Annotated in this window: 50 protein-coding genes and 1 pseudogene (1 of these 51 running past the window's edge); 32 read left to right on the top strand and 19 right to left on the bottom strand. The window is 41.6% G+C overall.

What is annotated here, in order from left to right; all coding sequences use genetic code 11:
* Both RMY31_RS11860 and RMY31_RS11855 read left to right on the top strand, forming a co-directional pair.
* Positions 1-637, top strand: partial view of a protochlorophyllide reductase gene (locus tag RMY31_RS11860; RefSeq protein WP_322657934.1) — the 3' portion only. The gene continues 326 nt to the left of window position 1, outside the view; 637 of the gene's 963 nt are visible here — the last part of the coding sequence; its start codon lies off the left edge, out of view; the stop codon is at positions 635-637.
* Between the two features lie 282 nt (positions 638-919).
* Positions 920-1,537: a TMEM165/GDT1 family protein gene (locus RMY31_RS11855; protein ID WP_322657933.1), complete on the top strand. Its 618-nt coding sequence runs from the start codon at positions 920-922 to the stop codon at positions 1,535-1,537.
* A gap of 53 nt (positions 1,538-1,590) precedes the next feature.
* On the opposite strand, the gene RMY31_RS11850 is transcribed toward RMY31_RS11855, so the two are convergent.
* Entirely contained in the window at positions 1,591-2,460 is an 870-nt protein-coding gene (locus tag RMY31_RS11850; protein WP_322657932.1) for a tetratricopeptide repeat protein, read from the bottom strand.
* 376 nt (positions 2,461-2,836) lie between these two features.
* On the opposite strand from RMY31_RS11850, the gene RMY31_RS11845 reads away from it, so the two are divergent.
* Positions 2,837-3,844 (top strand): hypothetical protein, encoded by a 1,008-nt coding sequence (locus RMY31_RS11845; RefSeq protein ID WP_322657931.1) that lies wholly within the window; start codon positions 2,837-2,839, stop codon positions 3,842-3,844.
* A gap of 95 nt (positions 3,845-3,939) precedes the next feature.
* Here RMY31_RS11845 and RMY31_RS11840 read toward each other — a convergent pair whose 3' ends face one another.
* The 3 genes from RMY31_RS11840 to RMY31_RS11830 form a co-directional block, all read right to left on the bottom strand.
* The gene (locus RMY31_RS11840; RefSeq protein ID WP_322657930.1) at positions 3,940-5,109 is read right to left on the bottom strand and encodes a homocysteine biosynthesis protein; all 1,170 of its coding nucleotides are present in this window, start codon (positions 5,107-5,109) and stop codon (positions 3,940-3,942) included.
* A gap of 570 nt (positions 5,110-5,679) precedes the next feature.
* A complete protein-coding gene (locus RMY31_RS11835; protein WP_322657929.1) occupies positions 5,680-7,263 on the bottom strand; it encodes a serine/threonine-protein kinase in 1,584 nt (527 codons plus the stop codon).
* A gap of 206 nt (positions 7,264-7,469) precedes the next feature.
* Complete coding sequence (locus RMY31_RS11830; RefSeq protein WP_322657928.1) at positions 7,470-9,548, bottom strand: outer membrane protein assembly factor; 2,079 nt, start codon at positions 9,546-9,548, stop codon at positions 7,470-7,472.
* A 145-nt stretch (positions 9,549-9,693) separates the two neighbouring features.
* On the opposite strand from RMY31_RS11830, the gene RMY31_RS11825 reads away from it, so the two are divergent.
* On the top strand, positions 9,694-11,058 hold the full coding sequence (locus tag RMY31_RS11825; protein WP_322657927.1) for a lipid-A-disaccharide synthase-related protein: 1,365 nt from the start codon (positions 9,694-9,696) through the stop codon (positions 11,056-11,058).
* 60 nt (positions 11,059-11,118) lie between these two features.
* On the opposite strand, the gene RMY31_RS11820 is transcribed toward RMY31_RS11825, so the two are convergent.
* Positions 11,119-11,841: a response regulator transcription factor gene (locus tag RMY31_RS11820; RefSeq protein ID WP_214432979.1), complete on the bottom strand. Its 723-nt coding sequence runs from the start codon at positions 11,839-11,841 to the stop codon at positions 11,119-11,121.
* Between the two features lie 395 nt (positions 11,842-12,236).
* Between RMY31_RS11820 and RMY31_RS11815 the strand changes: the two genes are divergently transcribed.
* From RMY31_RS11815 to RMY31_RS11800, 4 genes are all read left to right on the top strand, one after another.
* Positions 12,237-14,345 carry a PAS domain S-box protein gene (locus RMY31_RS11815; protein ID WP_322657926.1) on the top strand — a complete coding sequence of 703 codons (2,109 nt, stop codon included), beginning with the start codon at positions 12,237-12,239 and terminating at the stop codon, positions 14,343-14,345.
* A 282-nt stretch (positions 14,346-14,627) separates the two neighbouring features.
* On the top strand, positions 14,628-15,059 hold the full coding sequence (locus tag RMY31_RS11810) for a response regulator (protein ID WP_322658007.1): 432 nt from the start codon (positions 14,628-14,630) through the stop codon (positions 15,057-15,059).
* Between the two features lie 284 nt (positions 15,060-15,343).
* The gene (locus RMY31_RS11805; protein ID WP_322657925.1) at positions 15,344-16,663 is read left to right on the top strand and encodes a hybrid sensor histidine kinase/response regulator; all 1,320 of its coding nucleotides are present in this window, start codon (positions 15,344-15,346) and stop codon (positions 16,661-16,663) included.
* Positions 16,664-16,750: 87 nt separating this feature from the next.
* Entirely contained in the window at positions 16,751-17,875 is a 1,125-nt protein-coding gene (locus RMY31_RS11800; protein WP_322657924.1) for a hybrid sensor histidine kinase/response regulator, read from the top strand.
* Between the two features lie 120 nt (positions 17,876-17,995).
* Here the strand turns inward: RMY31_RS11800 and RMY31_RS11795 are convergent, their stop codons facing one another.
* A complete protein-coding gene (locus RMY31_RS11795; protein ID WP_322657923.1) occupies positions 17,996-18,451 on the bottom strand; it encodes a response regulator in 456 nt (151 codons plus the stop codon).
* Positions 18,452-19,273: 822 nt separating this feature from the next.
* Here RMY31_RS11795 and RMY31_RS11790 point away from each other — a divergent pair.
* Positions 19,274-20,266: an RNA ligase family protein gene (locus RMY31_RS11790; protein ID WP_322657922.1), complete on the top strand. Its 993-nt coding sequence runs from the start codon at positions 19,274-19,276 to the stop codon at positions 20,264-20,266.
* A gap of 320 nt (positions 20,267-20,586) precedes the next feature.
* Positions 20,587-21,789 (top strand): AAA family ATPase, encoded by a 1,203-nt coding sequence (locus RMY31_RS11785; RefSeq protein WP_322657921.1) that lies wholly within the window; start codon positions 20,587-20,589, stop codon positions 21,787-21,789.
* 64 nt (positions 21,790-21,853) lie between these two features.
* On the opposite strand, the gene RMY31_RS11780 is transcribed toward RMY31_RS11785, so the two are convergent.
* Complete coding sequence (locus RMY31_RS11780) at positions 21,854-22,822, bottom strand: type II restriction endonuclease (RefSeq protein WP_322658006.1); 969 nt, start codon at positions 22,820-22,822, stop codon at positions 21,854-21,856.
* Positions 22,823-22,833: 11 nt separating this feature from the next.
* Positions 22,834-24,267: a site-specific DNA-methyltransferase gene (locus tag RMY31_RS11775; protein ID WP_322657920.1), complete on the bottom strand. Its 1,434-nt coding sequence runs from the start codon at positions 24,265-24,267 to the stop codon at positions 22,834-22,836.
* Between the two features lie 194 nt (positions 24,268-24,461).
* Between RMY31_RS11775 and RMY31_RS11770 the strand changes: the two genes are divergently transcribed.
* Positions 24,462-25,430, top strand: a complete 969-nt coding sequence (locus RMY31_RS11770; RefSeq protein ID WP_322658005.1) for a threo-3-hydroxy-L-aspartate ammonia-lyase — start codon at positions 24,462-24,464, stop codon at positions 25,428-25,430.
* Positions 25,431-25,609: 179 nt separating this feature from the next.
* Positions 25,610-26,020 (top strand): annotated as a pseudogene (locus tag RMY31_RS11765) (GNAT family N-acetyltransferase); the annotation flags it as partial.
* Positions 26,021-26,229: 209 nt separating this feature from the next.
* Here RMY31_RS11765 and RMY31_RS11760 read toward each other — a convergent pair.
* Positions 26,230-26,772 (bottom strand): GAF domain-containing protein, encoded by a 543-nt coding sequence (locus RMY31_RS11760; protein WP_322657919.1) that lies wholly within the window; start codon positions 26,770-26,772, stop codon positions 26,230-26,232.
* Between the two features lie 464 nt (positions 26,773-27,236).
* Here RMY31_RS11760 and RMY31_RS11755 point away from each other — a divergent pair, with 464 nt between their 5' ends.
* The 6 genes from RMY31_RS11755 (at position 27,237) to RMY31_RS11730 (ending at position 32,964) form a co-directional block, all read left to right on the top strand.
* The gene (locus RMY31_RS11755) at positions 27,237-28,010 is read left to right on the top strand and encodes a ZIP family metal transporter (RefSeq protein ID WP_322657918.1); all 774 of its coding nucleotides are present in this window, start codon (positions 27,237-27,239) and stop codon (positions 28,008-28,010) included.
* A 120-nt stretch (positions 28,011-28,130) separates the two neighbouring features.
* Positions 28,131-28,526 (top strand): VOC family protein, encoded by a 396-nt coding sequence (locus tag RMY31_RS11750; RefSeq protein WP_322657917.1) that lies wholly within the window; start codon positions 28,131-28,133, stop codon positions 28,524-28,526.
* Positions 28,527-28,575: 49 nt separating this feature from the next.
* Positions 28,576-29,292 carry an SDR family oxidoreductase gene (locus tag RMY31_RS11745; protein WP_322657916.1) on the top strand — a complete coding sequence of 239 codons (717 nt, stop codon included), beginning with the start codon at positions 28,576-28,578 and terminating at the stop codon, positions 29,290-29,292.
* Positions 29,293-30,018: 726 nt separating this feature from the next.
* Positions 30,019-30,618, top strand: a complete 600-nt coding sequence (locus RMY31_RS11740; RefSeq protein ID WP_322657915.1) for a tRNA-(ms[2]io[6]A)-hydroxylase — start codon at positions 30,019-30,021, stop codon at positions 30,616-30,618.
* Between the two features lie 18 nt (positions 30,619-30,636).
* Positions 30,637-31,044, top strand: coding sequence for a VOC family protein (locus RMY31_RS11735; RefSeq protein ID WP_322657913.1), 408 nt, complete (start codon positions 30,637-30,639; stop codon positions 31,042-31,044).
* 24 nt (positions 31,045-31,068) lie between these two features.
* Complete coding sequence (locus RMY31_RS11730) at positions 31,069-32,964, top strand: leucine-rich repeat domain-containing protein (RefSeq protein WP_322657912.1); 1,896 nt, start codon at positions 31,069-31,071, stop codon at positions 32,962-32,964.
* Between the two features lie 60 nt (positions 32,965-33,024).
* On the opposite strand, the gene RMY31_RS11725 is transcribed toward RMY31_RS11730, so the two are convergent.
* Positions 33,025-33,318, bottom strand: a complete 294-nt coding sequence (locus RMY31_RS11725) for a HigA family addiction module antitoxin (protein WP_322657911.1) — start codon at positions 33,316-33,318, stop codon at positions 33,025-33,027.
* A gap of 548 nt (positions 33,319-33,866) precedes the next feature.
* Between RMY31_RS11725 and RMY31_RS11720 the strand changes: the two genes are divergently transcribed.
* From RMY31_RS11720 to RMY31_RS11710, 3 genes are all read left to right on the top strand, one after another.
* Positions 33,867-34,358 (top strand): GNAT family N-acetyltransferase, encoded by a 492-nt coding sequence (locus RMY31_RS11720; RefSeq protein ID WP_322657910.1) that lies wholly within the window; start codon positions 33,867-33,869, stop codon positions 34,356-34,358.
* A 52-nt stretch (positions 34,359-34,410) separates the two neighbouring features.
* A complete protein-coding gene (locus RMY31_RS11715; protein ID WP_322657909.1) occupies positions 34,411-35,100 on the top strand; it encodes a ComF family protein in 690 nt (229 codons plus the stop codon).
* A gap of 283 nt (positions 35,101-35,383) precedes the next feature.
* Positions 35,384-35,842 carry a PPC domain-containing protein gene (locus RMY31_RS11710; RefSeq protein WP_322657908.1) on the top strand — a complete coding sequence of 153 codons (459 nt, stop codon included), beginning with the start codon at positions 35,384-35,386 and terminating at the stop codon, positions 35,840-35,842.
* A 135-nt stretch (positions 35,843-35,977) separates the two neighbouring features.
* Here RMY31_RS11710 and cobS read toward each other — a convergent pair whose 3' ends face one another.
* The gene (gene cobS, locus RMY31_RS11705) at positions 35,978-36,766 is read right to left on the bottom strand and encodes an adenosylcobinamide-GDP ribazoletransferase (protein WP_322657907.1); all 789 of its coding nucleotides are present in this window, start codon (positions 36,764-36,766) and stop codon (positions 35,978-35,980) included.
* A 449-nt stretch (positions 36,767-37,215) separates the two neighbouring features.
* On the opposite strand from cobS, the gene RMY31_RS11700 reads away from it, so the two are divergent.
* The 5 genes from RMY31_RS11700 to psbM all read left to right on the top strand — a co-directional run bounded on the left by RMY31_RS11700 (position 37,216) and on the right by psbM (position 39,980).
* Positions 37,216-37,668, top strand: coding sequence for a hypothetical protein (locus tag RMY31_RS11700; RefSeq protein ID WP_322657906.1), 453 nt, complete (start codon positions 37,216-37,218; stop codon positions 37,666-37,668).
* A gap of 195 nt (positions 37,669-37,863) precedes the next feature.
* Complete coding sequence (gene tgt / locus RMY31_RS11695) at positions 37,864-38,994, top strand: tRNA guanosine(34) transglycosylase Tgt (protein WP_322657905.1); 1,131 nt, start codon at positions 37,864-37,866, stop codon at positions 38,992-38,994.
* 125 nt (positions 38,995-39,119) lie between these two features.
* Positions 39,120-39,257, top strand: a complete 138-nt coding sequence (locus RMY31_RS11690) for a photosystem II reaction center protein K (protein ID WP_292835495.1) — start codon at positions 39,120-39,122, stop codon at positions 39,255-39,257.
* Positions 39,258-39,447: 190 nt separating this feature from the next.
* Positions 39,448-39,744, top strand: a complete 297-nt coding sequence (locus RMY31_RS11685) for a 2Fe-2S iron-sulfur cluster-binding protein (RefSeq protein WP_322657904.1) — start codon at positions 39,448-39,450, stop codon at positions 39,742-39,744.
* Positions 39,745-39,866: 122 nt separating this feature from the next.
* On the top strand, positions 39,867-39,980 hold the full coding sequence (gene psbM, locus RMY31_RS11680) for a photosystem II reaction center protein PsbM (RefSeq protein ID WP_017746279.1): 114 nt from the start codon (positions 39,867-39,869) through the stop codon (positions 39,978-39,980).
* An 80-nt stretch (positions 39,981-40,060) separates the two neighbouring features.
* Here psbM and RMY31_RS11675 read toward each other — a convergent pair whose 3' ends face one another.
* The 4 genes from RMY31_RS11675 to RMY31_RS11660 form a co-directional block, all read right to left on the bottom strand.
* Positions 40,061-40,912: a universal stress protein gene (locus RMY31_RS11675; RefSeq protein ID WP_322657903.1), complete on the bottom strand. Its 852-nt coding sequence runs from the start codon at positions 40,910-40,912 to the stop codon at positions 40,061-40,063.
* A gap of 603 nt (positions 40,913-41,515) precedes the next feature.
* Positions 41,516-43,687, bottom strand: coding sequence for an aminodeoxychorismate synthase component I (gene pabB / locus RMY31_RS11670; protein WP_322658003.1), 2,172 nt, complete (start codon positions 43,685-43,687; stop codon positions 41,516-41,518).
* Between the two features lie 184 nt (positions 43,688-43,871).
* Positions 43,872-44,909, bottom strand: coding sequence for a hypothetical protein (locus RMY31_RS11665; RefSeq protein WP_322657902.1), 1,038 nt, complete (start codon positions 44,907-44,909; stop codon positions 43,872-43,874).
* 9 nt (positions 44,910-44,918) lie between these two features.
* A complete protein-coding gene (locus tag RMY31_RS11660) occupies positions 44,919-47,681 on the bottom strand; it encodes an N-6 DNA methylase (RefSeq protein ID WP_409877844.1) in 2,763 nt (920 codons plus the stop codon).
* 448 nt (positions 47,682-48,129) lie between these two features.
* On the opposite strand from RMY31_RS11660, the gene RMY31_RS11655 reads away from it, so the two are divergent.
* The gene (locus tag RMY31_RS11655; protein ID WP_322657900.1) at positions 48,130-48,636 is read left to right on the top strand and encodes a MerR family transcriptional regulator; all 507 of its coding nucleotides are present in this window, start codon (positions 48,130-48,132) and stop codon (positions 48,634-48,636) included.
* 33 nt (positions 48,637-48,669) lie between these two features.
* On the opposite strand, the gene RMY31_RS11650 is transcribed toward RMY31_RS11655, so the two are convergent.
* Positions 48,670-50,742, bottom strand: coding sequence for a glycoside hydrolase family 10 protein (locus RMY31_RS11650; RefSeq protein WP_322657899.1), 2,073 nt, complete (start codon positions 50,740-50,742; stop codon positions 48,670-48,672).
* A 156-nt stretch (positions 50,743-50,898) separates the two neighbouring features.
* Here RMY31_RS11650 and RMY31_RS11645 point away from each other — a divergent pair, with 156 nt between their 5' ends.
* Positions 50,899-51,483: a Uma2 family endonuclease gene (locus tag RMY31_RS11645; RefSeq protein ID WP_322657898.1), complete on the top strand. Its 585-nt coding sequence runs from the start codon at positions 50,899-50,901 to the stop codon at positions 51,481-51,483.
* 31 nt (positions 51,484-51,514) lie between these two features.
* Positions 51,515-52,072, top strand: a complete 558-nt coding sequence (locus RMY31_RS11640) for a Uma2 family endonuclease (RefSeq protein WP_322657897.1) — start codon at positions 51,515-51,517, stop codon at positions 52,070-52,072.
* A 79-nt stretch (positions 52,073-52,151) separates the two neighbouring features.
* Here the strand turns inward: RMY31_RS11640 and RMY31_RS11635 are convergent, their stop codons facing one another.
* Positions 52,152-54,173 (bottom strand): serine/threonine phosphatase, encoded by a 2,022-nt coding sequence (locus RMY31_RS11635; RefSeq protein ID WP_322657896.1) that lies wholly within the window; start codon positions 54,171-54,173, stop codon positions 52,152-52,154.
* Between the two features lie 24 nt (positions 54,174-54,197).
* On the opposite strand from RMY31_RS11635, the gene RMY31_RS11630 reads away from it, so the two are divergent.
* Both RMY31_RS11630 and RMY31_RS11625 read left to right on the top strand, forming a co-directional pair.
* Complete coding sequence (locus tag RMY31_RS11630) at positions 54,198-54,401, top strand: hypothetical protein (protein ID WP_409877843.1); 204 nt, start codon at positions 54,198-54,200, stop codon at positions 54,399-54,401.
* Between the two features lie 36 nt (positions 54,402-54,437).
* On the top strand, positions 54,438-54,896 hold the full coding sequence (locus RMY31_RS11625; protein WP_322657895.1) for a hypothetical protein: 459 nt from the start codon (positions 54,438-54,440) through the stop codon (positions 54,894-54,896).
* Between the two features lie 7 nt (positions 54,897-54,903).
* Here RMY31_RS11625 and RMY31_RS11620 read toward each other — a convergent pair whose 3' ends face one another.
* Positions 54,904-56,112, bottom strand: a complete 1,209-nt coding sequence (locus RMY31_RS11620) for a NupC/NupG family nucleoside CNT transporter (RefSeq protein WP_322657894.1) — start codon at positions 56,110-56,112, stop codon at positions 54,904-54,906.
* Positions 56,113-56,349: 237 nt separating this feature from the next.
* Between RMY31_RS11620 and RMY31_RS11615 the strand changes: the two genes are divergently transcribed.
* Positions 56,350-56,607, top strand: coding sequence for a peptidase (locus RMY31_RS11615; RefSeq protein WP_322657893.1), 258 nt, complete (start codon positions 56,350-56,352; stop codon positions 56,605-56,607).
* A gap of 238 nt (positions 56,608-56,845) precedes the next feature.
* Here RMY31_RS11615 and RMY31_RS11610 read toward each other — a convergent pair whose 3' ends face one another.
* Entirely contained in the window at positions 56,846-57,505 is a 660-nt protein-coding gene (locus RMY31_RS11610; RefSeq protein ID WP_322657892.1) for a hypothetical protein, read from the bottom strand.
* Positions 57,506-57,671 lie beyond the last annotated feature (166 nt).

The raw sequence follows: 57,671 nt of genomic DNA, 5'->3' as shown, positions 1-57,671 counted from the left end.
GTTAACTGTTACCACCAATCACCTCGGTCATTTTCTGCTGTGCAACCTCATGCTTGAGGATCTGAAGCAGTCACCTGCCCCAGAACGACGGCTTGTGATTTTGGGAACCGTGACCCACAACCCCGACGAACTGGGTGGGAAAATTCCGCCGCGTCCAGACTTGGGTGATTTGCAGGGCTTTGCAGAGGGCTTTAAACCACCGATATCGATGATTGATGGCAAGAAGTTTGAACCTGTCAAAGCTTACAAAGATAGCAAGGTTTGTAACGTCCTGACTATGCGGGAATTGCATCATCGCTATCACGAGTCTACTGGTATCGTCTTCAGTTCTCTCTATCCGGGATGTGTTGCTGAAACACCGCTATTCCGCAACCACTATCCTTTGTTCCAGAAACTCTTCCCATTGTTCCAAAAGTACATTACTGGGGGATATGTGTCTCAGGAATTGTCAGGAGAGCGGGTCGCGGCAGTAATAGCCGATCCTGAGTACGGCCAATCTGGTGCTTATTGGAGTTGGGGAAATCGCCAGAAAAAAGATGGCAAATCTTTTGTGCAAAAGGTTTCACCCCAGGCCCGCGATGATGAAAAAGCGGAGCGCCTATGGGAACTAAGCGAAAAGTTAGTCGGACTGGCGTGAAAACTGGGTGTTAGAGTTGATGGCGATCGCATACTCTCTTGACTCCTATTGAAGACAGATATACAATCTTTATCGAATAGAAGGGGAGTAGCTGCTGGCAAAATTTAAAAGCCAGTACACCTGAATCAACATACTGGCGATGAGCCTGGTTTAGGTGACAAATAATAAATATTTGGAAGCGAGACCTTCACTGAGTTCACACCCAAGAGTGTGAAGCTTGGTGAAGTCTTGCACTCTCATCGAGCTTCACATCGGTCAGCGATTCTTCAGGAGCTTGAGAGAGTGTTAACAGCTTTTACCGCAGGTTTACTACTAATTACAGTTTCAGAGCTAGGGGATAAAACCTTTTTTATCGCTGTGATTCTAGCAATGCACCACTCGCGGCGGCTAGTATTCATCGGTGTGACAGCCGCTTTAGCCGCGATGACAATACTTTCTGTGCTATTAGGACAAACAGCGTCTTTATTGCCAAAAGTTTATATTCACTACGCTGAAATAGTTTTGTTCATTGCCTTTGGTATTAAGCTGTTGTATCAAGCTAGGAAGATGCCTGCTGCTTGTGATACAGAAGTTGTAGAAGAAGCAAAAGCAGCAGTAAAACAGGCAGATTTACAATTACCAAAGCACAAAAATTATTGGGCAATTTTAACAGAAGCCTTTGTATTAACATTTATGGCCGAGTGGGGCGATCGCACGCAAATTGCCACCATTGCTTTAGCAGCAGGAAATGATCCCATTGGAGTGACGACGGGTGCAATTTTAGGACATACAATTTGTGCCGCGATCGCTGTTATCGGTGGCAAAATGATTGCTGGTCGCATTAGCGAACGTCAACTCACCTTTGCTGGTGGATGCCTGTTTCTGATTTTTGGTGTAATCGCCGCTATAGAAGGAGCGTGAGGAGGCGGAGGGACAGAGGAGAAATTGTTACAAGTCTTTCCCCCTCATCTCCCTTACGGCTTGGTAGTACTGTCAGGTGCGGGTGATGCAGCTGGAATCGGAGTAGGAGAAGCTGCTGCTTTGTTAATTTCGTCTTTGTACTTAGCAGGAGCTAAAGCCACAGCATTATCAAACAAAGGCTTTGCTTCCGTAACTTTTCCCTGTTGTTTCAAGAGCATTGCTTTTGCTAAAACGGGGCGGAAATCTTTGGGAGCTTTCTTAATTGCTTGGTCAAATACAGAGTTAGCTTGAGCGTAGCGTTTCTGCGAGGCGTGAACATTGCCCAGCAACACCTGCACTGCCACCGTATCTATACTTCCAGGCTGAATTGTATTTGCTTGGTCTGCATTCTTGAGTGTGTCTTGCAGCAAGCCAATAGCTGCTTCTGGACGTTGCTGATTTACCAAAAGAGCCACCATTCCCTGCAAAGCATTCAAATCACCGGGTTTTGTATCTAAAATAGAGCGATAAGCTTGGGCGGCTCCTTCCTTATCGCCAATTTGCTGCTTTGCTTGAGCTAGTAGCACTCCGTATTCAGTCTTTTCTGGATTCAACTTCGCTAGCTTTTCTAGAGGTTCAATCACTCCTTGAATATCGCCCTGTTTTAAACTGAGGAGTTGTAGCCGCGCCTGTAATAAGCCTTTCAGGGCGGTTTGATTTTCTGGTTCCCTTTGCAAAACCAGTTCGTAACCTCGTACTTCGTCTTCCAATTTTGATTTTTGGTCAGAGGAAGCTAAGCTGCCTCTGGTGCTACCATTATTCTGGTTTGTGGATGGCGTATTATTAAATGCTCCAATTATGGGAACCACCGAAACACCCACAAAAGCAAGAATTGCCAGCGCCAAGATTATCTGAACTATCCAACGGTTGCGCGGTTGAGACACAGTTTTCTACTTCTCCAGAACTCTAATGACATTATCATTTACATAAATCGGAAAGTTAAAAATTTCCAAAACTTTGCGGAATACCGCCAATGCTCTGTGAATTTTATAACAAATAACTATTTACGCTGCTAAAGTAATTGATGACTTTAGGAGGAGCCGTCAAAATAGTAGCTATGATATGCTTCCGAAACTAGTGTTAAGGCGCTAAATTACAGCTTTATGGTATAAAGCTAAATTTAGCGTATTGCAGATTGTATAAGGCGTGATGTGACTTTAAAGAAAGCAAATATACTTTCTTTACTCCGCACAAACGCTCTTTTCATCTGCTTTCGTAAAATCCCACAATTGGGATGTGTCTCCGCCGCAAGGAGTTTTTATGAATTCCGACCTGATGCCTTCGCCTGAATCCTCCGATGCCTCCAACCAGCCTCAAACCGATATAGAGGCAACTGCTAATGTTCATACAGTAGCAGCCCAGTCCCCTAAACTTGAGAATTCGCCTGTTAACCCTAGCGAGACTGCCTCAAATGGGAACTTAGCGAATCGGCAGCAACCGATTCCACCTCCCAGCGAACCGATGCAGTACCGAGCGATTGGGTTAGTCCGGGGTCGCTACCTTGCCAGTAGCGAACAATTTACTCAAGGTACCTTGCTGACCGTAGATGGTGTAGAACTCAACGCTGTCCTCCTCGGTCGGATTATGAGCTTAGTCAAGAATCATTTAGACCTCGAAAAAGATCATCTGTGGGTAGTTTATCCGCGCACAAGGCAAGAAAATGACACCTTGCACATCCAAATTGTAGGTGTTTGGGAGCCAGAAAATCTGGCCAAACATGCAATCGAAGAGGACAAGGAATCTGGGTCACAAGAGTTGCAGACCCCCGATGATATAACCGAGAACCCTGAAGAAACTATCAGCGACTTAGCACCCTCATCCGACATTCCGGATGGTGGTTTTTCTGTTCGTGGTGAAGTAGTTTACCAATCTTTTGACGCTAAGAGCTTAGTCGTCAAAATTAAGCAGGCTGCACGCAAACCGACTGAAAAACCCAAATATTTTAAGTTAAAACTGCGGGGTGTGCTGACTACTAAAGCAGTGGGTAAGTTTTGGGACTTCCAAGTCAAGCGAGAAGCTGACGTATTGGTAGTAGAAAACGCTGAGGCGATCGCCGAATTGCCCAAAAAACGCAGGCCACCATTTATTAAAGGTGGTCCTCGTGGTGGCGGTGGTGGAGGAAGAAAACCATTTCCCCCCAGACGTAGTACTGGAGAGACACCACGTCCAATTAAGAAAACAAGCGGCGATCCTTCTGTAGTATCAAAACCTATACCAAAAGCACCCGCTCCTAAGCCGATCAAACGACCAAAACCAACTCAGGAGTAAAAGAGCAGGGGAAGCAGGGGGAATAAGGGAGATGAGGAGAAAGACTTGTAACAATTTCTCCTTTGCCCCCCGCCCCTCTGCCCCTCCGCCTCTTCTCAAAAATCCGCCCACCGATCTTGGGGTAGAAACGATCGCTCTACCGGAAGTGGGGAAACTGGTTGTGTGAGGGTAAAAGTGCCCGCTTCAATCCACTGTTTTAACTCTATGGCGATTTGCCGAGAAAAAAACATACTTGCAAGGGGGGCAGCCCGCACTGTTTTGCCTTCAATGGTGACACGCCCAGATTTTAATTGGGCGTAACTCACCAACCCAAACGTGGGACGGACGCGCCGAGGAATGGAAAAGTCCACTATCGGTGCTACTAAATCTTTGTCTTGGACTGCACAGTGTTCAACTACTTCTTCATTTAACACGGGGAAAGGAACGCCTACGCCTAACATCAACGAAGGCCCGTAACTTTTAAAGTAACAACCCCGCACCCAACGAGCATCCATTTGCTTGGCATCACCAATCAAAGCTAAAGTTGCAGCCGGTCCAATTGGTGTGCGATTGGCTAACCGCTTTTGTAAGGGGAAGTGCTGAGTGCCTTCCCAAGCTACATAGCCAATACCACCGCCTAAGAAAATTCGTGTACCAATGCCAACAAGTTGCAAATCGGGGTCGTTGAGTAGTGGGGAAATAGCACCGGGGTTAGAGTAAACTGCATTTCCTAAACGCGGTTGTAAAGAGCCGAGATAGGTAAAAAGTGGGCGATCGCCTCCATTCACTCCCACAATAAAATTTTGATAAAGATTGCGCGGATTGAATAAATAAAACTGATTTATCGTGTCACGAGTAACTGTAGTTTCAAAAGTTGCCCGTGGGTAACAATCTGTTACTTGTCCTTGCGCTCTTACGTGTACGTGTTTGCCTGCTATCAAATCTTCTATAACATGTCCGCCGCCACGTTCTCGGACTTCTTCACCATCTATTACCTCTACGGCACAACTAGCGCCTAAGTACAAATCTACTGCTCCAAAACCAGTATATGCTGGCACACCATCAATCCAGCAGCGGCGAATTTTAATCGGGGGGTCAGTGTGTCCGAGATTAATAATTGCACCACTTGATTCCATCGGCTCAAAAGTGCCAGTGGTAATCACATCAACTTCCTTGGCAACTTTGGTAGCACCGACTTCGGCAACTCGTGCTTTTAATTCTTCAACTGTTAATACTACCGCACATTGGCGGCTGATTTTTTCGTTAATTTCCGCAATTGTTCGCATTTTAAATGTAGCGAATTATACTTTTATTCGATTTTTTAGTTTTTTTGTCTAGCAATTATCTAATTTATTTTTTTTCAAGTTATTAGACTAATAAGTACTTAAACAAAATTAATTAAGTAAGTTGGTGAAAATAAACCTAGCTATGTAACAGAATGTAAAATCGATATAACCTTTGCGATTGCTTCATTTCACTTCGTTCCATTCGCAATGACATAGCGTGAATTATTTCAGTCGTTCTACTTACACATTCTTCAAGCTGTTCCCCGTTCCCTGTTCCCTCCCTCCACTAATGAATTTAATTTTGTGCAACTACTTACTCTAGCAACTATAAACACCTAAGACACCTTACAACAAAAAACTTACCTCTTGGCTATAAGGAAGTAGTTTTCGTACGCCAGGACAAATGAAAATCTACCTTGCTGACTTATTGACTTTTACTCACCCGTCAACAATCAAAAGTACAATTTCAGCATTCAGGTTTTGTATTTTACTTAAGCCGTGTTCTTAATCGCTATTAGCTGATGAATCTTCCTGGGGCTTGTCATTTTTTTGAGATTGGCTATCAGTAGATCAGTTTTGCTTATCCTCTAGGGTTGGCACTACTACAGCGGGAGGATCTGACCGTTTTGATTCCGCAGGTAGTGGCGCTGCTGGTATAACTACAGGATTAGATTTCTTCACAGGTAGGGGTGAGGTGGAATTCTTTCCAGAAGAGGGCAAAGTATTTTCTGATGATGATGCAGGAGAAGTACGGCGAGATGAACGGATAGTCCGTAGCTTTTCTACTAGCGACGGCGAAGGGGAAACACTAGGCGAAGATGAGGGTTTTTCGGAATCGCGGCGTGAAGATTCTATTGAGTTTGGTTGCGACGATTTTTCGGTAGAATCGCTGCTACTAGTATTTGGAGATTGTTCTTGTTTACTAGAATAGCTGCGCTTGCTGCGCCGCCTGGAGTTGGAGACAGGTGCAGATTCATTTGGCGAGGAGGTTTGAGAAGCTTTGGCAGCGTTAGTCTCTTGACCCAGAGGCACAGGTGTAAAATCGACGGTAGGGCTTTTGCCAGCAGGTTCTGTTTTCTGCTGTTCTAACGTCTGTTGCTGATAATGAGAAATTAAATTAGTAATGCCAAAACCTGCTGTAGCAGCAACAAGGGCAATACCTGTACCTAAAAATATTTTAGAAGTTTGCAGTTTCTTACCAATTGTGGTCACATTATTGAGCGGTGATGGCTTCTTAATGCGATTTAGAACAGTTCCTCCAGGTAATTTTTGTTGGTACTGCTGGGCAGATAATTCGATAGTTGGCACCATGTGAGTAGCTACAGCTTGAGGTGTAACATTCACTTCATTTCCAGGTAATAGTTGTAGCCACTCAGCGACTGTTGCTGGACGAAAGCGTGATTCTACAGCCATACCACGCATTACCGCTTGATTGACTGCTGCACTCAGGTGGGGTTGCAGTTCGCGGGGAGAAGGCATTTTTTCGCGATCGCGCAACAATGCTGGCAAGGGAACTTGTGCTGTCAATAAAGCATATAATGTTGCTGCCAAACCATAAACATCTGTAGCAGGTGTACGCGGTGCTTGCTTCAGGTACTGTTCCAGTGGAGAATAGCCCTCAGAAACCAGACCTGTGTGAGTTTGCCTCACACCGCTGTTAAATTCTCTAGCAATACCAAAATCAATCAGTACTACCTCTTGAGTGCCTTGGCGGAGGATAATATTATCTGGCTTGACATCTCGGTGCAGTAAACCATTGTTGTGTACTACCTGCAATGCTGCCCCAATTTGCCGGATGTAATGAATTGCTGTTGCTTCTGGCAAGGGTATCCCTGGCAAGACAAAAGCATCTCCCAAAGTGTCCCCAGGAATGTATTCCATCACCATGTAAGGCAGCCCATCTTCGATAAAAAAGTCGCTGACTCGGACAATATTTGGGTGGATACAAGTAGCTAATCGTCTGGCTTCGTCTTGGAACTGACGTTCAAACTTGCCAAAATCTGGATGTTGGCGCAGCCGTTCATTGATAGTTTTCATCACTACTTCATGACCTAAGTAATGATGAGTAGCTCTAAACGTGATGCCAAAGCCACCGCGCCCTATTTCCTGGATTAGGGTATACTTTCCACCCTGTAAAATTGTGCCTGCTAACATAGAGAGTTTTAAGTCCTGAGTCCTTAGTTCTGAGTGAGCAGATAAGTACTGATTCCTGAGTCTTCAGTGACTTACAAAGTCTTTTTCATAATACAGTAGGTAGCGGAGAGGAGGGAGCAGGGCGAGCAGGGGGAGAAAATTTCAAATGTCCACTAACTTATTCCCGGTTCCCAATCCTCAGTCGCCAGTCCCCAGTCCCCAATCTCCTAAAAACGTTGACCTATACCGAGATGCACTCTGCTTTCTCCTTGGTCGTTAATCCCATAGTCAGCTCGGATTAAACCTAGAGGTGAGTCAACGCGTACCCCAGCACCATAACCAAACCCCTGACCTGGTTTGCCTCGCATGCCTGCTGGATCTCCTAATACAGTATCACCAGAACCTAAATCTGAGGCAAAGTCAGCAAACACTACACCCCCGACTATGGGCAAGATGGGGAAGCGGTATTCAGCGGAAGCCAGCACATAACTACGACCACTACCAACATCACCACCATCATAACCCCGCACTGAGTTGGAACCACCTAAGTTAAAAGCGTCATAGGGCGGCAAATCACCAATGACGGTGCCAGCTTGTACATTCAAGGCAAATACTTGTGGCTGTTTGCTGCTAAATAACTGAACTGGTACGTACTGGCTGTAATTTGCATTGAGGCGATTCATGGAAATATTACCCTGACCGACGGGTACAGATTGTTCTGTACTGAGACGCAGTAAGGAACCTTGTGTGGGATTGTTGGGGTTATCCCGTTGGTCTTTGGTGGCTGTGAAAGATACGGTAGTCAGGTCATCGACACCAGTACCACTCACAGACAGGGGATTGCCCTGAGCGTCAGTTGGGGTAATATTACCTTGGCGATCGCGAATACTGGTGCGAGAGTAGTTAAAGCCCAAGGAGGTATCCCAGCCGTCAATCGGTCTTTGGAAGCTGATACCACCGCCAAGCTTACCTTCGCGTACTTTGTCGCCGTTAGCTAGCTTAATCTCATCATCAAAAGTTTCGGAAACTTCTCGGTTACGGAAGGCATTTACAGTGTAGCCCAAGCGATCGGGATTATTTGAACGATAGGGACTGATAAATTTGCTGTCAAACTGGAAGTCACGAATACCTAAGCCAACATTGACAGCCAAAGTATCGTTAACACCACCAATATTTTGGTCTTGATAGTTTACAGTACCTATCAGTCCCTGGTCGCTGTTGTAACTACCACCCAAGTTAATGGCACGCGCCCCATATTCCTTAAGTTCGTAAACCAAATTAACTTTCGTGGCATCTCCTTCTAGGGCAACATTCACACTTTCAAATAAGCCGGTGCGATATAGCTGCTGCACGTCTTGCCGTACTATATTTTCTTGAAAGATTTGGCCAGGCTTAAGCTTCAGTTGTTGCTGGATGAAATCTGGTTTGGTGCGTCCTCCAACTGGGTTGCCTTTTTCATCTACAGTTTTGCCCTCGTCGTTAACAAAGCGAAATTTAATATCACCCACCAAGCCTTCAGCCACATTCACGGTGAGAATTCCTTCACGGCTAGGTTTAATTGATAGCACCTGTGCCAAGTTATAACCGTTGTCGGCGTACCACTTGTTAACTTGTTGTACTGCTTGCTGGAGTCCTGCTGGACTAATGGCGGTGTTGATTTGCGATTGGAAACGTTCTTGTACTACTTGATAGGTGAGTACTTTCGCACCGGAAAGTTGCAGCGATCGCACTACTACTGGTTTTACCTGATACACTACATTCAATCCCCCTGGGGTGCTGCGGCTATTCACGTTGGCACTGGCAAATAAACCAGTCTCCAAAATTGCTGCGACATCTTTTTGTAATTGGCTTTGACTGGTTTCTCCACCCGCTTGGGTTTTAATTACTTGGCGAATAATCTGCTGCAATTCCCCAGTAGCCCCTACTACCTGCACTTCTGTAGCTGTGACCACTAAGCCATTTTCAATGGTAGGAGGTTTGGTGGCGGGTGGGGTGATGGGAGGAGTTGGAGATGGAGGCAAGATGACGGGAGCATTTCCCTTGATTGGCGTTTGAGCTACTGTAGAATTGTTGTTTGCACTTGACTGGACAACTACAGGATTTTGAGAAAATTGTTGGGCAACTAGGGTTTCCGGGGATGAGATAGCCTTGACCTGTGTGGGCGTTTCTTCAATCACTGGAACTATCAAGTTTTTAGTTTGTTCTTTATAAGAGGATGTTGTGGCAGTTGCAGCCATTACTTTTTGAGTTATATTGCTAGCTGCCAAAGTAGCTAAAGTAAAAATTGCCGCAGAAGAAACTCGCATAATATTTAGTCTATGAAATGGGAGTTATTTTTATTGAGGTGAAGTAATGGAGATAATAGTAACTTCCAGCAGCTTTGCTGTTTAATATCTCTTTTTTTATACCTCTTTGCCCAAATAGACCGTTCATTTCAATATTTTGTTTCTTATGAATGATGTATCACGGTCATCTTTAGCCTCTAATACACCTGCTACCACTTCTGGTTTGCAGTTACTTGTTTTAAGTAACGGTCATGGAGAGGATATAATTGCTGTCCGCATTTTGCAGGAACTTCAGCAACAATTAAACCCACCAGATATCTTTGCTTTACCTCTGGTGGGTGAAGGACGCGCTTATCAACAGTTGCATATTCCATGTATTGGTTCAGTACGCACTATGCCTTCTGGCGGCTTTATTTATATGGATGGGCGGGAACTGATACGAGATGTCCGCGGCGGTTTACTGCAACTTACTTTTAGCCAAATTAAAGCTATACGCCGCTGGGTTAGTTCTCAAAAAAGGTTAGGTAATAAGAAGGCTATTTTAGCTGTGGGAGATATTGTACCACTGTTGTTTGCAAATTTAAGTGGTGCTAATTATGCCTTTGTGGGCACAGCTAAATCAGAATACTACGTGCGGAATGAAGTTGGCTTATTACCAAGAAAATCAAAAGCTGCACGTTGGGAAAACTTTTCTGGTTCGATTTATCATCCTTGGGAACGTTGGTTGATGAGTTGTCGCCGTTGTCGGGCAGTATTCCCCAGAGATTCACTAACTACAGAAATCTTGAAACAGTGGTCAATTCCAGCTTTTGATTTGGGCAATCCGATGATGGATGGTTTAAAGCCAACTGTCTCACCCCAACAATTTTATAGTGCCGATGTCCAACAGCAAGAATTAGCTCGACCGCTAGTTATCACTCTGCTTCCTGGTTCCCGTGCGCCAGAAGCATATACTAACTGGAAAGTAATTATGCTGGCTGTGTCTGCATTGATGGCTAGTTTCCAAGAGCGAGATGCAATTTTTCACACTTCTGGAAGTTTAGTCTTTTTAGGTGCGATCGCTCCTGGCTTGGACTGTAATATTTTGTCTCAAACTGTGCAATCTCAGGGTTGGCAACTCCACTCAGAATCACCTATCTTACTTCCCGATCCTAATACCTTGATATTTAAGCAAAAAAATGCATATTTGCTACTTACACAACAAGCCTACAATGAATGTTTGCATTGGGGAGATGTGGCGATCGCCATGGCAGGTACAGCAACAGAACAATTTGTCGGTTTAGGTAAACCTGCGATCGCCATTCCTGGTGATGGACCCCAATACAACCCTGCCTTTGCTGAAGCTCAAAGCCGTCTTTTGGGGCCATCCTTGATTTTAGTCGAGCAGCCAATAGAAGTTGCCAATGTGATGCGATCGCTATTTAAAGAACCTGATAGTTTGCAAATAATCGCTGAGAACGGTATGCGAAGGATGGGTAAACCGGGAGCAGCACGACGTATTGCTGAGTGCTTGCTGGAACGATTGGGGTGAAAACAAATCAATTAAAAATTAAAAATGTAAAATTTTACACTTTTAATTTTTAATTCTCTATCATGCTACTAAACCAGAACGCAAAGCGCGGACAGCAGCTTGGGTACGGTCATCAGCACAGAGTTTATTTAATATGTTACGAACGTGGGTCTTAACTGTACCCACAGTAATATAAAGTTTTTCAGCTATTTGACCATTGCTACAGCCAGCAACTATCAACTCCAGAATTTCTAGTTCGCGTTGAGTCAGCGGATAGGTTTCCAAAACTTGTTCGTATTCCGTTGCCAATGCCTCGATTTTCACTGTCTTCGGCTTGTCAGATGGTTGGCTTTCTCCGGGAATACCTTGCCGCATCTTCCGCAATACTACATTGGCGATCGCTGGGTCAATCCAGGAGTTACCACCGTAAGTTGCTTGTATTGCCTCTGTTAATTTGTTGATGCTTGTCTCTTTCATGTAGTAAGAGTCTGCTCCTGCTGCAAACGCAGCAAGTACTGCATCCTCTGTATGATCCATTGTCAGGATGAGAATTTTGGTTGCTGGTTGCCCAGTCTCCGCTTGGTAGCGCCTAAACTTGCGGGTGAGTTCAATGCCATCCATGTCAGGCAAGCCAATATCTACCACTGCTACATCTGGCTTAGCTGTTTCCAAAAGTTTTAGTCCTTGGGTGGCGTTTGCTGCTTCACCAATCACCTTCAAACCGCTGTATGACTGTAAAGCAGCTCTTAGTCCCATTCTTGTAAGGTCATGATCTTCAATTAAAATAATGCTTATTTCACTCATTGTTACACTCGCTCTCTGTGATTGCATTATGCAAACTACGATATTTTTTAAGCAGCTTCTATGATTTTCCCAAACCAAAGATAGATGATTTATTAACCAGTCTGCATCCACCGATAGAAATAATCAATTCGCTATTTTTTCCTCCTAAATATAGTTAAAAATCTAGCTGGAGATATATGGCTATTTTACGAGGAAATGTGAAATATTGAAACGAACTCAAACTTTAGGATAACCATTAGCTATTACTTATGATTACTCACTTCCTTACATAATTTAATAATATGCTAAAGCCTGAAAAACAGCCGCTCTAAAAGCATAAATCGAAACAAGTTAAATAGACCAGACGAGAAAGTAAGCAATACTTGCCTGCCATCCTAAATCAGACCTTTGAATTCATGGGATTAGTGAAGCCTGATGGCATTTCAATTGAAATAAATCAAACAACGTTAAATTTAAGTGGATTTACCAGTCATAAGGTAATTGATAAACCTTGTAGCTTTGACAATTGTATTTCTCGATTACCTAATTGGTGCGTCGATGTATTTGAGAAGATTAGTCAGCGTCAGCTAACTGAGCAAGTATTACAAAAAAATGAGCGCCGATATGCAATCCTCACTAAAATGTCTCTTGTTGGTATTTTTCGCATAGATTTGTCAGGTAACTGCCTTTATGTGAATCAGCGATGGTCTGAACTTTCAGGTATCTCTTTAACAATGGCCCTTGGTCGAGGTTGGCGAACTGCTGTTCATCCAGAAGATCTGAATTTAATAGATGCAGAAGTTCAACGCATCTTGCCAAATGCCAGTCCTTTTAATTATGAATTTCGGTTTCAACATCCTGACGGCAAAATTATCTGGGTATTATCACAAGCAGAAGCAGAGATTTGTGCTAATGGTGAGGCGATCGGCTATATTGGCACGGTAGTTGATATTACTGAGCGCCAACAGGCAGAACAATTACTCAAAGAGAGCGAAGAAAGATTTCAGGCAACCTTTGAACAAGCTGCTGTTGGCATCGCCCACATATCATTAGATGGTCGCTGGTTAAGAGTGAACCAGAAGTTGTCTGAGATTTTGGGTTATACCCGCGAAGAACTTTTAGGTCTGACTTATCAGGAAATTACTCATCCTGATGATTTGAACATCGATTTAAACTACATTCGCCAACTGTTAGCGGGTGAAATAGAGACTTATTCCCAACAGAAACGCTTCATCCGCAAAGATAATTTGCCGATATGGATTCATCTGACGGTTTCATTGGTGCGGGAAGAAGCTACTAGACAAACCAATCGAGATTTGCTGCATGGCAATAGAGAAAAGGCTAAGTACTTCATTGCTGTAGCTGAGAACATCAGCAACCGCAAACAAGCAGAGCAAGCATTACAGGAGAGTGAAGAACGTTTCCATACAATGGCAGATACTGCACCCGTGATGATTTGGATGTCTGGGTTGGACAAACTTTGTAATTACTTTAATAAAGGCTGGCTAGAATTCACAGGACGTACAATGGAACAAGAGCTAGGCAACGGTTGGACACAGGGAGTGCATCCAGAAGATGTAGAGCGTTGCTTGGAGATATATTACACAGCCTTTGATGCTCGACAAACTTTCACTATGGAGTATCGGCTGCGGCGTTTTGATGGTGAATATCGCTGGATTTTAGATACGGGTACGCCTAGGATCAATGCAGATGGTAGTTTTGCTGGGTATATTGGCTCAGGTATTGATATCAGCGATCGCAAACTTGCAGAACTAACTTTGCAACAACGAGCTGAAGAATTAACGCGCTCTAACACAATTCTGGCGCAAACCACCGCCATGTTGCAAAAGCGCAATCAAGAATTAGATCAGTTTGCCTATGTCGCCTCCCATGACCTGAAAGCACCTTTAAGAGCGATCGCCAGTCTTTCAGAATGGTTAGAAGAAGACCTCGCCGAACAACTACCAGCAGAAAACCAGCATCAGATGCAGCTGTTGCGAGGACGAGTGCGCCGCATGGAAGCTCTGATTAATGGTTTGCTAGAATATTCACGCGTTGGGCGCATCCACACAGAATCATCTTTGGTAGATGTTGGCGAATTACTCAAAGAAGTAATTGATTCATTGCAACCGCCAGCAACTTTCAGTATCGAGGTCGCCCCAGGAATGCCGACCCTATTCGCCAAGCGATTTCCACTACAACAGGTATTTGCCAACTTGATTGATAATGCGATTAAACATCATTCCCGCACTGATGGTCGAGTGAAAATATCTGTGCAAGACCAAGGACGTTACTACAAATTTGCGGTGGCAGATGATGGCCCTGGTATTGCTCCGGAATATCACGAGAAAGTCTTTGTGATTTTCCAAACTTTGGAAGCCCGCGATCGCAAAGAAAATACTGGCATTGGTCTGGCGATCGTCAAAAAAATTGTTGAAACCGAAGGAGGTACGATTATTCTCGATTCTATCTCAGGCGCTGGCAGTACTTTTCATTTTACTTGGCCTAAGCAGCCAGATGAGTAAAATTGCTCCAGCTTATGAAACACAATGTTAATTGCCAACTCTCACCAATGGCTGAGGACGGGTGTTAACATACTCATTTACAATATGTATTGAGGTCGATAGGTGTTTTATTTTACTTAATAACATTTTCATCTGTCTTGGCAGATAGAAGTTTTTATTCTGCTAATTTTTCTATTTAATAGCCACGAACAATTAGCTGCTGCTGATTAAATTGTAATTCCAATATTCTAGTTGATTAACTAGATTGAGGATAAATTTACAAACTGGATGCGAACCAAGGAAATGCAAGAACGAGTAATCAACATACTATTAGTGGAGGATGATGAAGTTGATGTGATGAATGTCAAGCGGGCATTCATGAAAGTTAATATTACCAATCCAATTTATCTTGCAGGCAATGGGCTTGAGGCGCTGAATATGCTGCGCGGCAATAATAGTCAGCCCCCCAAAGTACCTAAGGAGCGGCGCTTGGTTTTGCTGGATTTGAATATGCCAAAAATGGGTGGAATTGAGTTACTGCAAGAATTACGCTCAGATCCGCAATTGAAAGCAACTCCTGTAGTTGTGATGACGACCTCAAACCAAGATCGAGACAGAGTGGAAGCTTACAACTTAAATGTTGCGGGCTATATCCTGAAACCTGTAACTTTTACTAACTTTGTTGAGATTATGGCAGCACTCAAAAAATATTGGATATTGTGTGAAATACCCTAGTCAAGCTAAAGGCTGAAATAAGAAGTATGAAATCTGAAATTACTCCAGTTATAAAGGAATAAGGCACGAATATCTCCAAATTTGATATTTTCATGCCGTTAGCCGTGAAGCATATACCGATAGGTTTTCACTCGACCTTTACATTTCAGATTACAAAAGACTTCAAAATCAGGGGTAAGCATTAATCAAAACCCCATCTAAAAAATATAAAATTATTTAGTTGGATAGTTTGAAAGTACCAATGTTATACACCAACCTGTATTTGGCAGCGAAAAGAAAAACCGATGGAAGAGACGCTGAAAATTTTGGTTGTAGACGATGATGAAGTAGACCGCATGGCAGTGCGTCGAGCTCTGGCTAAAGCAGGAGTCTGCATGGAATTGTCTGAGGTGAGTAATGCGAATGATGCGCTCTCTGCCTTGAGGAATACCATCTATGATTGCGTTTTTCTCGACTATCGCTTGCCAGATCGTGACGGTTTGACGCTGATCCAAAAACTACGTTCATCAGAAATCAAAGTTCCTTTAGTCGTCCTGACAGCTCAAGGTGACGAAGAAATCGCTGTAGCTTTGATGAAAGCTGGTGCTACAGACTATCTCTCTAAGTCTAGGGTATCCTCAGCAACTTTGGCTCAGATTTTGCGGAATGCCATTCGGGTACATCGCGCTGAAATGCAGGCAGCTTTGGCAAATCAGCAGCTTAGAGAAAGTCACGAGCAACTCATTCGTAAAAACCAAGAACTGGAGAGACAAAGGCAACAGATTCAGTTGCAAAACCTCAAACTTTTGGAAGCGTCACGACTGAAATCCCAGTTTTTGGCAACCATGTCTCATGAATTGCGAACTCCGATGAATGCCATCATTGGATTTTCTCAAATATTGTTGCGTCCTAAGTTCGCTCAACTGACACATCAGCAAACAGATATGGTAGAGCGTATACTTAACAATGGTAAGCATTTGCTGATGCTATTAAATGAAGTTCTCGACTTTTCCAAGTTAGAGGCAGGAAGACTAGAACTAAAGCCAGAATTATTTGATTTAACAAAGGTAATAAATACTACTGTAGCAGAAATGCGTTCTTTGGCTGAGGCCAAAAAACTGTCTTTGCTAGTTCAAATAGACTTAGAAAATCCTTTATTATTTAATGACCCAGTGCGTGTGCGCCAGATTTTAGTGAACTTACTTTCCAACGCCATTAAGTTCACAGAGTCCGGTAGCATTTGGGTTGATGTCAAAGAGATTTCAGGACATCGAGTAGCGATTGCAATTCGAGATACTGGTATAGGTATAGCTCCCAAAGATTTCAAACATATTTTTGAAGCCTTTCGCCAAGTCGATCAAAGTATCACTCGCAAATATCCAGGTACGGGTTTGGGTTTGGCAATCATTGATTCGCTGGTGCGAATGATGGGTGGCCGAATCTTTTTAGAAAGTCAATTAGGGGCCGGGTCAATGTTCAGAATTGAAATACCACGGCAAGTTTCATCATCGACCGCAGATGGAATTGGATCTTTACACTGGGATGGTGATGGCATTGTTTGTTTGGCTCAGAATCCGCATCAATCTAGTACGGCTTCGATGGGACATCCGAATCTTAAACTTTAGATAAGCAAGACAAAGGAGGGGTATTTCGTAATTCATTTAAAACTGCTCTATAAATTATTATAAAAAACTCATATAAAGTTGTAAATCATGTCTGTTGTAGAAAATTCTAAAATCGATCGAATTCTCGCCGTTGATGATACTAGAGATAATCTCATTTTGGTTCAGACTATTTTAGAAAGTGAGGGGTATGAGATTGACCTAGTAGCAGATGGCATAACGGCTTTGCAGCATGTTGAACAATCTCCACCTGATTTAATTCTCTTAGATGTGATGATGCCAGGGATGGATGGTTATGAAGTCACACGTCGCATTCGCAAGAATCCTGCCATTAGCTACATTCCCATTCTGCTGATCACTGCCTTTCACGAATCCAGCGTTGTTGAAGGCTTGGATGCTGGTGCCGATGATTTTATTCGCAAACCATTTGATACTGATGAACTCCTGGCAAGAGTGCGATCGCTTTTGCGTTTAAAGCATAGTCTTGACGAACAAAAAAAGATGGCACGCCAACGAGAAGACTTTGTTTCCCGTCTAACGCACGATTTGCGAACTCCTTTAGTAGCAGCCGATCGGATGCTTGGTTTGTTTGAGCAAGAAACTTTCTGCGAAATTTCGCCAGAAATGAAACAGGCGATCGCAGTCATGATTCGCAGTAACCAAAATTTAATGCAAATGGTGAATACCCTGCTAGAAGTCTATCGTTTCGAGGCAGGTAAAAAGACACTAAATTGGGAGAGCTGTAATCTGCTAGAGATAATTCAAGAAGTAGTTAGCGAACTAACTCCTCTTGCTAGTGAAAAAAACTTGACTTTGAAAATAGATACTAGTGAGTTAAATCAACAAAAAGAAGACGTTGGTATTATGATGGGCGATGCCTTGGAAATCCGGCGTGTATTTAACAACTTAATTGGTAACGCCATTAAGTTTACAGACACTGGCGGCGTAAAAATCCGGATCTCAGAAAAATCAGTCGATTCTCAGGGTAAAGATTGGATAATCATCACAGTTGAAGACACAGGTTATGGAATTGCTCCCGAAGATCGAGCAAGCATTTTCGAGCGGTTTCGCCAAGGTAGAAACAAACGCTCAGGCAGTGGCTTGGGATTACACCTATCAAGCCGAATTGTCGAAGGGCACGGTGGTAAAATAACAGTTGCCTCTGAACTAGGTCAAGGCACTGTATTCACCATAAAACTCCCAAAGAACGGTTGAGGAGCCACTGCATTAGACGGGTTTCCAAGGCAACTTGTAGAAGCGCTCTGCGCGGCTTCCCTTTCGACGAAGTCGTTCCTATAGGGTAGCAACTAGCATTCATCAATCATCAGTCAACAATTAATCCTGACATAACTCATAAACCGAGTGAGACTCTAATCTCTCATATAGTAAACGTCGAATAATCGCCTCTAAATCCTCAATCATGTAAGGTTTGCTGATGTAGTCGTCAAAACCCGACATCAGAATACGTTCTCTATCCTCTCGAGTAGCTAAAGCTGTGACTGCGACGACTGGAATTTCTCGCGTTAAGGGTTCTTGCTTCAAATGACGCACAACATCGATTCCACTCAAGCCTGGTAATAGAATATCTAACATGATCAAGTCTGGCTGATACTCTTTTGCCACTATTAGCGTTGCCGAACTGTCTGCCTGACAAATGAATCTACAGCCAAGCGACTCAAGAGCATAACTAATCAACAATAGACTATCATCATGATCTTCTACTGCCAAAACTAATGGCTGCTGAAAGTTGTGCTTCTTTTCATCACTCATAAATGAATGTGCCAGATACATCTCTTCTCCAGAGGTTTCAATTGAGATTTATCGTCTTTGATGAAAAAGACGGCGCATCTCGCGAGCAATTAAGGTAGATCTCATTTAGGATTAGCTGTGATTTCGCTGCTGCAAGTTGGTAGTCCTTATCCATACAACAAGTGTATAGGAAAGAAAACTTTTAGGTTAATAGGTTTAGCAGATACTTCTCGATTATAAGCAAAATTACAGAATATTTTTTTTATATCTTCATAATAACTTTATATAAAAAATCTGAATTAACCCTAGTATCCATATTACTACTTGTCTTCCGTAGATTTAAAGATACAGTGTAATGAATAAAAATGCTGAGTGAGGCTGTATTTAATCGAGGTCTACAAGCCGCTAAACATGGATTTTACTCGTTTGAGCTTGAAGACGAGTGGAGAAGAATTGATGCATTTTTGCTGAATTCTCCAAAACTATTGACTCTTTTGTAGTATAATTGTAGTATAAAGTGAATAAGAGAAATTATATTTTTCTTAACTTAGTTTATAGTAAGTACTCACTAATATATAAAATACTAATTTGAGTTTAGAGCTAAAGTTATTAATAACTAAAATAAAATGACTCATTTAACTGGCAAATATCAAACAATTGATGAAATAAACTACCCGATCAATACATTCACTAACTGTACTTTACCTCGTTGTGAGTGGAATTATTTTGCACATTTGACTATCTCATCTACCTTTGGAATACTATAGTCGAGATGTACTAATTTTCTCTGAGACCCGTAACAACTGGATATCACCTAATTTAAAACCACTCAATATACTTCCACGTTTATCAAATAGTTGATTTATGAGCGTATTTAAAGTTGAAGTAGTTAAAATAGAGAGCGTTAATTCTCACCCTAATGCTGATAGGTTAGACATTGCTTCTTTCACAGGTATGGCATATCAGGTTGTTACTGCCAAGGGTCACTTTCAACCTGGAGATTTCGCATTTTACTTTCCTGTTGATAGCGTTATCCCAGAGATTTTTTTAGATGAATTTGGTATTCGTCCTTACTACTCTAAGAAACTACGTGCTGCAAAATTACGTGGAATTTTTTCTGAGGGTTTGCTTATCCCTGTAAGTGATAAATTTATAGGCAATATTGGCGATGACTACACCGAATATTTTGGTGTAACGAAGTATGAATATCCGATTCCTCAAGGAATGAGTGGGGAAATGGAAAGTCCTATTGGACATTACAAATTTCCTAGTCCAGAAAACATGAAGCGGTACAAAGATTTGCTGATAGAAGGCGAAGAAATTGTTGTGACAGAAAAGTTACACGGAACTAACTTTACCGTCTTAGTGGATGCAGATGGCATAACAAAAATTGGCAGTCACAACTATTTCTGGAAAAACAACGCAGCAAATAAAAATTTGGTTTATATCAGAGCATATAACGAAAATACAGCTTTGCACAAACTGCCATCAGGAACCCAGGTATTTGGGGAAATTTATGGCGTACAAGATATTAAATATGGTTTAAATAATGGCAAAATCGGCATTGCTTTGTTTGCTGTGCGTTACGGCAATCACTTTCTCAATTACACTAAATTCGTAGAATTTTGTGAGGATTTCAATCTGCCAAAAGTACCTGTACTTTATATCGGTGCTTACAGTTGGGAAGCTATATCTCAGTTCAACAATATCGATAGTGTAATCAGTTCAAATTGCATAATGGAAGGTGTTGTAGTGCAACCTTTACTCGAAAGAACTCATCCAGAAATAGGTAGAGTTGTGCTGAAATTAATCAGCGATCGCTATCTGCTTCGTAAGGATGGAACCGAACTGCACTAGACTTCTGGTAGGGTGGTTATCTTGCCCGCCCTACTACATGTTTATATGTAAAATTATGTAATATATTATGAATTAAATCAGGCATTGCTAAATTGTCGTTGAAAATTAATGCCAAACCTTGCTGCGATCGCCGATAGTCCTACCATACTCAAAAATCCGGAAAATTACGTAAAAATTAGAAGTAGGCATCCTTGAAAAAGTGTGTTTAACTATCTAATAGAGTTCCTTTTAAATAAAAGATGCTTTTGCTCTAGTCATTTGTAGGCTAGTAGTTCATCTTAAGATAAATTTATTTTCAAGAGTCTAAGCTCATACAAAATATGGAATTTGATTATTTTAGAAATAATGATAACAATCCGGCAAATAATAAAGGTCAAAGCTTACTTGCCAATGGTTGGCGACCATTTCAGCGAGACTTTGACTGGGAATTTTTATGGCAGTTGTGGTGCGATGATAGACACGAATTAACTCAAAAAAGTTTTAATCTAGCAAGTAATTTTGCTGAAGTACTGGGACGCAACAATTATACTTGGTGGGCTAACTTACTAAGCATAGCTTCTGATAATACTCGCTACGAAGTTGAAAAATTTTGGAATTATATTACGCCTGACCCTCAGTCACCCGACCATCGCTATAAAGATGTTTTAAGTACAGAAACGCCTATCGTGCAATTTGTTAGTCGTAGTAGCATTCCTATTGATTATGTTCTTAATAGACTGCAAGAAATTACTGTATTGAGAGTTTTACAACTATTAGAGTGCCCCGATATTATTACCCAGTATTATTTAGAAAGAGATTTCTATCTTCCGGCAAATAGATTTATCAGTTGGGAGCGTCTAGACGTTGTTAATACAGTTTATGCTTACTGGTCAAAATATGATATTTGGCTACAAATTGAATCTTACGATCGCGGACGGCGACAATATACTTTAATGTCGAAAGACATATCGCCATTAATTAATAAAGCGACTTATGATTTAGCAGTTATGCTCAGTGGCTATCAAAGTCGTGTAGGTAAAGTTCATAGTCAATTCCCGATTCGGACTTTTCCCGCAGATATTCAAAACTTTACTGACACAGTACAACAAGCGGTTCTCAATCAAAATCAGTTAGCAGTCGTGGTACACGGAGAACCAGGTACAGGTAAAACTGCATGGACACAAGCAGTAGCAAAAGAAATTCTTGTGCCTTTAGGGTATGTAATTTTTATTCTAGATCATGATGCGATCGCTAACTTTGTGCCACCAACTTATATAGAGCGGATTTGTATTATCATCAACGAAGCTGATAACTTGGCACAAAACCGTGCATCAGAAGTAGCACAATACAATAACAAAACAGAACATATTTTAAGTTTGTTGGATGGGACTTTGTACCAAAGTGTTATTGATGACTCTGGTATTCAAATGAAGCAGCGGTTAGTCGTTTTGATGACTTGTAATACTACTGAAAGATTAGACCCGGCAATGTTACGCAAGGGAAGAGTAGATTTGATGTGTGAATTTGCCCAGCGATTTGTATAAACGCTCTCACACTAAGATATCTAAATCATCGGCTGCAATTACAGTTGTTAGGTAGCTGGAGCTTTTATAAGCTACACAACCAACGAGAAATAGATGCAACTTGGTTTTCCTCATTTAGGTTGGCAGCATTAGTGAGAGTGCCGTTTTCCAGTTGATTCCAGATTTCACCTGCCATCCTTTTTGCAACTGCCGATCCTACAAAGAAAGTAAGAGGTGAATGCCCAACTTGGGAAAATGCTTCACGTATGCGATTTAGTGCAGCTTGTGCAGTTTTCCAATGCTCGTCTGCGCCTGCGGGATCTATACCCCCTTTAAGTTCACCAAGCGCCATAACATACGGCGCAACTACAGATGGTTCAATTGCGCTATGCTTATTAGCTACTAACTCTGCCGGAGCAAGGTTAAATAAACAAAGATCCACATTACTCCTGACTAACGGGACAGTTAGATTGTAAATCAGTGTACGACTACCAATCTCACTCTCCCAGCTTATTCCACGTAAAGACAACTCAATTTCTGAGTCATTATTTGTCATGGCTATCCACTTTTTAGTCTTTGAGTGTTGCCAGTAGTATTTATTACCAGCAATTGTCAGAGTTGAAAGAATTGTACGAGTCAGTTTTCTTTGCGCCAATGCTCCTCCAACGTTACGCATAGAGCCACCAAGCGTATCGCCACGAGTCAGCAAAAATCTAAAGACTAATTCCTCCACAAAATTTGCACCTGCTGGCTCAAGAAAATTCTTGATAAGGCCATTTATGGCTTCAATTTTGTCTTTTGACATTAGATGTGCTAAGGATTTGTCAGATAATCCAGCCGCCGTTAACAATCCCATCTCAATGCCCTTGACTTTTAATAAGTCAGCAGGACTCTCAGCTTCACCAGCAGCTTCTTGAAGTGCCCTTGCTTCTGCAATGTAAGGTGTAGCACGCCGATTCTTTTCAAGCGCAAGCGCGACAAAACCTGCACGGGTAGCTTCGTAAGTTGTTACCAGATCGTCAATGGATTGAAGATGGTTACGATAAGCATACATAGACATTCAAGTTACTGCTTTTTCCATACATAAACGCACTTCCGCAAAGGCTCGCGTCCATGATTTCCCATTTGTTGGCTACTATTGCCTTTATCGTTTGGCAGAAGCAGAATATTTTCAACAGTAAAACCTAATTGTTCGGCAAAATCAGAGAGAATCATATCCACTGAAATGCTTGCACCTGCATAGCGCACATTATCATTTACCATAAATAAAAATGCTCCAGGTTTAAGAACACGAAAGCATTCTTGGATTACACAAGCCATTTCATAGAAGTAGCCTTTTACCATTCTTGGTATACCGTTGTTGTTCAATAAACCTTGTGATTTTTGGTTATCTAAATATTTGAAGATAGCCTGCAACAGATTTTGTGAATCAGCAATCTTCAAAGCTTTATTCCAGTCAGGATTGATACCTAATAAATCTTTCGGACGATTTTCAACTGTACAACTTAGCATTTCCTGGCGAAGACTAATTAATTTTGTCTCCGAAATACCAAGTAAAGCTAATTCTAGTGCGTAGGTGCGAGTATAGTCGTATCGATTACAATAGGGCGGAGATGTGATAATTACATCGTATGAAGCATCAGCTAACTGTGGCATTATCTGAAGACAAGATCCTTCACAAAGATAGATTTGACCTTGATTTCTTTTACTTGCAAATAGCTCAATCTGTTGTATAGAAGGTTTTAAGTCATTGATAATTTCGTTAATTTTATTAAAAATAGCTTTGTCGAACTCTAGAATCTCACCTTTATTGAAAGGCCTCTTCCCCTGCCCACGACCAGAACGATAATCCCAACGAAGATACTGTCCATCCTTACGTGTGTAGCTTACAGATTCTAAAATACACAGCAAAGCAAAGTTTAAAACGGCTTGAACTCTACTATTTTCCTGATTACAAGCTGCTAGATATTGCTCAATTGCAGTTTTAGTTACTTGGGAGTAAGCTCCTTTGGTAATTCTTAACTCTGGCAGAGTGATTCTTTTCTCAAACTGTTTCCAAGTTTGCGACCTTAACCAGATTTTTAGCGTTTCAAAATCATCTGAGGTGAATTCAACATCTAAAAGCCTTTTGGTATTAATTATCTGTTGACCTATGGGCAACAATTCAATACCATCAGCATCGATTCCAACCTCACTAGCAGCAAACAATGCAGTTCCACTGCCTGCAAAGGGATCTAAAATCTTGCCTTGAGTAATCTGATATTTCTGACACAAAAGTTCGACAAGGGAGGCTGAGAAAGCTTCTTTATATTTGTACCACCGATAAATAGGTCTAGTTTTGTTAGCCTGAAAGCTCACTAAAAGTCGGGTAAGCGAAGGCTGAACCACAAACTTGTTTTCAAAGTGATAATGTAATTGTCTATCAAGGTCGTCAATCTCTCCTAGACCATCACTTTCTACTTCAGGCACAATGTTGGAGATGTTTGACAGACTTGTCACAGTTCTACAAATTCCTAGAGAATCAACTGATTAGATTCAGTATATCAGCACCTCTACTGATGGTCTTAACCAACATCTGAAATACATGCTCGTCAAAGATACATATCAAAAAATTGGCTATTAACTGGTGGTTGATTGGCATGATTTCTGTTTCGTTTGAGAATAAAGAGCAAGAATATTTAATACTGCCATCAATGTCACAACCTAACTCCATCACCATAACTGAAGTACAAGCAGCTCAAGTACGTCTTACTGGTGTTGCTCATCGCACGCCTGTGCTGACTTCTAGAATGGTCAACGATCGCACCCATAGTCAAGTGTTTTTTAAGTGCGAAAATTTTCAACGCACGGGGGCGTTTAAGTTTAGAGGTGCGTACAATGCACTGGCACAGCTATCAGCAGCACAAAAACAAAAAGGCGCGATTACCTATTCATCGGGAAATCATGCCCAAGCGATCGCTTTGGCTGGACAACTGCTGAATATTCCCACTACTATTGTCATGCCTGAAGATGCTCCGGTTGTGAAGCAAGCTGCTACTCGCGGTTACGGTGCAGAGGTGATTCTGTACAACCGTGAAGAAACCAAGCGCGAAGAATTAGCGCAAACTTTAGCTAGCGATCGCGGTTTGACACTCATTCCCCCTTACGATCATCCGCATGTAGTGGCGGGACAAGGTACAGCAGCTTTAGAACTCATCCAAGAAGTTGGTCAATTGGACTTGTTGTTAGTTTGTTGTGGCGGTGGCGGATTAATTTCCGGTTGTGCTATTGCCACCAAAGCACTTTCACCAGATTGTCAAGTAATTGGAGTAGAACCAGAACTAGCAGACGATGCTACTCGTTCCTTTCACAGCAAAACCCTGCAAACTGTCCATAATCCTGATACTATTGCTGACGGCGCTCGTACTCCCAGCCTTGGTAAAATTACCTTTCCCTTGGTATTGCATTACGTTGATAATATGGTGACGGTATCTGAGGAAGCGATTCTTCGCACCATGTTTTTCTTGTGGGAACGGCTAAAAATAGTTGTTGAACCTACAGGAGTATTGGCGGCTGCGGCGTTACTAGAAGGTGTGGTGACAGCACCAGACGCAAGAATTGGTGTAATTATCAGCGGTGGTAATATGGATTTGGCACAGGTAGGTAAATTATATAATTCGTAATTCGTAATTAGGAAAGTCAGGCTGTATATTGGTTTGCGCCTTTTGTATCTGTCGAATGCTTTTTTCAAATTGGTATTATTTTCTGTAGGATTATAATTATGCGACCTTACCCAATTCGTTCTGAAACCATTGCAGATGTAGCTGCGATCGCCGAAGTTAATTAGCTAGCATTTGGAAGGCAAAATGAAGCATATCTAGTAGAACAGATTCGGCAAAGCGATCGCTTTATTCCCTCACTTTCCCTAGTTGCCGAGGTTGATGGTAAGGTCGTCGGTCATATTCTCTTCAGCTATGTCGATTTAGTGGGTGAGCAGCAATTACAGGTCTTAGCACTGGCACCAATGGCAGTTCATCCCACAGTTCAAAGACAAGGTATCCGCACTCAGTTAGTTGAAACTGGACTTGCGATCGCCGATACAATGCAAGAATCCCTGATTATTGTGTTGGGACATCCTGTCTTCTACACTCGATTTGGCTTCAAGCTATCGATACACTATAGTATTAAGCCGCCTTTTTCAGTGCCAGAAGAAGCTTTCATGAGCAAGCCACTCAAACACTATCAAACAACTTATACCATTTCCCAAAAATAATGATACAGATCCAAACCCAGAAACCTAGACTAAATGGGACTTTCTTAATTACGAATTACGAATTACGAATTACGAATTGGTATTACCGGGGAATAGTCGCTTATCCCCCTGCCTTCAATGGAGTCTAGTAATTGATCGCAGCAAATTTTGCCAAGTATGTAAAGATTTCTCAAAAAATCTTTCCCCACTCGCCAGCGAGTAATTTTGGATTAGTCAAATATCTCGTTCTCAGCTTTGACGTAAGCAATTGCTAAAGGTGTTAGTTGGCTTTCAAGTTGCGTGACAACAGTACGGTCAAATTCAGACCAAACTCGCTTTTGACCAAAGACACAAGGTTGTAAAATTCCCCACAGTTGACCATTTTCACATAAGTGGGCGTGAATTAGCGCCCGATGTCCAAAGTTCCGACGCTCAAACTCTTTATTGACAATTTCTGGGCTGGCAGTTTCCACATCTTCAACATAAACGGAAGGGTCGGTTCGGAGTGCCGCAGCAAATAACGGGTCTTCTTCTGGTAATGAAACTGGCTCTAATTTCCAATCGGAGTCTATGATAATTGGAATTTGTTGATTTCGTCGCCAGCAAAAAGCAACTTTGCCAAGCTGAGTTTGAGGATTTCGCAAGTATAGAAAACAGCGATCGCACTCCAATACTTCCCCAAGTGTCGGCAAGATTGCAGCAAAGATAGAATCCAGTTCGCTATAGCTGTCCAGAATACTTTGTATGGTTGTTGGTAAAGCTAGGTCAGTCATTAAAACACAGGTCTTTTTGTTGAGTATTTTCTCAACTATCTGCAATTAAAAACATCACCCCATCGATACAGACAAGACATCAGCCTGAGTTACTGAATTCTGAACGGTAACTACACCCAAATTCAGCTTGCGATCGCTGTTCTCTACACTACCAGTAAATAGTGTTAGTAATGGGATTGGATTGAAAAATCGTTCTATTCTTTTTCCCTCAAGGTATTAATTCCTCTTGCCATCTCCAAATCAGCGAACGTACAGTTTCAAGGAAAGGTTTCCTAGATTTCGCATTTTGAATGACGTGGGGACGTGAGAAAAGGTAGACAAGGTAGAATTTTTCCCCATCTCTCCAATACCCAATACCCAAGTCCCAGGCGAAAAAGTATCTACATTTTTTATCAAGATTACTTGCAACTCATAATCATTTCGACTATGATTTATTTAGATAAATTGGATAAAAAACCCCAGCCATGGAAAGCCTTGTTATTGGTGCGATGGCCAGTTTAGGAGCAGGACTTGCCACAGTCATCGGTGCCTTGCCGATTTTATTGCCAATAAATCTTACGCAGCGAATACAGGGAATTATGCTGGGTTTTGGTGGGGGAGTGATGTTAGCGGCAACATCATTTTCTTTAATAGTACCTGGTACAGAGGCAGCTGTAGCCCAAGGTCAATCCCAAGCAAGTGCGGCTTTAATCATAGTTGCAGGGGTGTTGCTAGGTGGAGTATTTCTGCAACTGGCCCATCGGTTTATGCCCCACGAACACTTTTTCAAAGGCAAAGAAAACGTTACTCACAATAACCTCAAGCGAATTTGGTTATTTATTGCTGCAATTACTATTCACAACTTCCCCGAAGGATTAGCAGTAGGAGTAAATTTTGGTAACAACAATATTGCTGATGGAATTCCTGTAGCCTTGGGAATCGGCTTGCAAAACATCCCCGAAGGTTTAGTAGTTGCCTTATCTTTAGTAGCAGAGAAATATTCAGCAGGTTATGCTTTGTGGATTACATTGCTCACAGGTTTAGTCGAACCAATTGGTGGTTTGATTGGTGCAGGTGTGGTGAGTATTGCTAATTTTATCTTGCCTTGGGCGATGGCATTTGCAGCGGGAGCAATGTTGTTTGTAATTAGTGATGAAATTATCCCTGAATCTCATCGCAAAGGCTTAGAAAAAGAAGGAACTATAGGTGTGATGTTGGGCTTTGTAGTCATGATGTTTTTGGATATTACTTTGGGGTAAAAAAGTGCTGAGTAGAGACGCAATTAATCGCGTCTGTACAAGGGAGTGATGAGTATAGTTTTCTTCTCTGCCTCTCTACCCCTCTACCCCCCTGCCTTCTTTCTTAACAAGGAGCAAAATATGAATTTTACTCGTTTTGAACACATCAATCTTAGTTGCAAAGATATTGATGTAACCAAGAAGTTTTACCAAACTCTGTTTCCTGATTGGTATGTGCGTGCTGAAGGCGTATTCAATGGCGATCGCTGGATGCATTTTGGCAATAATCAATTTTATCTTGCCCTGAATAACGATTCTGAGCAAGAGCGGGTGCATCAGCCCTACGAAAGCATAGGCATTAATCATGTTGGCTTTGTAATCAAAGACGGCGAAGCTATGACCAAATTGCTTGAAGCTGAAGGCATTGAATATTACACAATGACAGCACCCGAAACCAAGCACAGAATTTATGTCAATGACCCAGATGGCAACGAAATTGAGTTAGTAGAATATAACCCTGAGTATGCATTGAAGTAATTGATTAGTTCTGAATAATTCGATTGATGAGCAACAGGAGAAAATTACCATGAGTACCACTAAAAAAGTTGCAGTTGTCACAGGTGGAAATCGCGGTTTGGGATTTGAAGCTTCTCAACAATTGGCTAAAAAAGGATATCAGGTAATTCTCACTAGTCGAGATGAGGCGAAAGGCAAAGCTGCGGCTCAGGAGTTACAATCTGAAGGATTAGATGTAATTTCTCATCCCCTTGATGTTACTAGTGATGACAGCAGTCGGAAACTGGCTGAATTCATTCGCCAGCAATTTGGCAAACTCGATGTCTTGGTAAATAACGCAGGCATCTACATTGATAATCAAGCAGGTAGTAATAGTGTTTTTAATGCCAAGATTGACACATTGCAACAAACAATTGACTCAAATGTATATGGTGCTTTGCGAGTGACTCAGGCGTTGATTCCTTTGATGAAGGAACAGAATTATGGACGAATCGTGAATGTTTCTTCTGGTATGGGACAACTAACTGATATGGAAGGAGGTTCCCCAGCATATCGCCTTTCCAAAACAGCTTTGAATGCCCTAACACGAATTTTTGCCAGTGAATTAAAAGGCACAAATATTTTAGTTAATTCTGTGTGCCCAGGTTGGGTGAAAACTGATATGGGCGGATCAGAAGCACCACGAACTCCAGAACAAGGAGTTGATACCATTGTGTGGCTGGCAACTGCTCCCGATGGCGGCGCTACTGGGGGATTTTTCCGCGATCGCCAACCAATTGATTGGTAACAAAATATTTCAAAATTGTTCACTTTTTGGAAGTATATGTTTTCATGACCAAACTCTAGCTGGAAAGGCATTAACACAGGCTTTGTCTGTCTTACCAGTTTCCTTTTTCTCACTTAATATTATTTATCGATCCCAGAAATAACCTATCTTCCGTGAGTAGCGATATCTGAAGCGATCGCATCTTTAAATAGTCTCAAAATCTGTGAGGAAAATGTGTGGCTTGATACAATAATTCCTTGATGGCTGTTATATGCTTTCAGCACCCTTTACTTTTACCCTTGTAGCGGAAATATCCGCTAAAGAAGCACCAGAGCGATAGGGAATTCCCCCTAAACAAGTACGATTGATATTCTCAACCGCAAAGCTTGTGTAAGGGTATTAAATGATTTCCTACGTCCTGGTGATTTATTTATTTTTTATTCTGCAAAATTATATTAATGTGAGTCTGCAATCGTTTGTTTTTAGAACTATAGAGTTGTGCTGAGACAAAACAGCACATTGCGCGCGCAATAGCAGGTTGTAGTCATCATTACTTTTAGATAAATCCATAAATTCAATTTCAAAATATATTTTTAATAAGACAGAAGCCCATGCACTGTTGCTCAACAACCGAGTACAGGTGCTGCAACTCGGTTTGATGGCATATACCCGATCGCCCTATCGGCTATTAAAATCAATTTGCTGGGATAATCAGCAAAATTGAAATTTCTGGAGTTTTCTCACCCCGTGCTTACTTCCGTGTTACCGACAATCAACGCCCTAAAGCAACCCACGAGTGATGCTTGGATAGAACAAGCAATCGCTAATTTAGATATCATCTTGCTTGACCACTCCCACTGCGAACGTAAAGCAGCAGGCGTGGCGTTAAATTTTATGTTTCGCTATCCTTCCAATACTAAAATGGTACGGGAATTAACTGCGATCGCCCGCGAAGAACTAGAACACTTTGAACTAGTTAATCAGTGGCTAGAACGCCGGAATATCTCCCTTGCGCCCCTGTCGCCGCCTCCTTACGGTGCTGGGTTGAAAGCCCAAGTTCGCCCTCACGAACCAGAACGCTTTTTAGATTCTTTACTAGTCACTGGTTTAATAGAAGCCCGTAGCCACGAACGCCTAGGCTTATTAGCTACACACTGTCCTGAGCTAGAATTAGCCAAGTTTTACCGAGGCTTAATGGCATCAGAGGCGCGGCATTATGGTACATACTGGGTTTTAGCAGATACTTACTTTGACAGGGAAATTGTCATGCAACGGCTTGATGAATTGGCTACAGTCGAAAGTGAGTTACTGGTAAAGTTACATCCAGAGCCTAGAATTCATAGTTAGTATAATAATGCGATAGATATGATGCTTCAGTTAACACACATCAGGCTGCTAGTCTCCAACTTTAAAGATTGTTTTCTGTTTTACCGTGATGTGCTGGGATTTCAGATTGATTGGGGTGACGAAAATAGTTGGTACGCCGAGTTGCACACCGGAGATAATGTCAAGCTGGCTTTGTTTAGAAAAGAGTTAATGGCTGAAGCAGTCCCCAGCGCCTATCAACCCTCTGCTATCGAATGTCACAACAAAGTAGCTTTAGTTTTCGCCGTAGATAATGTGGATGAGCTATATCAGCACCTTAAAGAGCATAACGCCATAATTGTGACTCAACCTCAAGATCGCCCAGCATGGGGTCTACGAACCGCTCATTTCCGCGATCCCGACGGCAATTTGATTGAAATCTTCAGCAATCTGGGTACTGTAGGCTAAAGTCTCGCTGCCAGCAACTACCCGATGTCTGAACTACGACCAAACCAGACCCCGAACTTTAGCCGCTTTGCTGACTGGTGTTTGCACAAAGATAGCCTCTCAATTGAGGCACAGCATACAGTTGAGGTGTTGCTGGAAATCGCTGGCACATCAGATTGCTATGAAGCAGAGCGGATACTATTAAACTACACTGAACTTCGTCTTCGTGCGTATCAACCTGAGCGGATTTCAGACCTAAGACCGTTATTTGGGCTAATTAAACTCAGAGAACTGGATCTAGGTTTAAATCGCATTTTAGACTTGAGTCCTTTATCTGAACTGATTAATTTAAGAAAACTGCGTCTTGATTACAATCAAATCTCAAACCTGAGTTCACTGTCTGGACTTATCCAACTTGAAGAACTGCATCTTCAGGGCAATAGTATTTCAGATGTAAGTCCACTGTCTGGGTTGAGTAACCTCAAAGTATTGGATCTTAATAGTAATAGTATTTGTGACCTCAATCCTTTGTCTGGACTTACTAATCTCTTGGAACTATATTTATGCTACAACAATATTACAGACTTGAGTTCACTGTCTAAACTAACCAATCTGGCTAAACTACATCTAGGTAACAATAGTATTTCAGACCTGAGTCCACTATCTGAACTGACTAACCTAACCTATCTATATCTAGAAAGCAATACCATTAGTAACCTCAGTCCGTTGTCGGGGCTAACCAACTTATTTGACCTGAGTATTCCTTATAATCAAATTTCAGATTTTAGTCCAATATCAAGTCTTATCAACTTGGGACAAGTATATTTAGATTGCAATCGCTTTTCAGACCTGAGTGTGCTTTCTGGACTGACTAATCTCAAGGGAGTGGATATTGCCCAATCGGAACAAATTGTATATGACTCGAGCTGGTTGCTTCCTTTGCAAAATAAATGGCATTCTTTATTAACTGTACCAATAAATGAACAAAAAGCTATAAAAATAGTAAAATCCATCTATGCAGTTATTGGATACGAAGAACCTAAGATTATTGTTTGCTCTAGTCCAAAAATCAATGTTACATACTTAGGCGAACAACAAAACTGGGGAGAGTCCTTATTTGGTGAAATCTGGTATTCCATAGGACAAAGAAATCAATCTCTGTGGTTTTTGATGTCCTCACACCTTCAAAATCAAATTTCACAAGAGCAGCCTCTAAGGTCAATCATAGAGGGACTATCGACAGAAGATGATAGTATTGAAAATGAATATGAAGAAGATGAAAAAAATACTAATAATTTTAAATTTTTAGAAGGGTATTATATCACCTCTGATGACCTTATGAATATCATTGGTGCAACGAAGTTATTGGTCCGTGAATTGCAATATCAACTTTCCCCTCAAGAACAAGAACTATTACAATGCCTAAATCAGCTATTTGAAAACTGTGGTTGGATATTTCCGTTTGAGAAAGTTTGTGTAGTGTGCGATCGCCCCCGTAAAATTTGTTTAGACAGTGATAATCACCTACACGCCGAAGCCGAACCAGCAATCCAGTTTGCCGATGGCTGGCATACTGGATACTACTATCACGGTGTCAAAATTCCTGAGAAATACGGCAAGCTACATCCCCAGAAATGGCAACCCCAATGGCTTTTAGAAGAAGACAACGCCGAACTGCGGCGCGTCTTAATTCAAGGTATCGGTTACGATCGCATCTGTGAGGAACTACAAGCGCAAGAACTCGACTCTTGGCAAGAATACACTTTACTTTGCATCGATGCTGATGTCGATGTTGAGCCAATTCACCTATTAAAAATGACTTGTCCTAGTACTGGCAGAATTCACACCTTAAGAGTACCGCCTGACATCAAATCTGCAAGAATTGCTATTCAATGGGTAAATTGGGATATAGATCCAGAAGATTTTGCTGTACAAACCTGAAATATTATTTCTCAAAGTTTGATAATAAGAGCTTGCGATTCATATCCAGAATTTACCAATTTAAGATACTAAAATACGAGGACGAATGGTTTCTTTAATTGTCTTGCCTGATGTTTGTTCTGCTAACCTTAATTCATAGTTTTTCTGAAGATTTAGCCAGAATTCTGCACCAGTTCCAAAATACTGTCCTAATCGCAAAGCTGTATCAGCTGTTATCCCTCTTCTACCCTTAATTATTTCGGTAATCCTGTTTTTAGGAACATGGAGAACACGAGCTAAATCACTCGCTGTCATTCCGAGTTCAGTAATTTCATCAGCAAGAATTTCTCCGGGGTGAATAGGTGGACGCGCCATTTAACTCTCCTTCTGCGATAATTTATGATTTCTATGTTGAAGGGCTTAAAATAATCATCAGGTCAGTTAAAGCAAATTCTCCATTGGTCATTAATTCGCATACTATACTGACATTTTCTATCCCCTCCCAAAGACTCAAAGCGATTACTTGGTAATTGCTCAAAGCTTCTTTGTCAGGGGCTGCTTCTAAGATGTCAAGTCGTTTTTGTGCCTGTCTCTCAAAAGTTTGAAATTCTCTAACTCTTTTTCCTAAAGCAAAGATTTCCGTCCTTTTATCCTTGTATTTAGGGTTTCATTTGACGGAGACATATAATAAAATAGCAGTAACTGTTAGGGGTTACGTAACTTGTAACTTATGAGAATTATACTAACACAAAGAATTGATATGGCGGCATCCGTTCTGTTAAAGATGACTTGTCCCAGTAGTGACAGAATCCACACCTTAAAAGTACCGCCTGACATCAAATCCGCAAGAATTGCGATTCAGTGAGTAAATTGGGATATAGATCCAGAAGATTTTTTTGTGCAAACCTAACCCACAAATGGTGATGAGAGACAATTACGGAGATTTTTTGATTCGTAACTGGGAGGAGAGCGATCGCACAAGAGCCGCCTCAGTCATCAGTTATGTATTATCAGAATACGGTCTGGGTTGGGAACCCAACGGCGCGGACAAAGATGTCCTGCAAGTAGAGGAACATTACTTAGCAGCTGGCGGTGAATTCTGGGTAATTGAACACCAAAGCCAGATAGTAGGTACTGGGGCATACTATCCCGTCCATCGTGGGGAAAAAGCTGTAGAAATCCGCAAAATGTATCTTTTACCCAGCGTTAGAGGTTTGGGATTAGGGAAATTTTTGTTACAACAGCTAGAAGCGGCCATCTCCTCCCGCGGTTTTCAGCAAATTTGGATTGAAACCGCCAGCGTTTTGGTAGAAGCAGTCAAGTTATATGAAAGCAACGGCTACCAACCAGCAACAGGTGTAGAAACAACTCGCTGCGATCGCGTATATGTTAAGTCAGTGGTCAGTGGTCAGTAGTCAGTGGTCAGCGGTCAAAAACAACTAACAACTGACAAAGGACAAAAATTGAATGCTCAAAGGCTTACTCAACCTTTTTCTCCAATCTAATTGCCCCTTGTGTCAAAGAAGCACATATGACGAATTATGTCAATATTGTGCCAGACAATTGCAAAGCTGTCACCATAAAGACCCTAGCTGTTTATGGCAAGACCCAATACCAATATTTGGCTGGGGAGTTTATGGCGGTACTCTCAAACGAGCGATCGCAGTCATGAAATATGAGAATCAACCTCAAATGGCTCGTCCTTTGGGTCAATTGTTAGGAGAAGCATGGTTGTTAAATTCACCCAATCGTGACAAACGGCTTGTAGTCGTGCCGATTCCACTTCATGCCAGCAAGCAAAAACAACGCGGCTACAACCAAGCTGCATTGATAGCCCAAAGTTTTTGCCAAACAACTGGACAAAAATTAAAACTAAATGGTTTAGAAAGGGTGCGAGAGACTAAAGCGCAGTTTGGTTTATCAGCATCTGAGCGAGAGAACAACTTGGTTGAAGCTTTTGCTGTTGGGCCAGAACTTCGCGATCGCCGCCTAGATGCCCCAGTCTTATTAGTGGATGACATTTACACTACTGGTGCTACTGCCTTTGCTGCCGTGCAAACACTTCGTCAGCGTGGAATCGCAGTTTTAGGATTAGCAGCAGTTGCTACTGCCGTAAAAGATAACCATACCAAGAAATCATGGGCAAGCCATCCATGAGAAATCTATAATTGACCAAAGAAAGGATGAAGTATAAAGGATGTTCGACGAAGTCGTTCGCGTTCCCCGTTTGCAATAGCGTCTCCAAAGGAGAAGGGGTTGCCGTTCGGCTTTGCCGTTCCTAAAAGGTAGGCTAGGGTAGGATGAAAAAAGAGGGTAACAACTCGGACTCAGAGTAAGCTGATTCATCCGTAGGTTTTACTTTACACTTCATCCGCGTCTACATACTTCATACTTCAGGTGACTGATTATCCTGTGTTTGTGGGAACATTACTTGAAATGTATGAATAAAGCATTTGCTGCGGGTTTGAAAAAATTAATTATCGTTCCTGCCACATTGTTGGCAATTGGCGTAAGTACAAGAGCAGCATTTGCTCAAAATAAGTTATATAGTCCAATTCCTTTAACTACTAGCAGTACTGAACTTGCCGATACACTCTCAGAGAAAGATATTCCCACAGGTCAGGGTGGATTCGCCCGTGATTATACGGTGAAATTGAACAAAGGCGATAATCTAGCAGTCGATCTATCCTCTGAGAACTTTGACAGCATCATCACACTGTTAGCACCCGACGGATCGACACTAGCAGAAAATGATGATGGCCCCGACGGCACTAGTAATTCTCTACTATTTACCCGTATCAACGAGACTGGGACGTATATCATTCGTGTCCGGTCATTTGGAGAAACTGGAGTTGGAAACTTTAAACTCAAGGTGACAAAGCTGCAACCAATTAAGTAAAGTGCTGAGTAGTAGAGACGCGATTAATTGCGTCTGTGCAAGAGTTAGGAGTTAAGAAGATGATAGGGGGCGGAGGCGATAGAGGGAATAAAGAGTAGTTTGTGTATAGTCTTTTCCCCTCTGCCCCTCTGCCTCCTAACTCCCCAAAATGGTCACCACACAGAGAAATAAAGCTTCAGTCCACTCAACGACTGCGCCGTAGGTATCTCCTGTATGACCGCCTAATTTGTGATTGAACCATGCTGCGGTGAGAGTGGCGATCGCAATCCCGGCAAGTATCATTCCCAGTGCGAAAAATAGGTGCTTGCCATCTCGCAACCAAAGTAAACCACTCAAACTGAACAATAACAGCAGTCCTGGTAATAAATCTTTAGATGAACGAATGGCTTGCTTGTGAAATGCGCCTTTACCTGTAGGTTTTAAGTAAGGATATCGAGCAATTGCCACTTGTTGTCCCCAACGTGCCCAGCCGCAAGCCGCCATCATCACTAACCAGCGGTTTTCTCCGATATCTGTTAAGGTTGTTGTTTTCAGCAATAATATAGCGATTGCTGCCATTGCTCCAAACGCGCCTGTAGCGCTATCTGCCATTACCTCCAATCGCCGCTTTGGGTCGCCCACTGCCAAACCATCGGCAGTATCCATTGCCCCATCTAAATGCAATCCTCCAGTTATAGCAACCCAAACCCCCACTACCAAAGCACTACGAGTTAGCACTGGCATACCCAGATAATTCATTCCCGCGTCGCATAACCCTAAAATTCCCCCGATCGCCAACCCTACAAACGGTACAAGATGTGCCACTTCTTGGAAGTCCAACCCATTTATATAAGGTAGGGGAATGGCAGTGTAAAATAATATACTAGACAATAACTTTAAAAGTAGCTTTTCTCCCCACTTCCACCACCAAGGCTGATTCGTCATATTAGTTATATTAGTTAAGAGCCAGTAGCGGAATGAAACTCACAATGCTCTCACAAGTGGCAGCAGCAAATTTTAAAGCTTTAGATAAGATTGCTTGCGATTAAAGAATCATCCAAAAAATTTTGTTATGCTGTTTTCGGTAATCTAAAATGTTTAGTATAATTTGTAACCTAACATTCAAAAATCCAGTAAGCTAAAATTTCACTAGTACAGCATAGCGGAAATAACTACTCTACCTCTGTGCCCCTCTGCTCCTTTACCTCCTGCATAGCTACCTTCTCATACTAGAGAGAGTTGTGTTTTGTATCTTTCAACCAATAACTTACCCTGAATCATTAGACGATCGCCCCACAAAATTGATATTTTTTTAAATGTAGGGGGCCAACAGGCTGTTCAATGGATTGTGTAAGCTGTGTTGTACCTTACCTTCGCTCAATTCATATTTTCCTATGAGTCATCATCTACCCGACACCAGGATACCAGCTCCGTGCATTGTGAACACGGGCATTATTGTGAATAAGCTCGACATGCGCCGCTTGCTGACTGATTTAGGTCGAGTCCACTACATCTACACCCAAGAAGGCAAACCACAGAGCGAGGGTGAAGGAGATGTGATGGAAGTATTTGCCAATCCACAACGGTCTACTCTAGTTGCTAACCGGGCGCTTTACCTGAATGTTTGTAGTTTTGATTATCTGGAACTGAAACAGTCTCCACAGCAAGAACCCTGCTTTGATTTGATGCAAGAAGGTATGTGTCTGCGGCTAATTCCCCTTTCGACCCCTTTACAAGAGCGAAGGGAGCGGAACTTGAATGTCAGCGCCATAGAAGCGATGATGGAGCAAGTCCTCTCAGCCAGATGGGATGCGGAAATTGACGATGACTGTTCTGACTCATTTTAGAATAGGGGAAGTCAGGAATCAGGAGTCAGGATATTCTGACCCCTATTTTGACTATGACAACTGAATGCAGCCTTGTATGGCATACCATGTACACAGGAAGTTGCTAGGACTTAGTAGTAAGTACTCAAATGTTTACTACGAGTTGATTGCCAATTTTTGTGTATTGATAATTAGCGAAATAGTATTATTTTTACCTTGAGTGCTATATTTTCTTTTCAATCCCTTGCTTGCTGTAGCCAGACAAAAGCCAGAGCAGGGGTATTTTTCACTCCTCATGGCCCTGTGGAAACTCCCAGATTTATGCCAGTTGGGACGCTAGCAAATGTCAAAACCGTGACCCCAGCCCAACTTAAAGACACTGGGGCACAAATGGTATTATCTAATACTTATCATCTCCACCTGCAACCAGGGGAAGCAATTGTCGCTGGAGGTGGTGGGTTGCACAAATTTATGGGCTGGAATGGGCCAATGCTCACTGATTCCGGTGGATTTCAGGTTTTCAGTTTGAGCGAAATGCGAAAAATTACAGAAAAAGGAGTAACTTTTCGCTCACCCCATGATGGACAAATCATTAACTTAACACCGGAACGCTCCATCGAGATCCAGAATACTCTGGGGGCAGATGTAATCATGGCATTTGATGAATGTCCTTCCTATCCCGCTACTCGCCAAGAGGTGGAAGCTGCCACCAATCGGACTTACCGCTGGTTAGAACGCTGTATTACAGCTCATCAACGCAGCGATCAGGCACTATTTGGGATTGTGCAAGGTGGTGTGTATTTGGATTTGCGCTCCCAAGCTGCTGTGGCTTTAGCTCAACTGGATTTGCCTGGATATGCCATTGGTGGCGTGAGTGTGGGAGAACCGCCAGAATTGATGGCTCAGATTGTGCAAGCGACAGCACCACTGCTACCACCTGAAAAGCCGCGTTACTTGATGGGGGTGGGTACTTATCGGGAAATGGCAATTGCGATCGCTTCTGGTGTAGATTTATTCGATTGTGTGATTCCCACCCGTTGGGCGAGACATGGCACGGCGATGGTACAAGGCGATCGCTGGAATTTAAAAAATGCTAAGTTTCGTGAAGATTTTGCACCATTAGACGACACTTGTCCTTGTTATGCTTGTCAAAACTTCAGCCGCGCCTACATATCTCATCTTGTGCGATCGCAAGAAATTTTAGCTTATACATTATTGAGCATTCACAACATTACCGAACTAATTCGTTTTACCCAAAAGATCCGAGAAGCAATATTAAGCGATCGCTTTTTTACAGAATTTGGCCACTGGCTTGAGGCAGATGGGGGGACAGAGGGACAAAAATAACTACTGACAAACGACTATTGTACAGACGCGATTAATCGCGTCTCTAATAATGACCAATGCCCAAACCATGTTAAGATACATCTCAATTATGAAAGCTGTGTTGGATTAGGTGGATTTAAACGAACATGGAAGCAGCAATTTTATTAGCAAAACTGCCAGAAGCTTACCAAATCTTTGACCCTTTGGTAGACGTTCTCCCTGTTATTCCCGTCTTCTTCTTGTTGCTTGCTTTTGTATGGCAAGCAGCTGTTGGGTTCAGATAAGTTAATTTATTGTTAATTGCAGGGACAGGTATTTTACCTGTCCTATTTTTTTGCAGCATCTTCTTATTTAAACTTTGTATTTATTAATAATTTGTAATAAATTGCGATGAATTAAGTAAGATAGGTATAAAGTCTGTTTAAAACTCAGCCTTTCCAGACACGCTTACAGTCAACGAGGAATTAATCAGCTATGGGTAATATCAAATTTGTTAAAGAAAACCAAGAAGTAATAGCGGCGGATGGTGCTAATCTCCGACTAAAAGCGATTCAAAACGGTATTGACATATATACATTGCTTGGCAAAATGACAAATTGCGGCGGCTACGGTCAGTGTGGCACCTGCATTGTCGAAATAGTCGAAGGAATAGAAAATCTTTCTGTGCCAACAGATGTAGAAAACCGGAAATTAAAGAAAAAGCCTGCAAATTACCGCCTTGCCTGTCAAACTTTAGTGAATGGGCCTGTAAGTGTAGTAACTAAGCCTTAATCCTTTAGGTTCATTCTCTGGCAATATTTGCGAAAGAGTAAGTAAAAAATTTGAGCTAATACTGGCATTGATGATGCTATTCTAAAGTTGTTGACTGGAAATTAGAGAGAGGCTTTCTTGCTATGCAAGTTAATGACCTAGGGTTCGTAGCGAGCATTCTGTTCGTGCTAGTTCCCGCTGTGTTTTTAATAATTCTGTACATTCAAACAGCTAGCCGCGAAGGTAAAAAAGATTAAGAGTTTGTGTATAAGATAAAAGACCCCTGCACCATTGGTATAGGGGTTTTTGTTTATCAACCGCTAAATTTATTTAGACATTAAGCAACTGTCCGTGCTAACAACACAGGACAACTGGCATTGACTCGAACGTAGTCAGACAAAGAAGCGCCTACTAGTCTGTCTATATCAACAAAACTTTTAGCCACTGATGGACGACGGTCTGGAGAACCGAGCAATAGTAGGTCTACGTTTAACTCCTCTGCCAAGCGACAAATTTCTTCACCAGGCTTACCGCTGCTGGTGAAACAACGAGCTTGCACACCTTGTCTTTGCGCTTCCGCAACTGCTGCTGCCAAAGTTGGATTTTTTTCTGGGCTAATTTCACTTACTTCAGATGTTTTGCCCCGTAAATCTGTAGTAACGTTACTCAAAATTAATTGACCACCTGGAATATCTCTCAACAAAAATAAGGCCAAACTCAAGCAGTGTTTTGCTGCATCAGAGTTGTCTATTGCCACCATAACGCGCCTAATTTTTTTGACATAAATGTCATCTTTTACCAGCAACATGGGGCGAGAAGATAGTTGAAAAACATACTGACTAACTGAGTTAGATAAAATCGATTGCAAGCGCTTAAGTCCGCGCGAACCCATAATAATTAAGTCAGCGTCAATTTCATCTGCTACTTGGCAAACTACATCTTTGGGTTCGCCCTGTCGTAAAATTGAAGAAACTTGACTAGGGTCTAAATTTAAAGTTTGAATAGCATTAGCCAGAATTTTACCACCCTCTTCCCATTTACCTGTCATAGCAGCAGCAGTATTTTGGGCAGGAACAACATGCAAAACTGTAACATTTGCTTGTTGTATTGATGGTATTTCTTTCAATGTCTTGAGCATTTCTTCTGCATGTCCCAAGCCAGAAACCGCTAGCAAAATTTTTTCTATCATTGTAACTTCTTGTTGTTAGGGTTGCTTTGTTGTTTGCTCTTAGTACTTAGTTCGTACTAGGCTCAGTTGAGGTTTTCAACGCCTTATTCAACAACCTAGTCAGTAAGTCGGTACAAATTAACTCTTAGTAATCAGTCATTGGCATTCAAATATATGACAAATAACTAAGATATATTGAGTTTATTTGCTCCTCGTTATGTACGCTTTTTAACTAGGCTTCAATGATTAAGCATACTATCAATGTAGCTCAATAAACTTCATAAATTATTATGTTAGTTATTATTTTTAATCTATATTTACTATTTTTAATTATAAATAAGTTAAGTATTGCAAAGCAGTACCAGCAAAATTGCCTAAAGCATAGCATTTTTAACTTACATAGATAATAATTTCTGTGTCGCGTAGGTTGTTAATATTCAATCTTGTAAAATGCGATCGCCCTTGGCGTTGGCGCAACCATCGCCATTCTATATGCTTTATTAATAAGTGTTTTTACTCTTGATTATTAATAGTTATTCTGAATTTTTTTAGATGCCTAAATCAGATTGGCATCTAAATTTTTGTAAAGGAAATATTAATCTATCTACGCCAAAAATCCTGAGATCAAACTTGGTAAAGCACTTTTTCAAGTTGATTAGCAGTCATTGCTGGCATCCCCAAAATCTTATACAAAGCTGGATTAAACTCGCCGCGAACAGTGAGGAGCATTGCTTGAATTAAAGCATTAGCTTTGAGAATAGTCTCTTGGAATTCCATTTCTACATCAGATAGAGCGACAATGCCACCTCCTATACCTATAGAAGTTTTATCTGGTGTTAGCACTGCGGTACGGATGACAATATTGAGGTCTGCTGAACCGTTAAAACCCAAGAATCCTAGCGCTCCTGAATAAACTCCTCGTGCCTCATGCTCAAGTTTGTCAATAATTTCCATAGTTCTGAGCTTAGGCGCACCTGTCATTGAACCACCAGGAAACGCCATACGAATGCAGTCTGTAGCAGCCATCTCTGGACATAAACGACCACGGATAGTAGTCACGAGTTGATGCACTGTCGCATAAGTTTCCACGTCCATCAATTTCGGGACGTGGATACTACCTACCTCGCAAACTCGTCCTAAATCGTTGCGTAACAAATCGACAATCATCAAGTTTTCAGCACGATCCTTTTCACTGTGACGCAAGCTTTCACGGAGTAAGAAATCTTCTTGGGGAGTCTGTCCGCGTCGCAAAGTACCCTTGATGGGTTTAGTTTCTACCCATCCTTGGCGGTCAATCTGCAAAAATCGCTCTGGGGAGGAACAAGCAATGGCAATATCACCAAAACGCAGAAAGGCAGAGTAAGGAGCCGGATTAATTTGACGTAATGTACGATAAAACTTTAGCGGGTCTGGAGTTGTATCTGTGTACAACTGATTTGTCAGGCAGACTTGGTAAGTTTCTCCTTCATAGATTTCCTGTAGACATTTGTGGATATCATCTTTATATGTCTGGTATGACCGACTGAGGCGGAAAATCACAGGATTAGAGCTTGTATCTGTGACGATAGAAGGAAGGGGAGGAAGTTTTCGCAGTTGTTTTTCTATTAGCTCAAACCAAGCTTGAGCTTGTACAGTTTCACCCCTGCTAGCAAGATACACTAAATAGGTGGTTTGTTCTTGGTGGTCAAAGGCAATCATCCGGTCGGCTAAAAGAAAAATGGCATCGGGAAGGGATGAAGAATGTACTAGCAAAGACCCACATTCTGCTTTGAGTTCATAACCGAAATAGCCAACAAACCCACAGTTAAAATTAAAAGGCAGTTCATCAGACTGGTAACGGCGGCGATTAATTTCTCGTTTGAGATACTCGAAAATACTTTCTTGAGAGCGTGTTACTTTACCAGATTGAGTGATAGTGAGTTCTTGGAGTTGGGTACGGTAGCGAACCACTAAGCTGTTTGACCCACCACTTCCTCCCATGAAAGAGAAACGGGACAAACCCGGCTCTACCCGGCTACTATCGAGCCAAAAAGCGTTGGCATCTTCTCCAAAAAGATGAACGAACGCCTGTTCTGCATCAGCATAGTAACCCAATTTTTTGCTGTAAATTTCAAATTCTTGGTTTTGTTTTTGGGATGAGGAGTTAATGGAGATAGGGAAAACTTTTCTGCTGTTTTTTTTTGGTAATTGTTTTTGATTTCTGTTGTTTTGCTCGATAAATTGCTCAGTAATTTCTTTGAAGTTTTGCAGCAGTTTGTATCCATATTCAGTACGGATAGATTCTGGATGGAACTGTACCCCCCATAACGGGCGGTGGCGATGACGCAACCCCATGACGAGTCCTTCTTCTGTCCAAGCGACTTTTTCTAAACAACTAGGCAATTCTTCGGAAACCAGCAAGGAATGATAGCGTACCACACTGAAGGGAGTGGGAATTTCTTGGAATAAATCGCAACCATTGTGGTAGATGTCACTTAATCTTCCATGTCTAACTTCTGGTGCGTGGATGACCTTGCCACCATAATAGTAGCCAATTCCCTGATGACCGAGACAAACGCCAAGCAAGGGCACATCTATATGTTGCAGTAACTGTTGGCAGATACCAAAGTCTTTAGCCTTTTCTGGACGACCAGGGCCAGGAGAAATAACCACGTTATCAAATGCTAGCTCTTTTAGGTTATGCCAGTCTAGTCGATCGTTGCGAATCACCAGAGGAGGCTTGCCATTTACTTCTGCCATCATCTGGTAAAGATTAAAAGTGTAAGAGTCGTAGTTATCGATAATTAGTGTTTTGATCTCACTCATTTTACAATTCATTTATTAAGTAAATTATATTTCTATCGGTGAGTTATGACGCTGGACAAAGCACTATACCCAAATGATTTGCCGCAAGCTAGGGTCTTTTGTTACGCTAGCAAAACGTGATAAACATGTTTGAAACTGGCTTCAAGTTAGAGATGCGATCGCGTCTCCTGTGCAATTAAATAGAAACTACACCAGGGTCAATGCAACCTTGGCAAGCAGGGTATTTAAGTGTTGAGATTACATTTTCATGATTTGTCTCTGTTTTTAGCTGCCATGTACCGGAAGTTTCTGCAAGAATAGTAATTTCTCCGGCACATAATTGCTGTTTTGGCAAACCTGATTTACCCATCAAGGTAAGTTCACTAGCTGAGTGAACGCATGAGCGAGTCACTTCTGTACAGATAAATTGTTTCAACCGTTTAGATATATCTTTCTTTAGGTTTAAAAGTAAGCTAAAAAGTTCTGGTACAACGTGTCCATAATTATTGTTACTACCAACAGATAAAACTGCTATTTCTGCATCAATAGCCTCTAATAATTGCCTAAGTTCATCTCCATTTTTGGGGTATGCCCCATGATGAGGAATTTTAACAATGTTTGCTCTCAGTTCTTTAGGTTGGCAGATATTGATACATTGTTTTAGTCCAGCGCCCTCAACATCTGCAAGTAGCAGTGCTGCAAAATTGCCGTAAGTGACACGCAGTACAAGAGATATTTCGTTATCCTTACCTTTAATATCAACAAGATGATTCTGAGCGTACAAAAGACCTGGATGTAAAATATGGATTTCTAAATCTTGTTGGGAATATGGATTAGCACCACGAGTAGCTTCTATAAAAATAATTTCTCTTGATTGTTCCCATTGGCTCAGACGTAACAAGGCATCTTCAAGCCTTTTATTAGCAGTTCTGTTAGCGGCTACTTTTTTCTTCGCTTCCTTATAAACTTCGTAAGGAAGACAAAGAGTTCCTATTGTTCCACCACGTTTCAACCAATTATCAAGAAACGTCACTAAATCCTCTAGAGACGGAAAATGGTCTCGATGTTCGTGGGTTATGTAAATTCTGCTAATAGTATTTGCTTCATTATTTTTTAACCATTTAAGAAGAAAGGGTATCTTATGAAGGTCAACAATAATAATAGAACCACCATCAGCACGTATAACGATGGTATCAGCATTACCTACAGGTAAAAAAGCTAACTCACAAGTCATAAAAATATTTTACATCTCTATCCCTAGTTCCTTAGTTAGTTCTTCGTCAGTTAAGTAGGGACGAGGTGTGTGGCGAAAGCGTCTAATAGCCCAAGGGCGTTGAGCAAGTTCCGCAAAAATCTCTACATCTTCACTGAGTTCTGCTTCAAACACTGTACCATCAAGCGCCCAACCGGGAATCTCTGGCAAAATCGGAAGCCATTCTTCCCGATTATCATCCATTAGACCACTCAGATATAGGCGAATTTTACTATTATCTGCGGATATCTCTAAAACTTGACCACGTACAGTAAATGTAGGCTTTGTTTGTTCTAATTTCCACAATCCTAGCTCTGGAGGTGTTCCTGTACGTACTATTGCAAGTCGAGGAGGATTACCATAAGATTCCTCAACTAGTTCATCTAATCGCCTGTGAAGTTTATCTGGCTCAAAAATAGGAATGCGGTTTTTGTCTCTTTCTAGAATTTGACGAGTAATTTGGATAATTCGGTTATCAATACTGTATGGTAATGGTAGCTTATATAATAAGTCTTTCGTGATCCCTCTTGAACTTCTTCCTTGTAAGGAAAGTTCACCAACTATTGTTGAAGACAAAATTCCTAGTAACCAAATTTTCTGATCTTCATAGCTAAGTGTTTCCCACTCAATCCAGTTTTTACAAGGATTATACTTTTTGTAATGTCTACCGGATTCTGTAATGGGTAAAATGCAAAATATGTGATTATTAGGGCATAACCCTATTGTGTCAAGATGTGCAGATAAAGGGTTTGATGTCCCACGATTGATATCGCTACCAACCAAAACTTTGGGCGAATCCAATAGAGATTCATCTTGGAAGCGACCTCCTTCAAGAAAATCTCTGCCGTATCTAATCCAACGTGCGTTTGGGTCTATTCTTTCTGGATCAGCCCATATTCTTTGGTTGTCATGCCAAGCTAAACGCCAGTTACGTTTACATTTAACTCCATCTGGACATTGATCAACTGGTGGATACTGTCTACCTAAATAACCTAGTTTCACACCATTAAAAACGTAGAAAAGCCTTCCTAAAGGTATTGTTGGAACAGAGATATTTATGAATGGTGATGTAACTGATGCCCAGTCATCTAGCTCTGAATTTAATTGTGTAATCCAAGTTTTACCAAGAAAACCATTATCACGAGTATCAGGAATCCTAACTTGAGAAAATATTGCCCGTGCAGCAGTGGGTAGTATTCTTTGAGGCTTGCCCACACTGCCTAAAACAACGCACACATCCTGATTTGCATCAATTCCTACATTACCTGCTGGACATTGCCATACTTCAAATATGTGGCATTTTTCAGCTAGCAAACTCCTTACATTTGGTATGCCATGAGTTGAAGCTGTTAAAAAAGATTGAGGCAGAATAAAAGCAAATTGAGAATCTTTATCCAACCAACTTAAAACTTTCTCTATAAATTTTGCTGCTTTTTGAGTATTGCCATCTTCTGCAAAAGGAGGGTTTGCAACAATAACACGAGGCTTAATGCCTAAATTTTCTTTAGTTAATTTTTCATAGTCTTTATGAGAAAAGTGAGAAGGAAAGGGAAAAGGAACGCCTTTACCCAATGACTCTTTTGCTAAGGTGTATCGAAGTTGTGTTACTAAATCAGCGTATTGATCTAAATCATTACCAGCAACGTGATGTGCAAGATAAAGACCTCTATTTTCAATATCTTCTGGAATATCAGACATTCCTGCAAGACGAGATGTAGCAGCTAACAACAGACTGCCTGAACCTGCTGCTGGATCAAAAATGACTCGCTCCTCTGGACGTAACCTTTCTAAAGGAAGTAGCTCAAGCATACGTTCAGCGATCGCAACTGGAGTATAGTGTCGCTGTAAGTCAGTCCATTTTTTACCACTTACATAGTCTGGTAATTCTTTAATGGCACGTTCGTATAATAGCCCTACATCTCTATGATCTACCAAAGCAAAGCTGACTTGACTACCTAAGTGAGCGCCTAAATGCTGCAAAACTCGATCGGTTAAATTAGGTATTGACTCTTCAAGTGCTTTTCTAAAAAAACCATTGGCACGAGGTACAGTTAGATGCAACAATGCCTGGGGATCGTTAGTTGGGATAGAGTCAGAACCAAAAAAACCTTTGTCTTGTAAAATTCTTGCTGCCATAAATGCGATCGCAACACGAATTCCATGGCCTGCTATTTCTGTACGTGACGATAGGTAACTTTGTGGGTTTGTTTGTTGATTAGGTAAACCAACATATTCAAGCACTCCTTTAATAGCTGTTTGAAATGCTCGATCAAGTTCTGCTCTTTGCCGAAGTAGAAAAGATAAACTCCGCTCTGTGAGGTATTCTTCTAAATCTGCAAGCGTTAGCTGACCTGTCCGAAATTCTGCTAGAGCTTTTGGTGAAAATAATTTACTTCTTGGTTCGGCAAGCTCCACCGCAAGGGAATCAGGCTCTATTTCCCGTTGCTCGAACCTACCTGAAGTGTCAAGATACTGAAGGATGTAAACTTCATCTGATACTAACAGCCCCGCACGAACGGGGTAACGAGATAGCCTTTGTTTCCATTGTTCAATATTTGCCTGTGAAACTGATTGCACAATAAATGCTAAATTTTGTACGTTAGGACGAAGAGCATAATCAGTCCATAAGGCATCAATTGGTATTGGTTCGCGGTCACTATCTAAGGCTGGGGGAATACGCACGTCGCGGTGTGGCTCCATGTTCCACACTTGCCGCGCTGTTTCAATTACATAAATAAGTCCCCGTCCAGCCATTTTAAAGTCAAATTTACTACAGAAACAATAATTGTCATTTGATGTATTTTAGATTACCAATATGACATCCACTTGTCACCACTATATTGGAAATCCACGAAAAAAGCGATCGCTTGTAATCGCCATAGACAAAAAATAGTAGTTCAAAGCAGCTAATGGAGTCGGTTATAACTCCATGAATAGTGCTAGTTATGGCTTGTATTTACTTGACTTAATAAGTGAGACATAACTGACACCTAAAATTTTGATGAAGTTTCATTATATTAATATCGCTTAATATTATCACTTTGTTATACAAAATTAGTTTTTTATGTAACAAAGTTTTGTAATTACTCTTTTATTGATACTAAATCCTACTTTGTTGTAATTTTGGTATAATTTAAGGCAAACTCTAGCTCTAAGAGACTAAAGCCGGAAGTGAAGTACGAAAGTAGATAAGGTAACAAGCATGAACCAGATGTCAGGTTTTACAAGGCAAGAGACAATACATCTGGCAGGTTGTACTTCCAGCCGACTCGCCTACCTGGAGAAGGTAGGTCTAGTCATTCCTTACAGATTTGGGAGTAATGCAAGACCAACTGTAATTTTTAGCTGGGAGCAGCTTCTGGAAATACGAGCCATCAAAAATTTAAGAAAAAACGTCTCTCTACAAACGGTCAGAAAGATAATAAAGTTTTTAGATGATAGCGGTTATGATAACGGTTTGAGGGATAAGCAGTTAGTCGTTATCGGCGAAGAAGTCTTTTGGGTTCAGCAAGATTGGTCAGACTTTGGCGAAAATTTACCCACAGCCATGAAAGTAGCAGACAAAAGTAATAAGCAAGTAGGGCAGTACGTTCTACTTGTCATACCCTCACTAACAGAGATTGTGAATGAAATTTGGGAAGCTGCTAGAAAATCGAAAGTAATAGACTTCAAAAGCTTTGAGCAAAGAGCCAAAGTTTTGCCAGCTTAGTTACATTCCTCAATCTACGAATGTACAAAGAACTCAATTGACTGTAATCACCATACCCGCACTTTCATTGGCTAATCTATCTACTGCACACACAGCATAAGTTCCGCTTTGAACAGTAGCAAAAGTTGTACCAGCAGACAAAATTCGCTGAAGAATCCAACTATCCCCACTCTGCCGATAAAGCGTCCAAGAACGAACTGGTCGATCGTCACCAGGTAGCCAATTAAGTTTAGGGCTGATGAATCGCAGTTCTTTGGGGGGAGCTGGTGGAACTGCATCCTGCCACAACATAGTAGGCACTAATGCAGGTTTGGAATAAAGCGATTCTTTGAACTTGTCAGCAATGCCTTGGCGATTTTCATTGATAGAACTCATACTGAAGAAGATATTTCCTAGTGACAAATCTGCTACTAGGTTGCGACTAATTTTAACTTGCTTTTCAATCTCCTCATCTTTCCAAGCTTTACCATCTAGTTGTCCAATGTTGTTACCTGCATAAATGTGTCGCCGCTTGGGATTAATTTCTGTCCACCATTTCAACAATACGGGGTAACTCTGTTTTGTTTGGTCGGTGCGCCAATAGAGTTGAGGGGCTAAATAATCAACCCAGCCTTGCTCTAACCATTTCTTGGAATCAGCATACAGCACACTGTAGGCATCTAAGCCAGTAATTCCTGATGGTTGTCCAGGGCGGTAAATGCCAAAAGGACTAATGCCAAATTTCACGTAGGATTTTGTTGCTTTAATTCCCTGAGATAGACGCAGCACCATTTGATTAACATTTTCACGCCGCCAGTCAGCTAAACTCAGTCCACCACCTGCTGCTTTGTAAGCTGCGTAGGTATTGCCATCAGGGAAAGATTTACCCTCAATGGGATAGGGATAAAAATAGTCATCCAAGTGAATGGCATCCACATCATAGCGACGTACAACATCGATAATCACGTTGTATGCTCTATCCTGAACAATTTTTATGCCTGGATCCATCCACAGTTGATTGCCCCATTGGTAAACTACCTCTGGATTAGTTACAGCTATGTGGGGACGAACATTGGGCGCACCCTGAGTGCTAGTCTTGGCGCGGTAAGGGTTGAACCAAGCATGAACTTCAATATTGCGTTTATGACATTCAGCGATCGCAAATTCCAAAGGGTCATAAAATGGTTCTGGTGCTTTCCCTTGAGTTCCTGTCAGCCAAGCACTCCAAGGCTCTAATAGGGAATTATACAGGGCATCCCCCTCCGGTCGCACCTGCAAGATCAGGGCATTGAAGTTTAGCGCTTGTAATTGAGTAATAATTTCCAGCAGTTCGGCTTTTTGTTGTGCAGCTGTAAGTCCTGTTTTGGATGGCCAGTCACCATTCCACACGGTTGATACCCACGCACCTCGGAACTCTCGCTGATGACTTAGCTTGACAGTTCCAGGCGGTGTTGGCGTGGGTGTTGGTGTTGGGATGGGGGTTGGTATTGGCGTGGGTGTTGGTATTGGTATTGATGCTGGCGGTACTATGAGGTAGGTAGAGGCAATCTTGTCAGCCTGCCCCTGATACACCAAAACCTGATAGACCATCACGGTTACATCTGCGCGAGTTGCCGCTAAAGTCGGGTTCAGTAATTTGATATTCGGGTAGCTAGCAACTAATCCGGCACTAGTAGCAATAGCCACTTGATTTTTGGCATAGGCAGGAATTTTAGCTGCATCTTGATAAATTTGCGGCAATGCACTTAGCAAGTCTGGCTTTACCTTGGTGGCAATCTCCAAGCCATTGACCATAGCAACTAAGACATCGCCCCTGGCAATGCGGTCGTTGGGACGGAAACGCCCATCAGGGTATCCAACCAGAAATCCTGTTTCGTAAACCTTTTTAATAGCACTTGCCGCCCAGTGATTAGCAGGGACATCAACAAAGGGGACATACTGCCGCTTCACAGGTACTGTAAAGACTGCCGCAACGATCGCAGCAAACTCAGCGCGAGTGACTGAATAATCCGGGCGAAAAGTCCCATTGGGATATCCATTCAAAATGCCACGCCCTGCTAAGGCTTCAATGAATAGGCGTGCCCAATGGTTTTGAACATCCGAGAAGCGCGTAGAAATAGATACCATCGTCGATTGCAGCTAACTTGCCTTGAGCTTAATATCCTTTGTTAATTTAACAAGATGAGAGCGATCGCGCTTGGATTGTCGTATAAATTTTCACAGTTACAGCCTCACACTCCTGTCTTGGATAGGATATGAGTATTAGGCAAAGTTATTAACTCTATGACTAAGACACCTGTACAACTGAGTTTTGAGGAGTATTTGACCTACGATGACGGGACTGATAACCGCTATGAGTTGATTGATGGGAAATTGGTAATAATTCCACTGCCAACAGGCGATCGTTCAGATGTAATTGATTTTCTGTCTGACACATTTAGAGCAGAAATTAGCAAACAAGGTCAAACTTGGATAGTAAAACGTGATGCGGGAGTTTATATAGGTATCAATCTTACAAATGGAAAAGACCGTTCTCGAACCCCTGATTTGTGTGTTGTCACTCAAGCTCAGTGGGCTAAGGTTAAGGCAGATAAAACTAGAGCAGCTGTATTGAGAGATGCACCTTTACTGGTTGTGGAAATAGTTAGCCCTAGCAGCAAAAAAATAGACTATCAAACTAAAGAGCAAGAATATAAAACTATAGGAATTCCTGAGTATTGGATTGTAGACTTTCAAAAATCTCAGATTACTATTCTATTGCTTAAGGAAGGAGAATATGAGCGAAGAGAATTTTTCGGTACTGAACGAATTGTGTCTTTGACTTTCCCGGAATTAATTCTAACACCACAGCAGATTTTAACAGTTTAAGATAGTTATTAGCCACTTTTTTGTACAGCTTATGGTTAACATAGCAGGTCAACTCACTTTAGAAGAGTTTCTGGCACTACCAGAAGGAGATGTATACTATGAGCTTGTCGATGGTCAGGCAACCCCTAAAGTGTCTCCAAAATTTTTCCATTCAACTTTACAAGCCGCCTTGCTAATCCTCATTCGTGCATGGTGTAAAGGCAAAGGTAGAGTCCTTGCAGAGTGGGCAATTCTCTTAAAGCGTCAAGGTAAAGATTGGGTTCCTTTACCAGATTTGACCTATATTTCCTATGAACGTTTACCCTCAAGTTGGAAGCGTAATGAAGCTTGTCCTGCAATTCCAGAATTGGTAATTGAAATTATCTCTCCAGACCAAACCATGAAGCAATTGGAAGATAAAGTTAAGGATTATTTAGCAGCAGGTGTGTTACGAGTTTGGGTTATAGATCCGGAAGCAATAAATATTAGAGTTTTTCTGTCGGATGGTTCGTGTCAAGTTTACACGGATAATACACCCATTGTAGATGAGTTACTTCAAAGTTTGGAGTTAACAACAAGGCAGATATTTGAAGAGGCTGAATTGATTTGAGTTTGGAAGAGCGATATAATTGTTTTAGAGGTTACTCTACTATAACTTTACTCGCTAAACTCTATAGTTACTGTAATAATTATGATAATTTTGGATGTATTTTTGCCCGGACAAGTACAGCAGTAATGTTGTCATGGCCATTGTATTGATTTGCTAAATCAATTAATTCTGTGATGCCTCGTTCCAGGTTAGCCCCAGTACTCAGCAGGGGAAGTAGGTGAGTTTGCCAATGGATTTCTAGTAAATCATTATCTGATAGACCGTCTGAGACAAGAATGAAGAGGCTATCTTCATCGATCTCAAAAAATTCCACATCGGGATTAATTGAGTTTTCATCCCGAGGCCCCAAGGCTTGGGTCAGTTGGTAAGCATCTGGACGAGCATAAGCTATACTCGCTTCTACTCCTCTAGCAATTTCGCGTTGACCAACTTGGTGATCTACTGTGATTTGTTCCAGTCCCCGCTTACCAGTCAGGCGATAGAGGCGACTATCTCCTACATGAGCAACTGCTGCTTGCGTGCCTTGAATTAAGAGCATGACCAAGGTTGTACCCATGCGCCCGACACCAGAACGGGCATTTTGTTGATTTACCTGATAAATTGCCTGATTAGCTAAATATACTGCTTGACGGATACTATCTTCCGTTGGTAGTTGGTTGGCAATCCAATGTTCTTGAAAGTATTTCTGTAAGGTGTTGACTGCCAACTTACTGGCTATCTCACCGTCAGCATGTCCACCCAAACCATCGCAAAGAATATACAAACCATGAGCTTGTAAGACTCGGTTTTTCGGTAATTGTGGCTTGTCAAATTTAGTGTAAATGCTAAAGCAGTCTTCATTGTGATGGCGTTGACGACCCACATCAGTGCCTCCAGCATCCTCCAAGCTACTTAACTGTATTGGCAGTACAACGGTTGGCAAATCATCATCTTTGGCAAAGACATTTTCTAGCTCATTCAATTGCACAATAGTGTGTCTGCTATTATCTTGACTAATCAAACTTGCTACCGAGTTTGAGGATGATACTGCTTCTATAGGTGAAATAATTCGAGTTTCAATCCTTGCTACATCGTCATCTGTGAGTCCTAATTCTTGCTGCAAATCCTTTAAATCATTGCGAGTGGCTTCATTAAGAGGCAACTCTTGTTGAATTTCCTCATACAATGCCTGTTCATATTCCTGTAAATTTGCTTTATGCTCGTGGTAGGGTTTGAGAACTTCATCTTCGATAGCAGCAGTAACTTCAGCAGACAGTCCCAATTTCTCTCGTTTCAGGTTAAGAAGCTTGCGAGCTGTAATAGTAAACTTACCATCTCTCAAGCGTTGTTGAACTTCTTGGCGATACTTCAGCGTGGGATCGTCAACTCGAACTTTAGCCAGTAAAATTTTACCACCTTCTCTAATTGGATAAATTTCCGGTTTCATTTTACCCGGAGCAGCATCTTGAACTTTTTCTCTGGCGTATTCGTGTAACTCATCGATAGAAACTGCACTATCCCGATCTCGATCTGCAATTCCCGTCCTGATACCCTCAACTAAAAAATGGGTATAAATTGAGAGGTCAAACCCCGGAAGCTCAAACGAATACTGTGTTGATGTACTAGATGTGAGAACAGCTCGTCCTTCTCCACCTAATTGTTGCTTGACAGGCACAGAACTATCATCTTTGGCAGTCATTCCTTGGGCAAAAGCACCACTGAAGCAACAGTCAAGAATTACCACTTGTCGCTTTGAGCGGCTATTGCTCATAATATTTTGTATATAATTCGCTGCTACTGCTGTTGGCTGAACGAGTGCTTCTTGCTCTTTGCGAGTATTACGGGTTGCTAAATAAAGATTGCCACCATCATCTTTAACTCCATGACCAGAGAAAAAAAGTAGCAGGAGGTCATCTTTGTTGCGATTTACAAACAAAGTATAGATCGCTTCCTCCATTGCTTGTCGTTCAGGATTAATGAGCGGTGTCACCCAATCAAAACCACCGATTTCTGGATTTTCCAAAACTTCGCGCATTGCTTCGACATCTTTGGAAGCCGCAGGTAGGGGTGAAAGACCATTCCCGTATTCACTAACCCCAATCAGCAATGCCACCTTAACCATCTGAGATTCTCCATCCTGTTACGAATGTCTGTGCTGCCCCATATTGAAGATAGGATGTATGCCATTTTTCAATTTGTACTGCGGGTAATACACAAGTTATCACAACTACCTCATGCAATCCATGTAGTAATATTTCCCGTTGTAGTTGTGGCGATCGCAAAGTTTACTAAGATACCGAGCGGGTACTACACATTTGCCAAAAGTCAACTCGCAGCGATAACTAGCTAAAATATAACGGAAATCAGTAGTCTAGGATTCTAACAAGTGCGAAAACAAGTATTCTATCTATTATTTGTACTGAGCTTAGTTGGCGTTCTGGGCTTTTCTTACATATCGGATATCGTAGAGCGATCGCCTACAGTTAGTTGCCGCCGATGGGGATTTATTTCCTCAAAAGAAGGAAAATACTACTCGTACCCTGAGAAAATAGTAGTTGAGCCTTGGCGAGGTCGGCATCAGGTCTACGGTATTTTTATGATTCCAGATGGATACCGCAGCGATCATTTTGTCACATTAAAAATACCTGGAGAGAGAACTTACTGCGGACTACTTCTAAGTGTCAGTAGCTTTAATGAAGGAATTCATGCCAAGCCTGGATACTACCTATTGCGAGGGTACTTTAACACGCGAGTTGCTATTGAGTTAATTCTCAAAGGCAAAGGAGATCAGTTAGAACAACCTAGTAACTGGAGATTAGGTTACGCCAAGCAAAAACAAAAATAATCCTGCTTTACACCAGCATTCCAGCAATACAAGCAGTGATAAAACTCGCAAGTAATCCACCAATCATCGCTCTAACACTCATACGAGCTAAGTCTTGCTGACGTTGGGGTGCCATCCCTGCAATGCCAGCAATCATAATTCCAATTGAACCGATATTCGCAAAATTACACAGTGCATAAGTAGCAATAATTATTGCCCGCTGAGAAATTTTGCCACTCTCAATTAGTGTCTTCAAATCTAAGAAAGCGATAAACTCATTGAGAATTGTCTTTGTACCCAACAACGCCCCTACTTGCCTACAATCATTCCAAGGTACTCCCATCAAAAATGCCACGGGAGCCATGAGAAAAGACAATATCCATTGCAATGATAGCTGCTCTAGACCAACGCGCCCTCCCAACCATCCCAACAGTGCATTCACAGCAGCCAGCAATCCCAAAAAGGCAATGATCGTTACCCCGACGTTAACTGCTAGCTTCACGCCGTCAATCGCCCCGGTAGTAGCAGCATCAATTACATTCACGTAACTGGTTTCTACATCCATGTTTGCTTTACCAGTTGTCTCTGATATTTCCGTTTCGGGGTACAGCAGTTTTGATACTACCAATGATGTGGGAGCAGTCATAAAGAATGCGGCAATCAAATGTTCTGGTGGGATACCAAACGAAAGATACGCCCCTAAAACTCCACCCGCAATAGTGGCAAAACCTCCAGTCATCAACGCATGGAGTTCCGATTGCGTCATATTCGATACATAAGGTTTGACCATCAGCGCTGACTCTGTTGGCCCCAAAAAGATGTTACCCGCACAGGATAAAGATTCAGAACCTGATGTTTTCATCGTCTGGATCATTACCCAGGCCACCACATTCACTACTCTTTGTAATATGCCGTAGTAATACAAGACGCTGATGACAGCAGAGAAAAAGATAATTGTGGGCAGCACTTGAAAGGCAAATAAATGCTCCTTAAAATTATCTCCAAAAACAAATTTGGCCCCAACATCAGAGAATGCCAAAAAATTGCTGACAATATTCCCTAAAGACTTAAACACATTTAAACCCCAAGGAGTTTTCAGAATTACTAAGGCAAATACAAACTCCAGTCCTAAGCCCCATGCCACTGTTCGCCATCGCACTGCCTGACGCTGAATAGATAGGGCGTAGGATATGCCGATAAAAACTAATATTCCCAGCGCGGAAATAGCACGTTCCATGTTTACTCCCGAAAATAATACCGCTAAGACATTTTGTGACAAAGCATACACAAAAATATGTCTTTGTGGTTAATTACTAGGGTTTTGAGGTTGCGATGATAAGCGCGATCGCTCAGCAAATTATTCTAGAAAAATATGGTGGTATCCAGGGAGAGGTTTGGGAGTTTGCGATTCAGATTTCGATTTCAACGCGCTGCAAACCTGATAACCTGAAAGTTACTTATCCAAAGATTGTCTATGAGTCGGATGTTTCGGCGTTATCATCGCCAGATTGCGATCGTCCTATGCTTACCCTTGTTTTTGACTGTGCTAACTGGTATGGGCTATACCATTGCCCATGAATGGTTGCATCAAGATGAGTTCGGCGAATTTATCCTCGGACTGCATACGCTGGAAATTTTGCATTTAGAGGCAATTTATCCAATGTTGAATGGTTTGGGATTAGTTGGCTTATTAATTACTGGTCTAAGTATGACAGGCTTATTTCGCACATGAGCCTAGCAGAGAGTAATCTTACGCAAATATACACATCAATACTTTACGCCTTTGTGCCTATGGTGCGGTAAACTGCGATTAAATAATTCTTGCTGCAATTCATTTACAAAGTGCGTAGGCGCAGCCTGCCGCAGGCATCGCTCAAATATCCTCTTCTATGTAAGATGTTCAAATATTAACTGACCAATACCGATTATCCTCTTAAATCAACTTGTGTAATCTACTCTGTGCTTTAGTGCTACAAATACTCATTTTTATTAATACTTAACTCATACTCCAACCGTTTTTTTAGGTCTCGTTCGAGAACTCTGGAATCAATGTATGGAATATAAGTCCAGCCTTTGACATCAAAATGGATGTTGGTTTCTTGCCTTGCGATTGTGATAACAGTTTTACCAACTCCACGAGCATAACCGAGTTCAAAGTAAACATTTGGTCTCTCATGTGTAAGATCTGCAACAATGAAACGAGCCGACTGAATCATCTCGATAATACAGTCTGTAATTTTGTAATCACCTAGAACATCTTTGATTCTTTTAGCTGTAAGACCAACAGCGCTACAGGCTTCCTGAATGCCCTCGAAGATCGGCTCCATATCGTCAAGGAAAGAGATAATTACAAACACAAGTTGATCCTCAACTTGTGGATTTGTTTTTGAGAGCTTTTTTGAAGGCTCAAGCCCTAATATCTTTGCTATTTCCCCAGCAACTTGCTTTGCAAGCTCATCAACAGCAACAAACTCTTGTAACTTGGGTCCTGATGAAGTCTTTAGAACACGGAGAAGTGTTTGCATACCCTCAGAATACGACTGACTAAAATCCACATATTGAATTGAGGCAAGAAATAGCGGTAGGTCAACTTTTTCAAGTAATACTGGTATTAAACGAGTACCACCCATTTTTGCTTGGCTAATAAAAGCAGTATCTTTCTTTAGTCACTCTAGGCAGAGGAAAAAGAGAAATAGTCTGACCAAAGGGATAAAAATAGATGATTGTGCAAAGTATTCATGATGCTAATCAGGTCAGAAAATCCCGTAGAAAGTTGAGGTATAGAAAATACTTTAA

This window comes from Dendronalium sp. ChiSLP03b, from assembly GCF_034531165.2.
GTDB lineage: Bacteria > Cyanobacteriota > Cyanobacteriia > Cyanobacteriales > Nostocaceae > Dendronalium > Dendronalium minutum.
This window is presented reverse-complemented; position numbering and strand designations above follow the sequence as displayed.

Excerpts from the sequence above, each read along its gene's own strand:
- RMY31_RS11845 (WP_322657931.1), top strand. The coding sequence starts at position 2,837 with ATGAATTCCGACCTGATGCCTTCGCCTGAATCCTCCGATGCCTCCAAC.
- RMY31_RS11840 (WP_322657930.1), bottom strand. The coding sequence starts at position 5,109 with ATGCGAACAATTGCGGAAATTAACGAAAAAATCAGCCGCCAATGTGCG.
- RMY31_RS11835 (WP_322657929.1), bottom strand. The coding sequence starts at position 7,263 with ATGTTAGCAGGCACAATTTTACAGGGTGGAAAGTATACCCTAATCCAG.
- RMY31_RS11830 (WP_322657928.1), bottom strand. The coding sequence starts at position 9,548 with ATGCGAGTTTCTTCTGCGGCAATTTTTACTTTAGCTACTTTGGCAGCT.
- RMY31_RS11825 (WP_322657927.1), top strand. The coding sequence starts at position 9,694 with ATGAATGATGTATCACGGTCATCTTTAGCCTCTAATACACCTGCTACC.
- RMY31_RS11820 (WP_214432979.1), bottom strand. The coding sequence starts at position 11,841 with ATGAGTGAAATAAGCATTATTTTAATTGAAGATCATGACCTTACAAGA.
- RMY31_RS11815 (WP_322657926.1), top strand. The coding sequence starts at position 12,237 with ATGGGATTAGTGAAGCCTGATGGCATTTCAATTGAAATAAATCAAACA.
- RMY31_RS11810 (WP_322658007.1), top strand. The coding sequence starts at position 14,628 with ATGCAAGAACGAGTAATCAACATACTATTAGTGGAGGATGATGAAGTT.
- RMY31_RS11805 (WP_322657925.1), top strand. The coding sequence starts at position 15,344 with ATGGAAGAGACGCTGAAAATTTTGGTTGTAGACGATGATGAAGTAGAC.
- RMY31_RS11800 (WP_322657924.1), top strand. The coding sequence starts at position 16,751 with ATGTCTGTTGTAGAAAATTCTAAAATCGATCGAATTCTCGCCGTTGAT.
- RMY31_RS11795 (WP_322657923.1), bottom strand. The coding sequence starts at position 18,451 with ATGTATCTGGCACATTCATTTATGAGTGATGAAAAGAAGCACAACTTT.
- RMY31_RS11790 (WP_322657922.1), top strand. The coding sequence starts at position 19,274 with ATGAGCGTATTTAAAGTTGAAGTAGTTAAAATAGAGAGCGTTAATTCT.
- RMY31_RS11785 (WP_322657921.1), top strand. The coding sequence starts at position 20,587 with ATGGAATTTGATTATTTTAGAAATAATGATAACAATCCGGCAAATAAT.
- RMY31_RS11780 (WP_322658006.1), bottom strand. The coding sequence starts at position 22,822 with ATGTATGCTTATCGTAACCATCTTCAATCCATTGACGATCTGGTAACA.
- RMY31_RS11770 (WP_322658005.1), top strand. The coding sequence starts at position 24,462 with ATGTCACAACCTAACTCCATCACCATAACTGAAGTACAAGCAGCTCAA.
- RMY31_RS11760 (WP_322657919.1), bottom strand. The coding sequence starts at position 26,772 with ATGACTGACCTAGCTTTACCAACAACCATACAAAGTATTCTGGACAGC.
- RMY31_RS11755 (WP_322657918.1), top strand. The coding sequence starts at position 27,237 with ATGGAAAGCCTTGTTATTGGTGCGATGGCCAGTTTAGGAGCAGGACTT.
- RMY31_RS11750 (WP_322657917.1), top strand. The coding sequence starts at position 28,131 with ATGAATTTTACTCGTTTTGAACACATCAATCTTAGTTGCAAAGATATT.
- RMY31_RS11745 (WP_322657916.1), top strand. The coding sequence starts at position 28,576 with ATGAGTACCACTAAAAAAGTTGCAGTTGTCACAGGTGGAAATCGCGGT.
- RMY31_RS11735 (WP_322657913.1), top strand. The coding sequence starts at position 30,637 with ATGATGCTTCAGTTAACACACATCAGGCTGCTAGTCTCCAACTTTAAA.
- RMY31_RS11730 (WP_322657912.1), top strand. The coding sequence starts at position 31,069 with ATGTCTGAACTACGACCAAACCAGACCCCGAACTTTAGCCGCTTTGCT.
- RMY31_RS11725 (WP_322657911.1), bottom strand. The coding sequence starts at position 33,318 with ATGGCGCGTCCACCTATTCACCCCGGAGAAATTCTTGCTGATGAAATT.
- RMY31_RS11720 (WP_322657910.1), top strand. The coding sequence starts at position 33,867 with ATGAGAGACAATTACGGAGATTTTTTGATTCGTAACTGGGAGGAGAGC.
- RMY31_RS11715 (WP_322657909.1), top strand. The coding sequence starts at position 34,411 with ATGCTCAAAGGCTTACTCAACCTTTTTCTCCAATCTAATTGCCCCTTG.
- RMY31_RS11710 (WP_322657908.1), top strand. The coding sequence starts at position 35,384 with ATGAATAAAGCATTTGCTGCGGGTTTGAAAAAATTAATTATCGTTCCT.
- cobS (WP_322657907.1), bottom strand. The coding sequence starts at position 36,766 with ATGACGAATCAGCCTTGGTGGTGGAAGTGGGGAGAAAAGCTACTTTTA.
- RMY31_RS11700 (WP_322657906.1), top strand. The coding sequence starts at position 37,216 with ATGAGTCATCATCTACCCGACACCAGGATACCAGCTCCGTGCATTGTG.
- RMY31_RS11690 (WP_292835495.1), top strand. The coding sequence starts at position 39,120 with ATGGAAGCAGCAATTTTATTAGCAAAACTGCCAGAAGCTTACCAAATC.
- RMY31_RS11685 (WP_322657904.1), top strand. The coding sequence starts at position 39,448 with ATGGGTAATATCAAATTTGTTAAAGAAAACCAAGAAGTAATAGCGGCG.
- psbM (WP_017746279.1), top strand. The coding sequence starts at position 39,867 with ATGCAAGTTAATGACCTAGGGTTCGTAGCGAGCATTCTGTTCGTGCTA.
- RMY31_RS11675 (WP_322657903.1), bottom strand. The coding sequence starts at position 40,912 with ATGATAGAAAAAATTTTGCTAGCGGTTTCTGGCTTGGGACATGCAGAA.
- RMY31_RS11665 (WP_322657902.1), bottom strand. The coding sequence starts at position 44,909 with ATGACTTGTGAGTTAGCTTTTTTACCTGTAGGTAATGCTGATACCATC.
- RMY31_RS11660 (WP_409877844.1), bottom strand. The coding sequence starts at position 47,681 with ATGGCTGGACGGGGACTTATTTATGTAATTGAAACAGCGCGGCAAGTG.
- RMY31_RS11655 (WP_322657900.1), top strand. The coding sequence starts at position 48,130 with ATGAACCAGATGTCAGGTTTTACAAGGCAAGAGACAATACATCTGGCA.
- RMY31_RS11650 (WP_322657899.1), bottom strand. The coding sequence starts at position 50,742 with ATGGTATCTATTTCTACGCGCTTCTCGGATGTTCAAAACCATTGGGCA.
- RMY31_RS11645 (WP_322657898.1), top strand. The coding sequence starts at position 50,899 with ATGACTAAGACACCTGTACAACTGAGTTTTGAGGAGTATTTGACCTAC.
- RMY31_RS11640 (WP_322657897.1), top strand. The coding sequence starts at position 51,515 with ATGGTTAACATAGCAGGTCAACTCACTTTAGAAGAGTTTCTGGCACTA.
- RMY31_RS11635 (WP_322657896.1), bottom strand. The coding sequence starts at position 54,173 with ATGGTTAAGGTGGCATTGCTGATTGGGGTTAGTGAATACGGGAATGGT.
- RMY31_RS11630 (WP_409877843.1), top strand. The coding sequence starts at position 54,198 with ATGTCTGTGCTGCCCCATATTGAAGATAGGATGTATGCCATTTTTCAA.
- RMY31_RS11620 (WP_322657894.1), bottom strand. The coding sequence starts at position 56,112 with ATGGAACGTGCTATTTCCGCGCTGGGAATATTAGTTTTTATCGGCATA.
- RMY31_RS11615 (WP_322657893.1), top strand. The coding sequence starts at position 56,350 with ATGAGTCGGATGTTTCGGCGTTATCATCGCCAGATTGCGATCGTCCTA.
- RMY31_RS11610 (WP_322657892.1), bottom strand. The coding sequence starts at position 57,505 with ATGGGTGGTACTCGTTTAATACCAGTATTACTTGAAAAAGTTGACCTA.